The following is a 57,671-nucleotide window of genomic DNA, read 5'->3' on the forward strand; positions in this document are numbered from 1 at the left end:
TCAAGTCGCGGCTGCGCAACTACGCGGTCGCCAATACCGAGGCAAACTCCTTCGGTGCGGCTGCGGTGGGTGCAACCGATGCCGAGGCGGTCGCCAACGGCCAGTCGAATGCATCGATGAACGCCAACATCGTTTCGGTCCGCGACATCGGCATCGACGCGCTTGCAATCAACGGCGCGCTTGCCGTTGCGGAAGCAACCGGTGGCGGCGTCCTCGGGGCGCTGACGCTCAACAGCGCCACGGCAACCGCAAGCCCGTCATCCGTTGCCGCGACCATCGGCAACAACACATCCATCCAGTCGGCTCGCCATATTCGCCTCAAGGCCCTCGCCAACACCGAAGGTGATTCCAAGGTCGTCGGCGTGACGATCGGCGGCGTCTTCGGCGCCGGCGACTCCGACGCGACCACCAATGTCAGCCCGACCGTCTCCAGCAGCATTGGAACGGGCAGCGTCATCAATGCGACGGGCGACGTTTCCGTCGAGGCGATTGCCGCGCCCATTCCTGGGACGCAGCCCGACTATGCGGTCGTCGACGCCGACGGAGTGGCGAACACGATCACAGTCAACAACCACGGCCTCGTGACGGGCGATACCGTCGAATACGATGCGGGCGCCGGCGGCGCGGTGATCCCCGGCCTCAACTGGCCCGATCCGCAGGATCCCGCGGTCAATCGACAATACAATGTGATTAACGTCGTCGACGGCGGCAATGTCGACCCGAACAAGCTATACTTCGGCTCGACTTTCGACGCCGCAAGCATCGATTCCGAAACCGAAATCATTACTTTCCAGGGCGCGCACAATTTTATCAGCGGCGACGCCGTGCGTTACTACGCCGGTCCCGACGAGACGGTTAACAGCTTCGGCCTGACCGAAAGCAATCTCTACTACGTTCTGGTTATCGACGAATCCCATATCAAACTGGTCAATACGCATGACAAGGCGGTCAACCCGCAAAACTACTTCAAGAACTTCCAACCCGACGATATCGCCGGCAATCAGATCACGATCTCCGGTCATGGGTTCACCAATGGCATGGCCGTCAACTATGACGCGCCCGACGCCAAGACCTTCGTCAGCCGGCAGGTCGACGTCCATCCGACGGCACTCAATCCCGACGGTTCGCCGATCGACGACGGCACGCAGAACAACATTCGCTTCTTCGACGACAACGGTAACGCGCTGAACCATGGGTTCAGCGAGGGCGAGCACGTCGTCTATAATGTCGAAACGGAAACGGGAGCGCCGGGAACGGCGATCGGTGGGCTGTCCGATGGCGAGACCTACCGCGTCCACGTTGTCAATTCGACCACGATCCAACTGAAGCGCAATGACGTCGTCACCGAACAGGTTCAGTTCGTCCGCAACGGGGCCGGCGACCGGATCATCCGCACTGATGGCGAGAACTGGGCCGATTTCGGCTTTGGAACCGGTACCCTGTTTATCAGCGGCGGCGGGGCCAACAGCGGCACCTACACCGTTACCGGCGTCAGCGGCAGCACCTTGATCCTGTCAGTCGTCAACAGCGTCACGGAAACGACGCTCACCAAGACCTTCGATCAGTCGATCATCACGCTCACGCCCAACAAGGCGAAGACCGCCGACGATATCCATTTGCTGATCAACGCCAAGAATCTGCCCATCGGCGGGCTTGAGGACGGCAACACCTATTACGTCCGTGGCATCAGCGGCCCCGGCGACGACACTTTCGAATTGTGGGACGCGCCGACCGGCGGCACGCAGATGACGTTGACGCCGACCGGGCTCGCCGGTCCCTATGCCAACCATCGCATTGGTGCGCTGGCTGTCGATATCTCAAGCGATGCAACCAGCGAGCAACAACTGCGCATCGATCTCAACGATGCCGTGACCTCGGCGGCTGGGGGGCAATTCCTGTTCGGCCCCGGCCGGGTGCCTCTCAGCGAAATTGCACCGCAATCGGGTGATGGCGTTTCTTCTGCCTATTCGAAGGGCTCCGGTGGCGGTTTTGTCGGCGTTAACGGCAATGACGCCAATATCACCAGCAACCCGAACGTAACCGCGACCATCGCGGCAACGCTTGTGACGACCAGCGGCGATGTCTCGATCAACACATCGGCCACCACCAATACAACGGCGCATGCGGTCAACGGCACCGGCGGTTTCGTCGCTGTCGGCGATGCCGACGCCAACAGCTACCAGGACGTCAACAGCGTCGCCTCCGTTGGCGACGGCACCCGTATTGTCGCAGGCAAGAACTTCACCGTTGCCTCCAGTACGAATGTCAACACCGGCGCCTCATCGCACGCAAGCGCCGGCGGGGCAGTTGGCGTCGCCTCACCGACGACCGTTGTCTGGATCGAGTACAACAGTGCCTCAACGATCGGCTCCGATGCCATCGTCGTTTCCGGCGAGCTTGCAAAACTGACGGCCTACTCCGAAGCAGGCGTCTCCGCGAAATCCACCGGCTCGGGTATCGGCTTCGGCGGCGATGGCGACGCCATCACCCATGTCTATATCGGTATCGCCGATCCGAACCCCGATCTGGATCAAGCCGATACCATCACCACCCTCGGTGATCGGGCTGTTCTGAGCGCCAAACGCGCAGTTGCCAGCGCGAAAGTCGGACGTTTCGATGTCTTCTCAGGCAGCGACGGCCGCGGCGCAGGCTTCTATGGTGAGGGCCAGGCCGAAAGCACGCTGACGGCGCGTCCGAAGGCGGAAGTTCATATCAATGCCGATTCCGAACTGACCGGCTGGGAAGGTGTCGATCTCGTCACGCGCTACGACAACGTCAAGACCCATGCCAAGTCCTATGCCCGCGCGACCGGCCTCTTCGGCTTCGTCGATTCCGATGCGCACAACGATACGGACGTGGCGTCGAAGATATTCGGTGCCGCCGGCGCTCTGGTGACCGCCGGCCCGCGTAATAACAGTGATGCCGTGCTTGGCCATCCGGATTATCCGCAGGAGCCGGCGGCGTCGAGCGAACATTTGGCGCTCTATGCTTCCACGGTCAACGGTTCAATTTCTCAGACGGACGATGCGGATCACAGCAAGCGCTCGCTTGCCGCCGGCGGCTCTGATGGCAGCAGCCCCGACGATCGGCCGCAACAGATCGATTTCAATTCGGATGTCCTGATCCTTTCCGGACGTTCGCCCGAATTGGTGGTCAAGCAACTCGTCATCGGCGCCGATGGCCAGATCGATGTTGCAGTCGAAGTCACTGTTAACGACAGCGCGAGTGGCGGCGGTAGCAGCGAAGGTGAGGGCGATACGATCCAGAGCGACGACATCGTCGTCAACGATATCGTCAATCCCGGTCCGGGCGACGTCGTCTTCGATTCCGATGAGATGATCGGTTCCGGCGGTACCTGGACGTTCCGCGACACGTTGCAGCGCGTCACGATCCGGAACGAGTCCGACAAGGACATTATCATCAACAACATCGACGTCGTGACCGACGAGCAACCGCTTGCCTGGCTGAACCCGTCGAAGACCGTGACGCTCACCTTCAACATCGAACGCGAGGTGGCGCCGACGCTGATCGAGATCACCGACACGGGTGGCCACTCGGACATCTACATCAACGGCACCATCGAAAACCCGATCGGGACCACTTCGATCGTCAATACCGATGGATCCGTATTCGTGACCAACGATCGCGGTGTCGTCGGCAGCGATGGCCGGGCATCCCTGATCCGCACACACGTCCTCAATATCCGTGCCGAGGAAAGCGTTGGAACGACCGGAAACCGCGTCAATGTCGACATCGTCGACAGTGCCGGGCTGCCACAACTCATCAGCTTCGATACCGGCCGTGTCAGCGGCTTGACCGAGCAGATCTTCCTCGGCCACGAAAACCGCTTCTACACCGGCCAACTCGTGCGTTACGACGCGATCAGCACTGCGATCGGCGGGCTTGTCGACGGCGGCTACTACTATGTCATCGCCTCGTCCGACGGCCTGAGCGTCAGGCTGGCAAGCACGCTGGCGAACGCCCTTGCCGGCGTTGCGATCAATCTTTCGCCGAGCGGGCCGCTCACCAACCAGCACAGCCTGATTTCGGCCGAGACCTTCACGGTCGATGCCGTCCAGAATGTCAATCTCGACCTCAAGGCCCTGCTGCGCGAAGACCTCGGCGGCGGCTATTACGTTGTTGAAATCGACCGGATCAGCGCCGGTGATACCGCCAACGTGCTGCTGCAGGCGAGCATCGAGCAGACCGGCGCCGGCGCCTCGGGCGGCGTGCTCGTCAAGGCGCCGAGCCAGGCTGCCGGGCTCACACACTACAATTTCTTCCGGCCGGATAGCGGCTCCCCCGAACCGCTTAGCCGTGGCGTCTTCGCAACGGGCAATACGGCGATCGCCTCGACCTATGACTTCCGTGGCATCGACCCCGCAACCGGCAGCCGGACTCTGCCCGGCCTCCAGGCCGGATCCGTAACCACTGGTGGCGACATCATCGTTGCTGCCGCAAATCCCGCGCCCATCGCAACGACCATCAATGTTCTCGGGATCACCGAGATTGCCGGTAACGGCGACATCGATGTGGTGACCAACGGCTATATCGCCCTCAGCGAGAAGACCGGTGACATGCGCGTCGAGCGCATCAAGTCGACCGCCTCGGATGTACTGCTCTATTCGCCGCGACGCATTCTCGATGCGCGCGGTCTGACGGAGGGTGACGTCGAAGCCGACGTCGCCGGCCGCAACATCACCATGGCGGCCGGTGTCGGCCTCTTCAATCCGAACCATGCACAGGTCGCCGCGCAGGTTCTCAACCCGACGCTGCTCGACATCAATTCGCCGCTCGGGGGCATCGGCTTGCCGACGGATTTCCTCGAGATCAACGTCGACATCCGCAACGGCGTTGGCGGCCTGGGCGTGCTTAGGGCCTTCGATACCACCGCCGACAACACGCTCGGCATCTTCCTCGACGAAGTTGCCGGTGATCTTCTCGTCCACACCGTTCACACGACCAGGGACATCTCGCTGCGTACCGTCGCCGGCTCGATCCTCGATGCCCGCAACAACGGCGCCGGCGACGATTTCGCCGACCTCATCGGCCAGAGCATTGATCTCGACGCCAATGGCGGCGGCTCGATCGGTGCCTTTAACAACGACCTCGAAATCGACTCCTCGCGTGGCTCGTCCAACGACGACGTCGCCCTTGAAGCCGACAACAACATCTATCTGGCGGAAGCGCCCGTTAATCCCGGCGAAAGCGCCGGCAACCTACGCCTCGTGCTGGCGCATACCTATGACGGCGATATCCGCATTACCGTTCGCGAGACGGGGGTCCAGGGTGAAAATCTCGACCTCCTGCACAGCGGCAGCGCGCGCTTCTCCGAAGACGGCGCCACCTTCCCGACCTTCCAGGCAGATGCCGAGCGTCTCATCCCGCATGGTCAGATCTTCGCCGAGAAGAGCAATGTGCAATTGCGCGTCGGCGACAACGTCACGCTTGACTCGAACAGTGAAATCCTGGCCGCCAAGCGTATCGACATCTATGGCGACGTCACCGCCTTCGACGAAACCATCAGCCTGCTTGCCAATGCCGACATCGGCTTCGGCTCGGTCATGCTGCTGCGTGGGCGCATCATCGCCAATGCCGCGGTAACGCCAGGCAACAAGAGCAACGGTACGCCCGTAGGTACCGCCGCAGCGAAGACCAGTGCGCCGCACGCCACGAATCTGACCTGGATCTTCGGCAATACCGATGTCGATACAATCCAGTTCGGCGATCCCTCGGGCGCCGGCGGTACCAACAGCCAGGGCAGCCCCGGCTATATCTTCCTCGGCTCGAAGACCCGCGCCTATGGCAGCCAGACGCTCAACCCGGCGGTTGCCGATGGCGAAGACCGCTTCACCGTCTACTACCTGCAGGACACGGCGACTGAAACCTCGCCCAACATGACGACGGTCGCCGAGCATACGCTGACGCTCGACGGCGTCTCCGGCAGCGATCTCTACCAGGTCTACACGCTTGGCTCGAACAATCCGGGCCGCGGCACGGCCGGCACGGACTTCAACCGGAACTACGTCATCAACGTGCTCGACACCGGGCGGTCGAACGACGGGGTCGATGCGCTGAATATCTACGGTTACAACTCCGCTTTCAACGGCAAGGATGGCGACGGCAACAAGCCGATCGACGACATCTTCCTGCTGCGCGGTGCGAACTATCTGCCGCACGAAACCGCCGATCGGCCGGCCTATGTCGCAATGGTCTATGGGCAGCCCTCGACCTATGCGGACACCATTGAAGACAACGAACCTTCGAACGAGAGTGCGCGCATCAATTATGACACGGCACTCAACGGACGTGTCACCATCGAAGGCCTCGGTGGTAACGACAATTTCTATTCGGACGATACGACCGCCATCGTGTCGCTGCAGGGCGGGGCGGGGGACGACTCCTTCCAGATCGGGCAGATCTTCGGCAACAAGCGCACCGACGATCCGGAAAACGGCGCGACACCGTTCTTCGGCGGCGGCCTGCTTGCCCAGGATGTCTTCCCGGACATGCTCGCAACGACGCGCGGCTGGCTGAGCCCCGGCATCAGTGCGCCGCTGGTCGCCCAGGGCGGGACCGGCAATGACGAGTTCCGCGTCTATTCGAACCAGGCCGAACTGAGGCTCGAAGGCGACGACAACAACGACCTGTTCATCGTACGGGCCTTTGCGATCGCCGCGGTCGCCAATCAGGATTGGAACGGCGACGGCACGATCGATCAGGACGATCTGCCGGCCGTGACGCTCGACACCAATGGCGATGGCGTCATCAACTTTGCCGATGCCGATTCCACGCCTGACGACTATACCGACGACGTGATCGTGCGCGACGACCAGGGCGTCGCGATGCCGATCATCGGGCTTGGCTTCTCTGTTGCGCGGGCGCCCGATATCCGTGCCGGCGGCGGCGAAGATGAGGTCCAGTACAACGTCAACGCGCCGGTTTCCGTCGACGGCGGCACAGGCTTCGACAAGCTCGTTATCCTCGGCACGGAATTTGCCGACGACTTTGCAATCACCGAACGCGGCATTTTCGGCGCCGGCCTCAATGTGCGCTACACGACGATCGAAGTGGTCGAGGTCGACGGTCTCGAAGGCGACGACGAATTCTTCGTTCAGTCGACCGCCTTCGGCGTTGCCTATCGCGTCATCGGCGGCCTCGGATCCGATACGATCAACGTCACCGGCGACGTGACCGAAGACATCGTGACCCGAGAGCTCGAAGGAGCCTCCGGCGCTGTCGATCATCTCGTCACGTCGGGCGACGCGCTCTATGACGGCGTGCTCGTCGACGGCTTCGACTATAACGTCGCTTCCGAAGACGAAGGCATTATCCGCATCGACGAAACCGGCGGTTTCACTGCCGTGCGCGAAGGCGGTCCGGTCAATGTCGACAGCTATACGGTGAAGCTTGCGGTCGCTCCGCTTGCGGGTCAGGTGATCTATGTCACCGTCTCGGCGGCACGCTCGCCGCAGGAGGAGGAAGACGGCACGCTCTTGAACCCCGCGCCTTTGCCGAACGGCCTCGGCGACACGATCTGGCTGTCCACCGTCAACCCTGGCGGCATCGTCACCGACAGCGACTTCCAGCATGTCATCACCGTCAACGGCGTGCTGCAGATCATCAACGATCGTGCCGTCGTTCTCCGGTTCGACAGCAGCAACTGGATGAATGCGCAGACGGTCTATGTCTATGCGCCTGACGATCCGCGCGCAGAAGGCGACCGCGTGGTCGTTATCCAGCACAGCGTGATTTCCGATCTCAGCGGCGTCGACACCAACGTCATTGATATCGATGCCGAATACCCCGATGGCGACCCCTTCGACGCGGCTGACGTCCGCAATGTCGAAGTACTCCTCAGGGACAACGACACGCCCGGGATCTATGTGACCGAGGTCGCGGCCGGCACGAACATCGAAGATGGCCAGTCTCTCGTTATCGAAGGCAGCCCGGCGACCCAGCTGACGGATGAAATCCTTGTTCAGCTCCAGACGGCGCCGGAGGCAGGCGACATCATCGTCGTCAAGCTTTTCCTCAACGAGGCGAGTGACGAGGATATCCAGATCTTCGATGTCGACGATCCGACGAACACCTTCAACTCGGTCGGCGACCGCATGTACAAGCATGCTGACGGCTACTGGCGACTGACCTTCGACCACACCAATTGGGACGATCCGGTCCGCATCGGCGTTGAGGCGCGTGACGATATCCCGCGGGAAGATCCGCACACGGCAGTCATCTACTTCCAGCGCGACGACGTGCTGACGACCGACGCCGACCACGACTATGTCTTCCCGAACCTTAGGTCCGGGCCTGGCTATGTCGATATCGAAGTCATCGACAACGACACGGCGGGCGCTGTGGTGCTCCAAAGCGGCGGCACGACGGTGCTCAATGCCGATGGCAGCGACACGGACGACTACACGATCCGGCTGACGAAGGAGCCCGGCACCACCGTACAGGTTGCGATCGTCACCGACGGGCTAGCGGATGTCGTTAGCGTCAACGGTGTCGCCGTCACACCCGGCTCGGGCTATACGGTGATCGGCGGGCTGAGGCCGACGCAGATTTTCGACGGCAACCTCGTCTTCAGCAATGACGGCCTCAACGGCAAGATCACGCGCGGCACGGGCGCCGATCTCGGCAGCTTCGTCGACGAGGGCTTCTTCGTCGGCCAGCAGATCCGCATCGGCAACGCCGGCGGCAACACCGGCGATTATTACATCACCGCGATCGACACGGTGGACGGCAAGTTCATCAAGGTCGACCGCACGTTCGGTACCGGCGGCCAGCTTACCGACGTCATCCTCTCGGACCTCGCCAGCGAAGGTGCCTTTACCGGCGATATCCAGTTCCATACGGTTCTCGAGAACGGCACGCTCACCTATCGGATGACGATCGCCGGCCTTGCCGACGATGCGGACGGCTGGCTCGCCTATGGCTTCCTGGAAGGCCAGTGGATCCGCGTCTTCGACGCCGCCGACAATGTTATCGGCAACTTCAAGATCGCGATCATCCGCGGCGAAAACGATACCAAGGATGCCACGATCCAGATCACCTCAGAGAATGCGGCGCTGCTGCCGGCCGGCAGCACGCTTTCGGGCGTCAAGGTGCTGCGCACAGCGGCGGTCGCGACGTTCAATCCGGGGAACTACTCTGTCCAGCAGACGGTCGTCCTGCAGGCGGACGAGAACTACGAGGTCCCCGTCACGCGTGAAGGCGTGAAGGTCTTCCCGGTGTCGGGACATTACCTGTCGAAGTTGCGCGGCCCGCTGGCTGTCGAAGGCGGACCGACGGGTGCCGACCGCTCGCTGGAAAACGGCCTGAAACTGCCGGGCGAAGCGGACGACTTCCTGATCGCGATCGGCGCGCAGCCGCCGGAATCACAGCAGATCGACGTGCTCAACATCTTCAACGACACCAGCAAGGAAGATGTCGACGGCCTGATGACGCAGACGACGCTGACCGGCTTCAACATGGCCGACGATCTGAGTCTCGGCCTCGGTGTCACAGGCGACCCGACCTTCGGCGAATCCGGTTTCTTCCCGGGCGGTATCAGCTTCGGCAAGATCAGCGTCGGCGCCGACGGCCAGTTCGGCACCAACGCCACGAAGAGCACGATCGAGGTCGTCAACCTCATGCTCGGCGAGGGCAATGACGGCCTCGTCATTCAGGGCACGCTCGATCCGGCACCGTCCGTTCAGGTCACCAACACCTTCACGGTGACGCCGAACGGCAGCAATGGCGGCACGATCGTGCGCACAGGCTTCGATTGGAAGGCAATGGGCTTCCTCGTCGGCCAGACCGTGCAGATTGCGGGGCAGGCAGGCACATGGACCGTCGTCGCGATCAATGACGCGCTCATCGATCCGCTGCATCCGGAGGAAGGCGCTGACCCGAACGACAATTCGATCCTGGTCTTGAGCGGCTCGTCGCTTGCCGGCGTTGCCAGTGGCTCGCTGACAATCACCGCGATCGACAAGGACGTGATCACCGTCAACAAATCCGTCGACGTTGCCCAGACGATTGCCGGCGGGATCATCGTGCGCACCGACGGCGGCGCATGGACCGGCTTTGCGGTCGGCGACTTCATCAGCATCAACGAAGACTTCGCCAAGGGCGAGTACCAGATCGTCTCGATTTCCGGTTCAACCATGCGTGTCGTCGGCGGCCAGCTTCCGCTGGTCAGCGATGCGCCGAGGACCATCAACCGCATCAACCCGGTCACCAATGCGATCCTGCAAACGGTGGTCACCGATGTCAGCATCGATCCGACCTATACCGGTGGCATCGTCACCCGTCAGGACGGCATCAAGTGGGCAGATGAGGGGTATCTTGCCGGTCATCTCATCACCATGGTCGATGAAAACGGAAAGCGCGACTTCCGCATCATCGAGATCTCCGATGACGGCTTCTCGCTGAAGCTCGAAGGCGCGCTGCTCGCCACACAGGACGATGCGGTGAAGAGCTTCTATGTGCAGGGTGTGCATGGCGGCCTGACGCTCGTCCACGGCGGCGGCAACATGTACGTCGAGAGCGCCGGCAAGATGAACATTGCCAGCGCCGGCGGTGGATCTATCGTCGTAACCCGCCTCGATGGGCGCGCCTGGTCGGAAGATCGGTACCAGGTTGGCCAGGTCATCCAGCTGGACGGCGAGACCTATACCCGGACGATCCTTGCCATCGTCGATGCGACCCTGCCGCCGCCGCCGAATTCTGCCCTGACCTGGGGCGACCTCAGCGCCCTGGTGCTGAGCGCGCCGAACACTCACGTCGGGCAGGGGGCCGGCGTCACATTGGCGGCCGATGCGTTCAACAGTTATGCCGAACGGTCGCTACATGTCGCCGAAGCACGCACGGTCACTGCTTCCGGCACGATGAACGTTACCACCAACAGCCTGACCCGTAGCGCGGGGAGCTGGCTGGCGGATGGCTTCTACGTCGGCCAGAAGGTCTATATCAGCGGCTACGCAGGACCGTTCACGATCCAGGCGCTCACCGCTGCGGTCATGACGCTGCAGAACGTGGCGCTGACACCGGCAAACGGTGTGTCGCTCACCGTCTTTGGCTATGACGTGACGCTCGACGGCGGCAAGCGCGTCGGCGGCGACTACATCAAGGTCACTGGTGGTGCCGGCCCGAACTCGCCGCTCGTCGTCTATGGCGACACCAGCCAGGACGGCATCTGGTATTCCGGCCAGGCCCACAATGTGCTCGGCATGGAATTCGGCGAAAAGCCTTTCGATCTCTTCCCGCAGTTGCAGGACGGGGAGAACGAAGACGACGAATGGGTCTTCCCGCTTGCCAATCCCTACAAGCTCGCCGGTAACGACATCATCGATGCCAGCGCGCTGTTTGCAAATGTCCCGGGCGGAAGTCTGCCCAGCGTCGGGCTGACGATCTACGGCGGAGCCGGCAATGACACCATCTACGGCAGCCAGGCCGGCGATCATCTCGCGGGCGGTTCCGGAGACGACCTGATCATCGGCAACCGCGGCGTCGACCATATCTATGGCGACAGCGGCCTGAACGTGAACATCTTCACCCGCGAGCTGTTCATCGACACGGTCGACAACAGCCCGCTGCCTTCCGCCAACCCGAACACCGACACCAACGGCACCACGATCAAACCGGTGAAATCCTCGGTCCGCGATCTCATGCAGGCAGGCCGCGACCTGATCTTCGGTGACGGCGCTTCGCACCTCGGCTACGGTGCGAGCGCAGTTGCTGCCACCGGCGTTCTCGGCGATTTCGACGACATCATCTTCGCCGACCACGGCGTCATCGAGATGTTCGTCGACGATCCGAACCTGCCGTCCGGCCTCAAACAGCGGATCCAGACAACCGAACTCCTGCTCGTGACGGCGATCAGGTCGGCCGAACTGCAGAACGGTGCCGACGATATCGTCTTCGCCGGGCTTGACCGCGACGTGATCGTCGGTGGTGCCGGCCACGACATGCTCGACGGCGACCAGCAGGACGACCGCATCTTCGGCGACAACGTCTACCTCACCCGCCAGGGCGGCGCGGACGGCAATGTGCTGGACGACACATTCAGCAAGCGCTTCCAGACCTTGGCCGGCGCGCTGCTCTACAGCCGCACAGATCGGCCGATCCCTGCAGGCTTCGGCACCGTCACCGGCGATAACAGCGGTCTCCTGCTTGTCGACGGTATTGCACGCCGCTACCGCGACCCGGACGGCGCGCCGTGGTGGAGCGAGTATGCGGTCGACTATGCGACCCTCCACACATTCGCCTTCGACCAGGGAGTCGCCGGAGTCGGCAGTTTCGGCAACGACTACATCGCCGGCAGCGAAGGTCACGACGAGATCTTCGGCCAACTGGGCAATGACGTCGTCCAGGGCGACGGCGGTATCGAGCTTGCGTTTGCCGGCACGTCGCATGTCGGCGCCTCGCGGACGTCGGGCGGCGTTGCCGATCCGATCGGCCCGTTGACGGTGATAGCATCCTTCGCCGCTGCGAGCGACGGCCAGGACTACATCGAAGGCGGCGGCGGCGACGATCAACTGTTCGGCGGCCTCGGCCAGGACGACCTGATTGGCGGCTCGTCATCGTACTTCAGCCTGACCGATGCGAATGCACGGCCTGACGGCGACGACTACATCTTCGGCGGTACCGGCGGCGAAATCGACCGCAACGACCTTGACCTTCCGAGTGATGGCACCCTTGCGGCCGCGCGTTATGCCCGCGATGCCGACGCCATGGTCGGCGACAACGGCAATATCGTTCGTATCGTGGGAATCAATGGCGTCGATATCAACCCGAACGGGCTGGCAAACCAGCGGCTCTACGTCCAGTTCAACTACGATGTGAACGATCCGGCTCGCGCCGGTGCCGAACGCATCGTCGTTCGCGGCGTGCACCTCCTCGACTACACGCCGGGCGGCCCGGACTTCCGTCCCGACCTGTTCTCGAAGGCCAATCCGAACAACCCGGCCTATCGCAACGAATTCGGCCTCTGGGCGAAGATCGACATTGGCGGCCATGACGAGTTCCACGGCGAAACCGGTGACGACATCGCCTATGGCGGCGGCGGCCACGACCGCATGTTCGGCGACGCCGAAAACGACGATCTGATCGGCGGCTGGGGTAACGACTGGATCTCCGGCGGTACCGGCCAGGACGGCATCCTCGGCGATGACGGCCGGATCTTCACGAGCCGCAACAGCGCCACCTATGCCGAACCGCTCTACGGTGTCCTGGCGCTCCTTGGCACCGACCCGGATGATCGCACAAGCCAGGGCGACGTGCTCAACGAGTTCATCTATACACCCGGGCAGGTCCAGACCGAGACGATCAACATCGGCGGTCAGTTGAAGAAGTCCGTCGATCTCACGCCCTATAACCTGAAGCCAAATGCGCAGGGCGCGGACGATCCGCTGTTCGACGCCAATGTCGTCGACGATATCGTCTTCGGCGGTCTCGGTGACGACTTCATCCATGGCGGCGCCGGCGACGACGCTGTCGGCGGGGGCGAAGCCCTGCAGCTCAGCTACACCCAGCGCTTTGAAAACGGCGTCGTGGTCGGACTGGTGCGTACCGACTTCACCCGGCCGTGGAACCCGGGCGACGTTCTGCGCTTCGGTGCCGACACCGATCCCTGGAACGCACCGAAGCCGGTGCAGAGCAAACTCGGCGAATTCTTCCTCTACGACGAATACGATCCGCGCCGGACGATCCTGTTCAACGCGAACGGCACGGTCTGGAAGTCGGGTGCTGCGCAGACGCAATTCCAGTATTTCCTCAACCTCGTGGACAACGAAGGACCGTTGGTCAATGGCGCGATCGCGTTCTCGCCCAACGGCACACCGATTGCCTTCGCCGACCGCAACACGGACGGCAACGACGCCATCTTCGGCGACCTCGGCAACGACTGGATCGTCGGCGGGACGGGGCGTGATCACATCTATGGCGGTTGGGGCAACGACCTCATGAATGCCGATGACGTGCTCAGCACCAACGGTTGGCTCAACGACCAGCCCGAGACGCACCCCGTTTACGAGGACCGCGTCTTCGGTGGCGCCGGGCTCGACATCCTGATCGGCAATACCGGTGGCGATCGCCTGATCGATTGGGTCGGCGAGTTCAACAGCTACATCGTGCCCTTCGCGCCGTTCGGCATCGCGACGGTCAGCCGTCAAGTGCCGCCGCAGCTCTTCGACTTCCTCTATGCCCAAGCCTTCAGCGACGGTGTTGACATCACCCGCACCGCCGATACCGGAAGCGTCAATGGTAGCGACCAATACAGCCATGTGTCGCAATTCCAGGGCGGTGTCGAAGGCGAAATCGGGCTAGTGACGCAAAAGGATCACGGCATCTGGCAAGACCAGACCGGCGGTCCAACCGATCCGCAGCCGGGCAATATCCCCGGTGGACGGCGTGACGTCCTGCGCACGGCCGACTTCAACGACGGCACACTCGATGTCTTCGCCGCCGACCAGGGCAAGTTCACGGTGTCGAGCGGTATGATGTCGGTCGAATCCGAGACCTCATGGGGGCAGGCGGCCGCGGTCTTCTATGCCGATCAGTATCTGCCGATCTACTTCGAGATTTCGGCGAAGGTCACGGCGCAGAAACCATTGGCCGGCTGGAAGGCGAACTCCTATGTCATCTTCGACTACCATTCGCCGACCGACTTCAAGTGGGCCGGGATCAACATCTCGAACGACAAGATCGAAATGGGCTACCGCGACGCCAGCGGCTGGCATCAGGTCGCCCAGTCGACCAAGCCCGTTCAACTGAAGGCCGGCATAACCTATGACGTGCTCGTGGCCGTCAACGGCACGAACGTGACTTTGACAGTCGCGGGCGTGAACTGGTTCAGCTACACCTTCACGCCGAGGATCGAGGATGGCGTGCCCGTCGGCCTTAATCGCGGCATGGTCGGCGTCGGCAACGACGGCTCCAAGTCGAAAGTGGATAATCTCTCGGTCCAGATCCTGCCGCCGAACCTCTCGCTCGACTATACCGACAACTTCGACGGAACGGGGCGCTTCCCGATGACGGGGACGGCCGCGACAGGCTGGACCGTCGCCGACGGCCGGCTTACCGGCGCGGCAGGCGCTGCTGTCAACACGTTCAACCTCGGTACCACGCTTAGGGCAGATTCCTACCTTGAGCTGGAGGCTAAGCTCTCTACTTCGGGCATCGGCGGCATTGTCTTCGACAGCTACGGTCCGAGCGACTACAAGTTCGTCGCTCTCGACGTTGCCAATGACAAGGTGCTTGTCGGCCATGTCAGCGCCAAGGGCGGTTATAAGGTCGATCAGTCGTTCAGCCGTGTCCTTGACGCCGGCGTGGACTACACGTTGAAGCTGATCTTCAAGGGCGCCTCGACGAGCATTCAGGTGAACGGCGCCCTCGTCGGCACTTATGGCTTCAATGCGGCCCTGGTCGATGGCGGCTTTGGCACGATGTCGCGGGTGGGAACGAGCTCGTTCGATCGCTTCCAGATCCGCACCAACGATCCCGCCTTCAACACGTCGGCCAATCTGCTGGCGGCGACGGGCGATGCGACCAACGCCGGTGGCGAGATTACCAGAGGACAGGCGCTCTCGGTGCTCGACGATGCCATCGCCCTCTGGACGAAATCGGGACTGCTCGATGCGGTAACGCTTTCGCGCCTCGGCACGATCGACCTTGAGATCGTCGATCTCGAGGGCGACCGACTGGCCGAAGCCGTGTTCGGTGCAATCAGGATCGACCGCAACGCCGCCGGGCGGGGCTGGTTCGTCGATCTCACGCCGCAGGATAACGAGGAGTACAGCCTGGTCGACGGCAAGTGGCAGGCGATTGCCGGTGGCCCGGCCGAGGCACGCTTCGACCTGCTCTCGGTCCTGCTCCATGAAATGGGTCACGAGGCCGGGTTGGATCACTCTGCCGACAATACAGTCGGCGATGTCATGGCCGAAACGCTCGGCATCGGCGAGCGCCGGTTGCCGTTGGCCGCAAACCAGCCCGAAACGCGCAACGACGCGGAGGTGTTCGACGAAGAGTTGGGTCTGTTCGTAAGCCCGGCTGAGCGACGGCTGATGAAACTTGCCGGCATCAGCGCTTCTGATCTCCAGATATCGGGAGGCGGTAACGCGAGCGAGGTTGCCGCGGCATCCGGCTGGACCGGAAGCGGGAGAGACGTTCCGGCTCCCACGTGGCAACCGGCAACCGGCGGGGGCCACAGCATGGCCCGCTTCGGCAATGATGGCGTGAAGGCATGGGTCTTCGACGAGGCAACCGGCACATTTGTCGACCCAACAGCCTGGACGGCCGATATCGGTGATCACGCCGCCAAGACTTCCGGCGCCGGTGAGAACGACGCCGACACAAGTGAGCAGGACGTGTTGAACGGCATGATCGAGTGGGAGGCCCGAAAGGGACTGCTTTCTCGATTGGTCAGTCTCTTTGGAGGGCGTTAGCGTGCGAATAAACTGTCTGGCCACTGCGTGCCGGCATGACTGATCAGATTGCCAGGGAATATTCACCACCGCCCCCGGTCGAAGGCCCGGGGGCGGTGAGGTACGCTATTTTGGATCAAGCGCTCTGGCAAAAATTCCGCAATGCGACCAAGCCGGAAGAATTCGTGGAGACGTGGCTCGCGATACTCTGCCGTCAGATCGCAGGCGTGGCCAGCGGTATGGTCATGCTCGGGGAGCCGGACACCGGACCCTACACGCCAATCGCCTTCTGGCCGGACAGGGGCGTCGACGAGGGATTGGCGGCCACCGCCGAAAAGGCTCTGAGCCAACGCCAGGGCATCTCCACCGGACCGACCGGTAGCCGCATGGTGCAATTGATCGCTTCGCCGTTGATCGTCAACGAGCGCCTGTATGGCGCCTGCGCACTTTCGCTTTCCGCCGAGCCTTCGGCCATCAACGAAGTGATGCGCAAGGTGCAATGGGCCTCCGGCTGGATCGAGGTGCTGCTGAGGCGCCAATTCCAAGTCGAGAACGAAGAAATCAGTGAGCGAAACAGGCTGGCCTTCGACATGCTTGCCGCAGTGCTTGAAGCGAAGGGCTTCGTCGAGGCGGCCACGGCGCTCGTTACGGAACTCGCCATGCGGCTTGCCTGCGACCCCGTCAGCGTCGGTTTCGTGCGCGGACGGCGATGTCGGGTCGCGACCGTGTCGCACGCGGCGGGCTTCGGCAACAAGGTCAACATCATTCGCGACATCGGCGCGGCGATGGACGAGGCTGTCGATCAGCACGCGATCGTTCTCTATCCGCCGCAGGAGCACTGGGAGTATCGCGTCGTCCGGGCACACGAAGAGCTGGTCGAGACGCACAGGTGCGGAGGCGTACTGACGATCCCCCTGCAATCGGGGCATCAGATCGTCGGTGCGCTGACGCTGCAGCGCCCACGCGGCAGTACCTTCGACGAGACCACCGTCGACCTGTGTGACGCAGTGGCCGCGGTCGTCGGACCGGTTCTCGAGGAAAAACGCCGCAACGACAGGAACGTCTTGGTGAAGCTCTGGGAGGCCGCCGGCAACCAGTTGCGGCGACTATTGGGGCCAGGCTATTTCGGCCGCAAGCTCGCGACGCTGATCGCCGCCGTCCTGGCCGCCTATTTCAGCGTGGCGACGACGGAATACTCCGTCACCTCTTCGGCCGTCGTTCGCGGCACAATCCAAAGAACGGTCGTGGCGCCTTTCAACGGCTATGTCTCCAGTCAGTCGGCCAGGGCCGGCGAAGTGGTCAAGCAGGGTCAGATCCTGGCGCAGCTCGACGACCAGGATCTGACACTCGAACGGCTTCGGCTCACGACCACCCGTCAGCAGAAGACGACCGAATACGACCGGGCGCTGATGCAGCACGAACGCGCCGAAGCGCTCATCGTCAAGGCGCAGATCGATCAGGCCGACGCCCAGCTCGCTTTGATCGACGAGCAGCTCAAGCGCACGCGGCTGCTCGCTCCCTTTGACGGCTATGTCGTCAGCGGCGACCTCAGCCAGTCGATCGGTGCGGCGGTCGAGCGCGGACAGGAGCTCTTCACGATCGCGCCGCTGGAGTCCTATCGCGTCATCCTCGAAGTCGATGAAAGCGACATTGACGATGTCGAGATCGGCCGCAAGGGAGTCCTGCGGGTTTCCGCGCTTCCGCAGGAGCCGCTCACCTACCGGATCGAGCAGATCACCGCGATTTCCACCCAGAAGGAGGGCCACAATTTCTTCAAGGTCGAAGCAGCACTGGATCATGTCAGTGATCGGCTGCGGCCTGGCATGGAGGGCATTGCCAAGACCGCGGTGGACGAACGACTCCTGATCCGCGTTTACACCGACAAGATGGTGCAGTGGGCCTATCTCGCCGCGTGGCGCTGGTTGCCGTGAGGACGCGGATATGGAACGGTCCTACTTCAGCTCATCCTGGTACCGCGTCGCGCAACTGAAGCTGAAGCTGCGCGGCCATGTCCGCACACATCGCACGGTCTTCCGTGGCCAGCTCTGGTACGTGCTGCAGGACCGGACCTCCGGGCGTTTCCACCGTTTCACGCCCGAGACCTATTTCATCATCAGCCTGATGGATGGCGAGCGCACGATGCAGGCGATCTGGGACATCGCCTGCGACAAGCTGACCGACAAGGTCGTCACCCAGGATGAGGTCATCCAGTTTCTCGGGCAGTTGCACGCGGCGGACGTCTTGTTCGGCAACGTTCCGCCCGACATCAATGAAATTGCCGAGCGCGGCAAGAAGGTGCGCAATCGCAAGCTGTTGATGAGTTTTGGCAATCCGCTCGCCATTCGCTTCGGCCTGCTCGATCCGAACGAGTTTCTGAACGCCACCGCCATCGTCGGGCGGGTGCTGTTTTCATGGTTCGGCACGCTCGTCTTCATCTGTCTTGTCACCTATGCCGCCGTTCTTGCCGGCATGAACTGGAATGCGCTGACGGCCAATGTCACCGACCGCGTGCTGTCAACATCGAACCTCTTCCTGATGCTGATCGCCTATCCGCTCATCAAGACCCTGCACGAACTCGGGCACGCCTACGCCGTCAAGCGATGGGGCGGCGACGTTCACGAGGTCGGCGCGATGATGCTGGTCTTCATGCCGGTCCCGTATGTCGATGCATCCGACAGTCTGGCTTTTGCAAGCAAATGGCAGCGCGCCCTCGTCGGTGCTGCCGGCATTTTCGTGGAAATGACGCTCGCCGCGCTTGCCCTCATCGTGTGGGTCAATGCGGAGGAGGGGCTCGTTCGGGCCTTCGCCTTCAACGTCATGCTGATCGGCGGCGTGTCGACCCTGCTCTTCAACGGCAACCCGCTTCTGCGCTTCGATGGCTATTACGTCCTGAGCGATCTTCTGGAGATTCCCAACCTCGCGAGCCGGGCCAACAAATATCTTGCCTACCTCGTTCAGCGCTATGCCTTCAAGATCGGCGCGGTCAGTTCACCGGCGACGGCGCCCGGCGAGGAGTTCTGGTTCGTCCTCTACGGCGTCTCGGCGTTCTTCTACCGCCTCGTCGTCACCGGCGCGATCATCGCGCTCGTCAGCCAGAAGTTTTTCATCGTCGGCACGTTGCTCGCCATCTGGGCATTGATCCTGATGTTGGTCGTACCATTGGCGAAAGCCTTCTGGTTCCTGCTGACGAGCCCGCTGCTGCGAAGAAACCGGGGGCGGGCTTTCGCGGTCGTCGGCTCGACGCTTGCCGCCGCCGCGCTGCTTCTGTTCGTGTTGCCCATCCCGCATGCGACCGTCGTGCAAGGTGTCGTCTGGCTACCAGGCGAAGCGATCGTCCATGTTCAGACAGACGGTACGGTCGATGAAATCGCGGCTGCACCCGCCGCCGAGGTGAAGGCTGGCGATCCACTGATCCGGCTGGAGGATCCACTGCTGGCGGCCCGCGTCGACCTGCTCGAACTGCGCGTCGCCGAACTCCAACGGCGTCTTACCAAGCAGGATCTCTCGGATCTTGCCCACGCGCGCATGGTCAAGGAGGAACTGCGGCTTGCTCTCGCCGATCTCGACCTGGCACGGCAAAGGCAGGAGAATTTGATCGTCCGAGCGCAATCGAGCGGCACACTGATCTTGCCCGATGATCACGATCTGCCAGGCAAGTTCGTCCAGCGTGGAAAGGTAGTCGCCTATGTCGCGCACTTCGACAAGCCCACCATTCGCGTCATCGTCCCGGAGGAGGATGCCGACCTCGTTCGCTCGCAGACACGGGACGTAAGCCTGCGCTTCGTCGAGGATTTTTCGAAGGTCTACAGAGCAGCCGTTGTTCGTGAGGTTCCGGCGCTAACCGACACATTGCCCAATGCGGCGCTCAGTACCGTCGGCGGTGGCGCCATTGCACTCGACCCCCGCGACACGTCACAGCGGCGGGTGCTCGCCAATCTCTTGCATCTCGATCTGATGCTGACCGAGAGCCCGACCGTGCCTCGGGTGGGCGGACGCGTCTTTGTGAGGTTCTCCCACGGGTCGTCGCCCATGGCAAGTAGAATTTATCGTTCAACGCGGCAAATATTCCTGCGTTTATTTAAAGTTTGACTGGACACGAAGTCTAATAAAGTGTTCGATCAAATTAGCCTGAGTAAAAATCTGGCGGCTGTCTTCTAGAATACCTGAGTAACGCTTACAAGATACTAGAGGGAAAACACCATGGCAGCACAACTTCTTTTCTATCAGGACGTGCATCCGGTCTCGGCTGATCGCCATAAGGATGTCTCCATCAAGGCTGGAACTTCCTACAGGTTCGCAAAAGAAGTGAACTCGGTTCCGGTGACGGCCATCGAATTTGCTCAGGCTGCCGCCGAATATCCGATTGTCTTTGCCGGCACGGACGACACGGTGACGCCTGCGGTGGTTCTCGGCGCCCAGCAGACACAGAACCTCTTCGTCGACGACGACGGTGCCTGGCTCGGCAAATACGTGCCGGCGTTCGTTCGACGCTATCCGTTCGTGTTCTCGACGGACCGCGGCGGCAAGACGTTCATCCTTCATATCGACGAAAGTTTCGACGGCTTCAATCGCGAAGGCCGCGGCGAGCGCCTGTTCGACAGCGAGGGACAGCAAACGCAATACCTGAAGAGCGTGCTGGGCTTCCTGCAAGACTATCAAGCGAGGCACCAGCGAACCCGTCAGTATTGCGAGCGGTTGAAATCACTGGGGCTGCTGCAGCCGATGCAGGCCCAGTTCAACCTCAACAGCGGCGAACGCCGCTCGCTTTCCGGCTTCATGACGGTCAACCGTGAAAAGCTGAAAGCGCTGGTGAGCGAAGAACTGCAGGCGATGTTCACCAATGACGAACTGGAGTGCACTTACCTGCATCTTCACTCGCTCAGGCACTTCTCCAGCATGCTGGAGCGCATGCCCGAAGCCGTGGACGCCGCCGGCAAGGGCGACGCTCCCCCTGCCGTGACGAAGCAGCCGAAAAGCTTCCGCAACGGCCATGATGCGCCCGCCGCGGAAACGAACGCTTAAGGGGGGACCGGGCAAGCGACCATGAATATTCTCGTTCCGAGCTGGTCGCCGCCTCCACTGGTCGCCTACCCCGAACGCCAGGAGGGAGCCGAGCACTGGCTTGACGGCATCGAGAAGATGGTGACCAGCGTTCCGCAGATGGTTGCCGGTCGTTTGCACCGGCGCCATCTGAGGGGACTCGTTCAGAGGATCAATGCGACGGAGGTCGCCCTTCGCGGCGAAACCGGGCAGGGGCTCGCAGCCCGCATCAGCGAAGTCCGTGCGGCCCTGCGGTGCCATGGCCTCACCGATATCAATATTTGCCTCGGCTTTGCGATCGTGCGCGAAGTTTCACGGCGCACGATCGGATTGCGCCATCTCGACGTCCAGATCCTTGCCGGACTTGCCATGCTGAAGGGGCGCGTGGCGGAGATGGACACGGGCGAGGGCAAGACCTTGACTGCCGGCTTGCCGGCCTCGATCGCCGCACTTGCCGGGCTTCCGGTCCACGTCATCACCGTCAACGATTACCTGGCGGCGCGCGATCGGGATATACTTCGCCCCATTTACGATATTCTTGGGCTGACGACGGGTCTCGTCAACAGTACTGTCCCACGCCCGGAGCGGCCGGCCGCCTATGCGTGTGACATCGTCTATGCCAGCAACAAGGAAATCGCCTTCGACTATCTGCGCGACCGCATCACCTTTGGCGGCCAGCCACGGCTCGTTCATGCGAAGATAAACCGTATGCTCGACGAGCGCCGCGGCCGGGAGCCGCCTTCCGTCATGCGTGGACTGCACTTTGCTATCGTCGATGAAGCTGACAGCGTGCTGGTGGACGAGGCGAGAACGCCTCTCATCATTTCCCAGGAAACGGACGCGGACGGCGAGCGGCAATGGGTGGAACAGACCTTCGCGCTGATCGACGGCTTCAAGGAGCCGGCCCATTATCGCCTGCTGGTCGACGAGCGCAGGCTGGAACTGACCGAAACTGGAAAGGCGAAACTTGCAGAGCGTGCCGAAGCGATCGGTGGTATCTGGCGCAACCGCATCCGGCGCGAGGAAGCCGCCAGCCAGGCGCTCGTCGCGCTGCGGCTCTTCAGGAAGGGCGAGCACTATCTCGTCAGCGACGGCAAGGTTCAGATCATCGACGAATATACCGGTCGAGTGATGCCGGACCGCTCCTGGAGCGATGGTCTCCATCAACTGGTCGAGGGCAAGGAAGGCTGCGAGATCACCAGCCGCAAGCTGACAATGGCGCGGATGACCTATCAGCGGTTCTTCCGCCGCTATCTCCACCTGGCAGGAATGACGGGAACTGCCCGCGAAATCACCGAGGAACTCCGGCATGTCTACGGGCTGCAGGTGATGCGCATTCCCCCGAACGCGCCTTCGCGGCGGACGAAACTGCCGACGACGATTTGCCCCACGCTGGAGGACAAATGGCTGACGATCGTCCGACGGGTTCGGGAACTGCAAACCGCTGGTCGCCCGGTCCTGATTGCGACGCGCTCGGTCTCCGCTTCCGAGGCGGTCAGCGCCGTGCTGCAGGGGCAGGGGATCGAACATCGCGTACTCAACGCCGAGCAGAGTTCGGAAGAGGCCGAGATCATTGCGCAGGCCGGCGGCGTCTGTCGGGTGACGGTCGTCACCAACATGGCGGGACGCGGCGTCGACATTGCCGTGGCCCCGGAGGCTCTCGCGCTCGGTGGCCTTCACGTTTTGCTCAGCGAGCGACATGACGCGGGGCGCATCGACAGGCAGATGGAGGGGCGAACCGCCCGCAAGGGAGATCCGGGAAGTACGGAAGCGATCCTGTCCCTGGAAGACCCGCTGCTTGATCTCATTCCCTGGCAGCCGCTGCGTTTGCTCGGCCGGTGCGGCAAGCGCGCCGGCCTTTGGCTCTTCCACTTGGCCCAGCGGCGGGCGGAACGCACGCATGCCAGGGACCGAAAGAACCTTCTCGCTCAGGATCGACGCCTGGGCACATTGCTTGCCTTTTCGGGCCTGCCGGAGTGACGCGATGACAAATGACGGGATGGATAAACACCCATCGGAAAGGCCCAATGGGATGCGACAGATGCTGGCCGTTCTTTTTCCCTTATACGCCCTGCTGCCGGCTGCGGCGCAAGCCTACGACTGCGTCATTGACCCTTCTGTCGTCGTACGCATCGGGAGTCCGGTTCCTGGCCTTTTGAAAGAGGTGCTGATCGCGCGCGGCGACCATGTGAGAGAAAACCAGATCATCGCCAGGCTTCATTCCGATACGGAGCAAGCGACCGTCGAGCTGATGTCCGAGCAGGCTGCGAGTACCTCCGAGATCGAAGCGCAAAATGCGCGCCTCGACCTTGCGCGCAACCGCATGAAACGAGCGGAGGCGCTGCTGGCGCGTAACGTCACCTCGACCGACAAGCTCGAGGAGGCCGTTGCCGAGATGGAGGTTATCCAGAAGGAGCTTGCGACCGCCGAAACCCGCAAGCGCAGCGCTGAATTGGAACTGCAAAGGGCGCAGACGGTGCTCGAGCAAAGGACGATCCGCAGTCCGATCAGCGGTGTCGTGCTCGAGCGTTCACTCTTCAATGGAGAATACCTGGACCAGGACGGCAAGCTGGCGACGATCGCCAGGCTTGATCCGCTCTTTGTCGAAGCCTTCATCCCGGTTAGCGAGTTCGGCAAGCTACAGGTGGGAATGGAGGCCCAGGTAGTTCCGAATGCGCCGATCCAGGGTCGCTTCACGGGTAAGATCAAGGTGATTGATCAGGTCTTCGACGCAGCGAGCGGCACATTCGGCTTGCGGATAGAGCTTCCCAATCCCGACAGCTACATACCGGCCGGGCATCGCTGCACCGTGACCTTTGACGACCGAGCCGACGGTCTCGAATAGGCGGCATCCGGACGCCCGGCATGCAAGTTCATAGAATCAGGATGTTACATTGGCGCGCGGTTGGCATGCCGTGTGCACCCTAGCACGATGTCTTGGCTCGTGCCCTGCTGGATGACCTTGCCATCGCGGAGAGCCGCGATTTGGTTGCCCAGCCGCAGCGCTTTTCTTGCGGCGCGGCTATTCGGCGCCGGTGCCGATCCACCCCGGTTACGGGCACCTGTCAGAGAGCGCCTGCGTCAGCCTCACTGTCGAGGTGGCGGGGCCCGCTCTCGCCCATCATTCCTTCACTTCGCTTCCGTCGGGGTCGAATATGGCTTCCAGGTTCTTTCCCTGATAGGCTATCTGAAACTCGTATCTTTCTTTACCGTCGCGCATCAGCTTCTCAGCAAGCTTGATCTTTCCGCCGGCGAATTTGGTGCTGACGGCCGTGCGCACCGCCTCCGGCACTGCTTCCATCGGCAGTGATTCCTCAACGACGATGACCCCGCCATCGCGATCGTACACCACGTCACGCGCTGTCTTACCTTCGATGCTTTCGATTTCATACATCAACTCTCCGTTCTTGACCTCCTTGGCGCAGGCCTTGACCGTCGCGTTGGGATAGGCCTTGTCGAAGGCGTCTCGCACGGCCGACGGCACCTTCTTGCAGGCGATCTCCTGTTCTTCGGCAGACGCGTCGGTCACTCCTGACAAGAAAAAGGCAAGCGCGCCGAGCGCTAGATAGTGGCGAGCAGGTTTCATTGAAGCCCCCTTGGATAACATCCGATCGAATTTTGCGCTGACGCCACAGTAAACACCTAACGTGGTCGTGCATCAAGAACATTCGTAAGCAACTCTTTGGAATTGCATATATAATCAATGAGATATCCCTAGCTATTTTTGGTTATTTGAAAAATCCATAATGTAATATATTCTTCACAAAGAGGGAAATTGTCATCTTTTGCGGCGTTTGCTTGTAGAAGTAGGCAGGATTATAGTTTTGTCTTTGTACTGAAGTACATATGTGAACATACAAATAGCATTGATGATCGCTGTAGTTTTAACAATCAGAGGTGACGCTCTAACACAGAAATACGCTGCGGATGTTGAAGTGGCGCCGTCACGCTAAGCTGGCAACTTCGGCAGCATATCAAAATACAGTCAGATCCAGCCTCCTTACGTATTGTTCGCAGGACCTCAAGGAGGTTCACAAGAAGGCAAAACGCTGCTTCAACGTGCCGATTATTCTGCGCCAGTAATGCGCGTATGCCCTGCCGTTTGGCGGACTATCCTGGCAAACCCGGACTATCCCGGCAAACCATGGATGCCGAAGCCTCATTTGAGCTCGGCGAAGGGGCGCGCCGTCAAGCGTCAGTAAAGTCGGCCGCACCCCTCTCCTCGTCGTGGAACCGACCACAGCGCCTGACGTCCTGTGAGACGTGCGATGGGGGCTGTGACACTTTGAATAGCTGCATGTGTTTTATCCTTAGATTTCAGGCATGCAGCAGGCGCCTCAAGATCGGACGATCGCGAGAAACAGAGTTCACCAGGGTCAGGTGAGAGACTTTGAGCCGGAGGGATACCATGTTGAGCAAGATTATCAGCTTGAGCCTGCAGTTTAGGTATCTGGTTCTTCTTTGCGCTGCGATATTGCTATTCTTGGGGATGTCGCAACTCCGATCCAAGTCTGTCGATCTCCTTCCCGAGTTCGGGCCGCTGGAAGTGGAGGTCCAAACCGAAGCGCTCGGTCTGGCGGCCGCCGAAGTCGAAGCACTCATCACAAACCCCCTGGAAGAAATACTGACCGGCGTTCCATGGCTGGAGGCAATGCGCTCCAATTCGATTACCGGCCTTTCCTCGGTCGTTCTTGTGTTCAGGCCAGGAACCGACATGATGAATGCACGCCAGATGGTGCAGGAGCGGCTTTTGCAAACGAGCGCTCTTCCGAAAGTCTCGAAGCCTCCCACCATGCTGCAGCCGGTGTCGTCGCTGAACCGAACCATGCAGATCGGTCTGTCTTCGGATAGCCAATCTCTCATCCAGCTCTCAATCCTGGCGCGTTGGAAGATCAAGCCTCGGCTGATGAGTGTGCCAGGTGTCGCGAACGTGTCCATATGGGGGCAGCGCGAGCGCCAGCTGCAGGTTCAGGTGGATCCGGAAAAGCTTAGAGATAAGCACGTTCAGTTGAATGATGTCATAAAGGCGGCCGGTGACGCTCTGTGGGTTTCGCCGCTGACCTTCCTGCGTGCCTCGACACCTGGAAATGGCGGCTTCATAGATACGCCCAGCCAGCGCTACGACATTCGGCATATTCTTCCCATTTCCTCCCCCGAGCAACTTGCCCACATATCGTTTCCCGCCGCGGATGGCTCCACACTGCTCCTGAGCGATGTGTCGAGCGTGGTCGAGGGGCATCAGCCGATGATTGGGGACGGCATTGTCAAAGATGCACCGGGCCTTTTGTTGATGGTCGAGAAGTTACCCGGAGCCAACACCCAGCGGGTGACAGAAGGTGTGGAAAAGGCACTTGAGGCCTTGAAGCCGGGCTTGCCCGGAGTGGACATCGCCTCCAGCATCTTCCGGCCCGCCACCTTTATCCAAACCTCGCTCGACAATCTCGCCGGCGCTGCCATCGCGGGCGGCATACTGGCACTTCTGGCCTTGATCGTGCTGCTAAGGAATTGGCGGGCGGCGCTCATAGCAGTCGTGGCGATCCCGCTGTCGCTGCTGGCCGCATGGACAAGTTTCGTCCTGTCCGGTGTAACGATCAACATGATGATCCTGGCGGGGCTCGTTGCGGCTCTCGTCGCTGTCATTGATGATGCGGTCGTCGATGCCGACAATATCAGTCGCAGGATTCCCGAGGAGCGCGGCGCCGAACCGGCCTCGACCAAGGTCCTCGCGACGGCAATCGAGGTGCGCCGGCCACTCCTGCACGCTACGGTGATTGCGGCCCTGGCTATTCTCCCGTTCCTCTTCCAAGGAACGGCGGGTGCTTTGCTTCAGCCGCTCTTCCTGGCAATCGTGGTCGCGTTGCTGGCATCGATGATCGTCGCAAAGACCGTCACCCCGGCACTACGCCTTCTTATGTCGACGGGTGCGCAGGGAGCCCGCGAACCACCGTTCGAGGGAATCCGCAGACGCTATGAAGGCCTTCTGTCGAGGGTTGTCGCGTCGCCACGAATTGCGGCAGCCGCCATTGGGTTGCTTGTGCTTCTGGGACTGCTCGCGGTTCCCTTCCTTCGTCCCTCTCTCTTTCCTGCATTCAAGGATCGGGACCTGTTGATCAGCTGGACGATGCCGCAAGGAACGTCCTATCCGAGCATGAGCCAGATGCTGAGCGAGGCCTCCAAGGAGGTGAGGGCTGTCGCCGGTATTCGTGAAGTCGGTGCGATCATGGGGCGCGCCATTCAGTCGGACACCGTTGCAGGGATCAACTCCGGCGAACTGTGGGTGAGCATCAATCCGGATGCTGACTATGACCAGACAGTAAGCTCCGTCCTGCAGGCCCTCGAAAAATATCCAGGGGTCCGTAGCGAGCCGATGTCATTCGCGACCCGAAGGGTTCGGGAATTGACGGGTGATCGGGGCGAAGCTGTGGTCGTCCAGATCTACGGCCCCGCATGGGATAGCCTGCAGCAAGTGGCAGAGAAGGTTCAGCAGGCACTTTCTGATGTGCCCGGCATTGTCGATCCTCGCATTCGCACGCGTGAACAGGAGCCGAGCGTGGAAATCGAAGCCAATCTGGCTGCGGCAGAGCGCTATGGGCTGAAGCCAGGAGACGTACGCCGCGCGGCAGCGACGCTCATTGGTGGTATCGAGGTCGGCAGCCTCTATGAGGGGCAAAAGATCTTCGAGGTGGTGGTCTGGGGTGCGCCGGAGATGCGGCGTGACCCGAACCAGATCAGTGAAATATTGGTCGATACAGCAAGTGGACAAAAGATCCGCCTGGGCGACGTCGCCGACGTTCGTCTCACGTCGAACCCCGCGGTCATCAGCCGGGACGGAGCCTCGCGGCATGTGGATGTCATTGCGGACATGGGGGACCGCAATGTCGCAGCGGTGCTGGCGGACGTCGAGAAGAAGCTGCAGGGCATTTCCTTCCCGCTCGAGTACCATGCCGAGGTGATTGGAGAAGACGGTGGGTCGCTGATTGTCCCGGCCTGGTTCGTGAGCTTCGCCGTTGCCGCCGTCATTGGCGTGTTCTTCCTTCTACAGGCTTCTCTCAGAAGCTGGCGCCTTGCCGCGCTGGTGTACCTGCTTCTCCCGGTTTCATTGACGGGCAGCATCCTTGCAGCGTTCATCGGCGGAGGCGTCGTCACAATTGGATCGCTGGCGGGACTGTTGGCGGTGCTGATGATCACGATGCGCGGCGCAATCGTTCTGGTGCACCATTTCCAGCGCGTCGAGCAGAAGGAGCACCAGTCCCTTCGGCCGGATGTCATCCAGCAGGTGGCAGGATCACATTGCACGCACATAGCGACCACCGCCATCGTCACAACGCTCGCACTTCTTCCCCTTCTCATATGGGGCACGGCGGAGGGCCTGGAAATCGTGCACCCCATGGCCGTGGTCATCGTCGGAGGTCTCGTGACATCGACGTTCCTGGTCCTGTTCGCTCTGCCTGCCTTTTACTCGGCGCTGCTCTTCAGGCCCGCGCCTGAAGACGTGATCGAACCGGAGTTCCGGACTGAAGGGAGTATTAGACATGCCGCGGAGTAGTCACTGGATCGGCCTTGCGCTCATCGTGACGGGTCTCTCATTTCTGGGCGGGCAATTGGAAGCTGCTTCCGTCGGCAAGGATGAGCCTGCCCATGTCGAGCCGCTGCCAGGATCGAAGTTCAATCGTGTCATCTTGAAAGCGAGCGCTGTCGAGCGACTGGGAATAGAGACTGCTGCAGTTCGCGAGATGATGGCCGTTCGCAAACGGCAGGTCGCCGCGATTGTGGTGGATGCCAGCGAGTTGCAGCGTATCGGTCTTGCGGCGGGAGCGTCCCAGTTGGCAGCCGGCATCTCGCACGTTGCCGGGACCTCGCCCTCCGCCAATGCCGGAAGGGCCTGGCTACGCGTTTTGCCGATCGGCGACGCGCCCAAAGTGGCACAGGACCAACCTGCACTCGTCATTCCTCTGGTCAAGGACGCTGGGTCTCGAACGTTGCAGGCACGAATGGTGTTCCCAACAAACCCCGTTGATGGCGGTGACGGAGCCGGGTCGCTTTACTATGTCGTGGAAGATGCGGGCTCGGCCTTGCCGCCAGCGGCGCGCGTTCTCATCGAATTGCCGTATGCAGCGATGGCAAGGCAAGCCATCCCGTTCAGCGCTGTCTTCTATGACGAGCACGGCCAGGCGTGGGTTTATATGACGTCGGAGCCGCTGACATTCGTGCGGCATCCCATCCAAGTGGATTACGTCAGCAAGGATCTCGCCCTCCTGTCCGAGGGGCCCGCAGTCGGTACTGAGATCGTAACGATCGGAGCGCCCATACTGTACGGCGTCGAGTTTGGGGTCGGCCATTAGTCGGGAGGCCTAGCGATGATGCGCTGGATCATTGAAGGAAGTCTCAGGATACGTTTTTTCCTGGTTTTTGCCGCTGCAATGCTGGTCTTCTTCGGGGTTGGCCAGCTTCGGGAGATGCGGACAGACGTGTTTCCTGAATTCGCGCCGCCTCTCGTAGAGATCCAGACCGAGGCGCTTGGACTTTCAACCGAGGAGGTCGAATCCCTGGTCACATTGCAATTGGAATTGTCCTTTGCCGGCACTCCCGGGTTGGAGACCATGCGCTCGAAGTCGGTCCCCGGGTTGTCATCGGTGGTTCTCATCTTCAAGCGCGGGACCGATCTGATTTCAGCGCGGCAACTGGTGCAGGAGAGGCTCGCAGTCGCAAAACCGTTGCTCCCAAACGTAGCGCGCCCGCCACTTATCATTCAGCCACTGTCCGCAACAAGCCGGGTCATGAAGATCGGTCTCTCGTCGAGCGAAATGTCCCTCATCAAACTTTCGGAAATATACCGCTGGACGATCCGTCCGAGGCTCATGACCGTGCCAGGTGTTGCGAATGTGGCCGCCTGGGGGGTTCGGAAACGCCAGTTGCAAGTCCAGGTGAATCCGGAGCGGCTGAGAGCTCTTGGCATCACGCTCGACCAGGTACTGGAGACGACCGGAGACGCGCTCGATGTCGGCTTGCTGCCGCACAGGCGGCAATCGAAAACACAAACCGGGGGGCTGATCGATACGGGCGACCAGCGGCTGAACGTGCGACACGTCCTCCCGGTGACATCCCCGGAAAATCTGTCTCGCGTGGCGTTTCCTACTGCGACCGACTCGTCCTTGCGCCTTGGCGACATAGCCGACGTCGTGCAGGGCCATCCACCGATGATCGGCGACGGCATCGTCAACGATGGACCAGGTCTTCTGCTCATCGTCGAAAAGTTTCCTTGGGCCAACACCCTGGAGGTCACCGAGGGAGTGGACAAGGCATTGGAGCTTCTCAAACCCGGCCTGCCAGGGATAGCAGTCGATCCCACCATATTCCGCCCGGCAACCTTCATAGAGATGTCCCTCGACAATCTCTCGAACGCTCTGATTGTCGGCAGCATTCTCGTCGTTTTTGTCCTCATCGCCTTTCTCTATCAATGGCGAGCCGCGCTGATCAGTCTCGTTGCAATTCCGCTGTCCCTGGTGGCCGCGGGTCTCGTTTTGGATGCCATGGGGGCAACGATCAACACGATGATCCTGGCGGGTTTTGCGATTGCTCTGGGGGCGGTGGTCGACGACGCCATCATCGATGTCGAAAATATCGTAAGACGTTTGCGCGAAAACCGCCGTCTCGCTCATCCGAAGCCGGTCGCGACCGTTGTCCTCGAAGCATCGTTGGAGATCCGGCGGGCCATCGTCTATGCGACCCTGATCATCATTCTCGCCGTCCTGCCGGTCTTCTTTCTGGATGGCCTGTCAGGGGCTTTCTTCAAGCCGTTGGCTCTGGCCTATACGCTGGCCCTTTTTGCCTCGATGCTCGTGGCGCTGACCGTCACGCCTGCTCTGAGCCTGATACTGTATGCGCGGGCGCCCCTGGACGCGAACGCCCCGACTTTCCTGCGCGCGCTCCAAGGGGGCTACCGCAGGATCCTGTCTCGGATCATAGGCGCGCCGCGGACGGTCTTCGCACTCACCGGGATCGTTACGGCCACCGGTTTGGCGGTTCTGCCGTTGCTCGGCAACTCGCTGCTCCCTGATTTCAAAGAGCGCGATTTCCTAATGCATTGGGTGACGAAGCCCGGTACGTCCTATCCGGAGATGAACCGGATCACCATCAAGGCCAGTGCCGAGCTGCGCAACATTCCCGGTGTCCGCAATTTCGGCGCGCATGTCGGGCGCGCCGTGGCATCGGACGAAGTCGTCGGCATCAACTTCACGGAAAACTGGGTGAGCGTCGCGCCGGAAGCCGACTACGACAAGACACTCGCAGCTATTCAGGAGGTCGTCGACGGTTACCCCGGTCTGTACCGTGACGTACAGACATATCTTAAAGAGAGAGTCCGCGAGGTCTTGACCGGCGCAAGCGAGGCGCTCGTCGTCCGCATCTATGGCCCCGAGCTGAATGTGCTGCGCGCGAAGGCCGAGGATGTCAAGAAAGCTCTCGGGGATGTCGCCGGCCTGGTCGCGTTGCACACCGAGTTGCAGGAGGACATCCCGCATATCACGATACAGCTCGATCTCGCCGCCGCGAGATCACACGGAATCAAGCCGGGAGATGTCCGCCGGGCTGCCGCCACCATTCTGGCTGGCATCGAGGTGAGCGATATCTATCGCGGACCGAACCTGTACGATGTGATGGTGTGGGGAGCGCCCGAAACCCGGCACGATATCGGCAGCATCGGCGATCTCTTGATCGACACACCGGCTGGCGGCCACGTGCGGCTCGCCGATATCGCAGAGGTGAAAGTCGCCCCGACGCCGAACGTCATCAAGCGCGAAAAGGTCTCACGCCGCATCGACGTCGCTGCCAATGTGAAGGGCCGTGACCTTGGCTCTGTTGTCTCAGACGTGAAGGAGCGACTTGCGCGGCTGGAATTCCCTCCAGAGTATCATCCGGAACTCGTTGGCGAATACGCGGAGCGGGAAGCAGCCGAAAAGAACATCGTGCTCTTCTCGATTGGTGCAGCGATAGGGATCTTCTTCCTTCTGCAGGCCTCATTCGCAAGCTGGCGGCTTGCGCTGCTGGCATACCTTCTCCTGCCGGCTGCCTTGGTTGGTGGTCTGTTGGCTGCATACGCCGGCGACGGCGTCATTTCGCTTGGATCGCTGGTCGGCTTTCTGACGGTGCTCGGCATCGCTGCACGCAATGGTGTTCTGCTCGTGGATCATTATCAGCATCTCGAACAGTTCGAAGGCGAGAGTTTCGGACCGGGTCTCGTCCTGCGCGGAGCCTGTGAGCGGCTTTCACCGATCCTGATGACTGTCCTGACCACAGGGCTGGCGATCGTTCCACTGGTTTACCTTGGGCAGGTACCGGGAAACGAGATTGAACATCCAATGGCGGTGGTCATCATCGGCGGACTCGTCACCTCGACCCTGCTCAACCTGTTTGTCCTGCCGTCCTTGTATCTGCGCTATGGCTCACGAATCGAGAGAACTTCGGCTGAACCAAATCCGGTAGCAGGGGAGGCAGTCGGTGCGTGAAGCGGAGCTTGAGCGGAGATTTGCTCTGCCGGAGTTTGAGCGATGATGGACCCCACCGCTTCCTTCTGGATGCAGCCACCGGTTGACCAAAGGCCGCGCCTGCGAATTCTTCGCTTGGGCATCGTTCTGGGGGTCACCGGCCTGCTGTTGGCTCGACCCGCATGGAGCGAAGCGTCAGCCATTCACGAGTTGATCGAGCACATTGGCCTTGCGCTCGTGGTACTGTGCATTGTTGGACGGCTTTGGAGCATTCTCTATATCGGTGGCCGCAAGAACGTCGAACTGGTGGTAAGTGGCCCCTACTCGATCACCAGGAATCCGCTTTATCTCTTCTCTACAATCGGCGCCGTCGGAATCGGCTGTATGTTCGGATCCATCGCCGCCGCCTCCCTGTTCGGCGCGATCGCCTACATCGTATTGCTGAGGACCGCGCGACAGGAGGAGCGCTTCTTGCAGGGCAGGTTTGGGCAAGCCTATCAGGCTTATGCAAACCGAACTCCGCTGTTCTGGCCCAATCCGAACTTGTACTTGGAGGCCTGCGAGACGACTTTTTCGCCGAAAATCGTCCGCCGGAATCTCAGAGAAGCCTGCCTGCTTTTGCTCTTCTTGCCGCTGATTGAAGTATCAGAATACTTGCAGGACGAAGGTTTCACGCCGACGTTCCTTTGGGTCTATTGATAGTCATCGACATGGTGGTGGTTATACTCTGGCTGAGTTGAACACAGCCGCCCGCGTCGGTGTGGTGCTGTCCCGGCGCGTAACGAAAGCGCCGTCATCGACGCGGAAACGCTGGATGGACTGACCAAGCGTTTCAGTTGCGGGCCGACGGAAGCTTCGGGTCCGGCCTCGGCCTTGCGATCGTGTATTGGCTGGTGGACCAGATGCACGGATGATTGCGCATCATCGCGTCGACCCCGGGGATGGACCGGGGCTTTCCACGTCAGGTTCGCCTCTGACGATGCCAGGCATAACGGCTGCCGCCGCCACTACTGCTGGTCGAGTGCCCGGGACAGGCTGAGCGCCGCGATCGTGCAGATTGCACCCGAAATCAGATATCCGCCGATGAAAATGATGCCGAAGCTGCTGGCGAGACCGAGCGCCACGAGCGGCGCAAAGGCGGCACCAACAAGCCAGGCGAGATCCGACGTCAGTGCGGCGCCGGTGTAGCGATAGTACTGCGTGAAGCGCGAAGATACGGCACCGGAGGACTGGCCGAAGGAGAGCCCGAGGATGGCAAAGCCAATCAGGATATAGGCGTCCTGGCCCTTGCCGCCGGCATCGAGCAGGAAGGGCGCGGAGAAGCTGAAGATTGCGATCAGGATCGCGCCGATCATCAGCTGATTGCGGCGGCCGACCCGGTCGGCGATCACGCCCGACAGCACGATGCCGATGGCCCCGACGGCGGCACCCGCCACTTGCACCCAAAGAAATTCCGCAGCCGACTGGCCACCATTGAGCGTTACCCAACTCAAGGGGAAGATGGTGACGAGATGGAACATCGCGAAGCTCGCAAGCGGCACGAAGGCGCCGAGAACGACGTCGATGCTGTGTTTGCTCAGCATTTCGAAGATCGGCCGTGCCTCGAGTTCCTTGGCCTCCATGGCTGCGCCGAATTCCTTGCTGGCAACGATGCGCAGGCGCGCAAAGAGCGCTACGACGTTGATCGCGAAGGCGACGAAGAACGGATAACGCCAGCCCCAGGCGAGGAAGTCCGCCTCTGAGAGGTTGCTGACGAAATAGCCGAAGAGAATGCTCGCCAGCGCAAAGCCGATCGGCGCGCCGAGCTGCGGGATCATCGCGTACCAGCCGCGATGGTTTTGCGGCGCGTTGAGGTTCAACAGCGAGGCGAGGCCATCCCAGGCGCCGCCGAGCGCGAATCCCTGTCCCAATCGAAACAGCGCCAACAGGGCCACGGCCCAGTAGCCGATCGTGTCGTAGCCGGGCAGAAATGCGATCGACGCCGTCGAGCCGCCGAGAATGACAAGGGCCACGGTCAGCTTCGTGCCGCGTCCGTAGTTCCGGTCGATCCACATGAAGACGAAGGAGCCGACGGGGCGGGCAAGGAAGGCGAGGGGGAACAGCGCGAAGGACATCAGCGTCGCGGTTACTGCGTTCGGCGCGAACGGGAAGATCAACTTCGGGAAGACAAGGATCGAACCGAGGCCGTAAACGAAGAAATCGAAGAATTCCGAGGTTCGCCCGATCACCACGCCGATGGCGATACTGCCCGGAGACAGAGGTTTGTCGTCCTCATGAATGCGACGTGCATCGCGTTCGAGACCGGACGATGTGGGGTGAGCGACCGAAACCATGAACTTCTCCGACGAACTTGCGTCTTGTCGTTAGAGTGTTGACCAATTGGCGTCTGATATCAAGAATGCCGTGCACGTACCTGCGCACCTGCCTCATTCGAATTCGTGCCCAGCGTTCGCCGGCCGGCATCGAACCGACAGTAGCCATTGCGCCAGTACAAAAGCCATTGCGCCAGTACAAACGCGCATAGAGCGATAATGCCGTCACTGCACTGCGGCAAAATGCTGCGCTGCGACGATGGACCTCACTTCCATGCGCGATCGTGCCCGAGTAATGCCGACTAGACAAAACGCAAGTTGAGGCCGCAATGCCGAAGCCATTCAGTTTAGCCGGACGATCGATGATATCAGTCCTGTTGCTCTCTGTTCTCACGGGATGCAACATGGTTGTCATGTCGCCATCCGGCGATATCGCCGCACAGCAGAGGGATCTGATCGTTATCTCGACGGTCCTGATGCTGCTCATCATCGTTCCCGTCATTTTCCTGACGCTCTTCTTCGCCTGGCGCTACCGCCAGTCGAATACGGCTGCCAAATATGATCCGGAGTGGCATCATTCCACGGGCCTCGAAGTCATCATCTGGTCGGCGCCGCTGGCGATCATCATCGCGCTCGGCGCGATCACCTGGGTGAGCACCCACAAGCTCGATCCTTATCGGCCGCTCGACCGGATCGATGCGGCTCGACCGGTGAGCGAAGAAACGAAGCCGATCACGGTCGAGGTCGTGGCCCTCGATTGGAAATGGCTGTTCTTCTATCCGGACTATGGCATCGCCACCGTCAACGAGATGGCCGCGCCGGTCGATGTGCCGGTCAACTTCAAGATCACCGCTTCCTCGGTGATGAACTCCTTCTACGTTCCGGCACTCGCCGGCATGATCTATGCCATGCCCGGCATGGAGACCAAGCTGCACGCCGTCATCAACAAGGCAGGCGAATACGAAGGACTTTCATCCAACTACAGCGGCGACGGCTTCTCGCATATGCGCTTCAAGTTCCACGGTGTGGACCAGGCGGGCTTCGACCAGTGGGTTGCTCAGGTGAAGCAGAACGGCACGATTCTCAACCGCGATGCCTACCTGAAGCTCGAAAAACCGAGCGTCAGGGAACCAGTGCGCTACTTCGCCTCCGTCGAAGACGGCCTCTATGACGCCGTGCTCAATATGTGCGTTCGATCCGGGCAGATGTGTATGAGCGAGATGATGCACATCGATATGATGGGTGGGGCCGGCGTCGAAAGCCACGAGAACCGCGCCAAGCTCGAGCATGACAACCGCCATGCGGGCGGTGTGACTGAAACGGCAGCGCCCGGAGCCACCTTCCCTGAGACCGGCAATCCGGCGCGAAGCGAAGAGCCGGCCGCCGGCGTCAAGGAAGAACCCCAGACGCCGCAACCGATGAACCACGACATTCACAAGACAAACTAGGACTTTCGCGCTCTCGCCAGCCTTCCGGCGGGCGCCAGGCCTTCGGGCCGCATACAGAGATAAATTGGACGACCCATGTTCGGTGACACCAGCCTCACGCAATTCATCTTCGGGCGGCTTACCTGGGAAGCAATTCCCTATCATGAGCCAATCCTCGTCGTGACCTTCGCGGTCGTGGCGGTGGTCGGTCTCGCGATCCTCGCCCTGATCACGAAGTACAAGCTCTGGGGCTATCTCTGGCACGAGTGGTTCACGAGCGTCGATCACAAGAAGATCGGCATCATGTACATCATCCTGGCGATCATCATGTTGCTGCGCGGCTTTGCTGATGCCCTCATGATGCGCCTGCAGCAGGCGATCGCCTTCAATGGCAGCGAGGGCTACCTCAACCCGCATCACTACGACCAGATCTTCACCGCCCATGGCGTGATCATGATCTTCTTCGTGGCCATGCCTTTCGTCACCGGTTTCATGAACTATGTCGTACCGCTGCAGATCGGTGCACGCGACGTCTCCTTCCCCTTCCTCAACAACTTCTCGTTCTGGATGACCGTCGGCGGCGCCGTCATCATCATGATGTCGCTGTTCGTTGGTGAGTTCGCGCGCACCGGCTGGCTCGCCTATCCGCCGCTTTCGGGCGCGGATTACAGTCCTGGCGTCGGCGTCGACTATTACATCTGGGGTCTACAGGTGGCAGGCGTGGGCACCACGCTATCGGGCATCAACCTGATCGCCACCATCGTCAAGATGCGCGCGCCGGGCATGACTTTCATGAAGATGCCGGTGTTCACCTGGACGTCGCTCTGCACGAACATCCTGATCGTCGCGACCTTCCCGATCCTGACCGCCACGCTGGCGCTCCTGTCGCTCGACCGCTACGTCGGCATGAACTTCTTCACCAATGACCTTGGTGGCAATCCGATGATGTACATCAACCTCATCTGGATCTGGGGCCACCCCGAGGTCTACATCCTCATCCTGCCGGCCTTCGGCATCTTTTCCGAGGTTGTCGCAACCTTCTGCGGCAAACGCCTGTTCGGCTACACCTCCATGGTCTACGCCACCTGCGTCATCATGATCCTGTCCTACATCGTGTGGCTGCACCACTTCTTCACGATGGGGTCTGGCGCCTCGGTCAACGCCTTCTTCGGCATTACCACGATGATCATCTCGATCCCGACGGGCGCGAAGATGTTCAACTGGCTCTTCACCATGTATCGCGGCCGCATCCGCTACGAATTGCCGATGCTGTGGACCATCGGCTTCATGGTGACCTTTGTCATCGGCGGCATGACCGGCGTCATGCTGGCGATCCCACCGGCCGACTTCGTGCTGCACAACTCGCTGTTCCTCATCGCCCATTTCCACAACGTCATCATCGGCGGCGTTCTTTTCGGGTTGATGGCCGGGCTCGTCTACTGGTGGCCGAAGGCCTTCGGCTACAAGCTCGATCCGTTCTGGGGCAAGATGAGCTTCTGGTTCTGGCAGATTGGCTTCTTCTTCGCCTTCATGCCGCTCTATGTGCTCGGCCTGATGGGCGTCACCCGCCGTGTCAGCCAGTTCGAAGACCCGTCGCTGCAGACCTGGTTCATCATCGCCGCCTTCGGCGCGGTGTTGATCGCGATCGGCATCGCGTCCTTCATCATGCAACTGATCGTCAGCTTCCTTCGTCGCGAGGAGTTGCGCGAGACATCCGGCGACGCCTGGGATGGGCGCACGCTCGAATGGTCGACGTCATCGCCACCGCCGGACTACAACTTCGCCTTCACGCCGATCGTGCACGATCATGACGGCTGGTACGACATGAAGAACCGCGGCTACGAGCGTCCGCTCGAAGGCTTCAAGCCGATCCACATGCCGAAGAACACCGGCACGGGCATCATCCTCGCCGGCATCAGCGTCGTGCTTGCCTTTGCGCTGATCTGGTACATCTGGTGGCTGGCGGCCGTGTCCTTCATCGCCCTCCTGACGGTCGCGATCGGCCATACCTTCAACTATCAGCGAGATTTCTTCATCCCCGCAGAGACTGTTGCGGCGACTGAAGATGCGCGCTCCAAGCTGCTCGCGGAACGGACCTGAGACCGATGAACGAGACCCAAGTTCAAGAGAACGAAAAGCCGCAGTTCTATCTGACGGAAGAGCAACATCCGGAACACAGCACTATGCTGGGCTTCTGGCTCTACCTGATGAGCGACTGCCTCATCTTCGCCGTTCTGTTTGCCACGCACGGCGTCGTCGGCCGCAACTACGCGGCCGGGCCGTCACCAGCCGACCTGTTCGACCTCAGCCTCGTCGCCTTCAACACGGCGATGCTGCTTCTGTCGTCGATCACCTATGGCTTTGCCATGCTCCAGATGGAGCGCAACGCCAAGATGGAGACGCTGTTCTGGCTCGGCGTTACCGGCGTGTTCGGCGCGACCTTCCTCGCGGTCGAACTCTACGAGTTCTATCACCTCATTCATGAGGGCGCCGGTCCGACACGCTCGGCCTTCCTGTCGTCTTTCTTCACGCTGGTCGGCACGCACGGCCTGCACGTCACCTTCGGCACCATCTGGCTGATCACGCTGATGGTGCAGGTCAGCAAACATGGGCTGATCCCGGATAATCGGCGCCGCCTGATGTGCCTATCGATGTTCTGGCACTTCCTCGACGTCGTCTGGATCGGCGTCTTCTCCTTCGTCTATTTGCTCGGAGTTCTCGGATGAGCGCACATTCCGACCACGAAAGCGCGTTCGAACCTCACCACGCGCACAGTCATCACGGCGATGCTGCCGGCCACGGTTCGTTCAAGAGCTATATGACGGGCTTCATCCTGTCAGTGATCCTGACGGCAATTCCATTCTGGCTGGTCATGGGCGGCGTGCTCGACAACAAGCTTCTGACGGCCGTCATCGTCATGGGCATTGGCGTCGTCCAGATCGTCGTGCACGTCATCTACTTCCTGCACATGAACGCCCGCTCCGAAGGTGGCTGGACACTGATGGCGCTGATCTTCACGATCGTCATCGTCGGCATCGCGCTTGCAGGATCGCTTTGGGTCATGCATCACCTCAACACCAACATGATGCCGATGACCCACGAGATGATGAAGAACATGCCCTGAGCGCCGGGCAGGCCATGCGGAAACGACGATGATCGCCGATCATGAGGTGAAGGGAAGGGACCGCGCAACCTCGCACGCCCGTCTGAGGCTGACGGGCGCCCTGTTGCTTCTCACTGTCGTGTTCGCTCTGCTTGGCAGCTGGCAGGTCCAACGGCTTTTCTGGAAGCTCGATCTCATCGCTCGGGTAGAGGCGCGCGTCCATGCACAGCCGATGCCGGCACCTGCCAGAGCGGAGTGGAACGAGATAAGCCGCGAGAAGGACGAGTACCGCCGCGTCACCGCGACGGGCGCTTTCAGCCACGAAAAATCGGTGCTTGTCCAGGCGGTAACGGAGCGCGGCGCCGGCTTCTGGGTGTTGACGCCCATGCTGCGCGAGGATGGTTCGGCGGTCCTCGTCAATCGCGGCTTCGTTCCCTCCGATCGCCGCGATGTCGGCGACCGTGCCGGGGGCGAGCTTGCCGGAAATGTGACGGTCACGGGCCTGTTGCGCATTAGCGAACCGGGTGGCGCCTTCCTGCGATCCAATGATCCGGCGCGCGATCGCTGGTTTTCCCGCGATGTCGCCGCGATCGCCGCGGCAAAGGGCTTGCAAGATATGGCACCCTATTTCATCGACGCAGACGCCACGCCTAATCCCGGCGGGCTGCCGATCGGCGGCCTTACGATCGTTCGTTTTCGCAACAGCCATATGGTCTATGCGTTGACGTGGTTCGCACTCGCGACGATGAGTGCCGCAGGTGCGTATCTCGTCTATCGCAAGCGGATCAAGGCGGGCTGAGAGTGCTGGTAAGTTCGGTTGAGGCAGGAAATCGATGATGCCGCTTATCGACGACATCGCCGACAGCATTCCCGTTCAACGAAACAGGGCGCTCGACCCGTGTTCCGAGGAGCGCCCTGCTCGAACCCGGAGTGCCGTCATTGAATGCCAATAGCATCGCTGATGACAAGCTCTCGAAACGGGTGATGGCCCTTAGATGGAGCGGGCGGCTGCAATTTCAAGGGGTCAGCGCGGAGCCGGGTTTGGGCATTCATGCGTCCGCTGACTGACGGGGCGGAGCGCGGACGTTCGCTGTCGGGTTTGTCCGACTATCCCTGAATCACAAACCCCCAGCTCTCGCCAGGGGGTGTGAGCGGCCCTCCTGGGAGGGCTACCTCTGATGCTCTGCAGATGACTTGGCGCAGATTATTTGGCGCCGATAGCCTGGAGACCGGCCGTTGCGCAGTTGGCGTCGATATCGCCCGACGGCGCGCCGCCGACGCCGATGCCGCCCACCAGGGCCTTGCCGAACTTGATCGGCACGCCGCCGGCCTGGATCACCATGCGTGTATCCATGTCGCGAAGACCTTCGTTCGCCGGCTTGGAGGCGATGAACTCGCCGAGGCCAGCCGTGTCGCGGCCCATGGCAGCGGAGGTAAAGGCCTTGCCCTGCGCGCTGTTACCGGTATGCGGACCGGAATTGTCGGCCTTCAGCAGCACCTTGGTTGCGCCATCGCGGCCAACCACGGCAACGCTGACATTGTGGCCTTCCGCGGCGCAGGCCTTCACTGCGGCTTCGGCAGCCTTGACGGCCATGTCGAGCGGCAGGTAGGCCGCGGTCGGCAGTTCCTGCGCCGTGGCGGCGACGGGAGCGAGAAGCGCGGCGGCGAGCACGATATTGCGGATCATCATGGATTCCTTTCCTGTTGATTTGGAAAGGTTATCCCCCCTCGGCCATCGCGGATATTCGTAGGCCTTGCGCGTCTATCCGTAGTTCTACGGAGTTTTCGTCCCATCGAGCCAGATGCGGGTCAGCTCCGCCTGCGACGTGCTGCCGAGCTTGGCACCGATCGCCGCTCGGTGGCTTTCGACCGTGCGCGGTGAAAGACCAAGACCTTCGGCGATCTGCCGGGTGGTGAATCCCGCAGCGATACGGTCGAGAACTTCGCGCTCACGCTGGGTGAGCGCCGCCAACAATGCGAGCGTTTCCGCTTTCTCGGCATGCGCACGCATCGAGCGCTCCAGCAGCTCGTGGCCCTTGTGAATTGCGTCGATCAAGTCCTGCTCGTCCACGGGCTTCGAGAGAAAATCGATCGCGCCATTGCGAAAGGCGCGTCGGCAGGCTTCGATATCGCCGTGCCCGGAGATAACGATCGTCGGCCAGTCTATCCCATGGTCCGCCAATTTTTCCTGCAGCTTCAGGCCGGAGATGGCGGGCATGCGGATATCGAGCACCAGGCAGCCGGGGTCGAGGCGAGACACCTGCGCCAGAAAGGCTTGCGGATCGGAAAAGCCAGTGACCTTGATGCCGACGGTCGACAGCAACAGGCTGAGCGCACGACGCACCGCGTCGTCGTCGTCAACGAGATAGACGGGGAGGGTCATCGCATCGGCTCCTCGGTTCGGTGGGGGCGGGGCAGCGTTACCCTGAAGATGGCGCCGTGCTCGCTCTCAACCAGCGCGATCTCGCCGCCGGCGCGTTCCACCAGTCGCTGGCTCAGCGCCAGACCGAGTCCGGTGCCACCGGCCCGGGTCGTCACGAACGGCGTGAACAGCTGCGGCCGAAGTGTTCCCGGGACTCCGGGGCCATTGTCGGCGACCTCGAAGACCACCGAGGTGTCGGTCTCGCTCAAGGTAACGATTACCCGCGCTGCGTCGCCCGCCTGTGTGGTCAATGCCTCAAGCGCGTTACGGACGAGATTGAATGCGACCTGCTCGATCTCGACAGGGTCGGCAACGACCGAAACCGGCGTTCCCGGAACCTGAAAATCGAGTTGAATTCCGCGCGATCTCGCATCCGGTTGAAGCAGCGCTTCAACATTTGCGAGCGCCTGACGGAGGTCGAAAGCAGCAACCGGCGCTGCATGGGGTTGCGACCAGTTGCGGAACCTTTCCAGTATGGCGGATGCCCGGCGCGCCTGGCTCACCGTATCCTCAAGCACTGGAGCAAGTGCGGCATCCTGCCGTTGACCGAGCAGCCGGCGCCCCGCCTGCGCCTGCGCCAGGATCGCGGTCAGCGGCTGGGTCAATTCATGCGCCATGCCGCTCGCCATTTCTCCGAGCGCGTTGACACGTGAGGCGTGTGCCAGGCGCGATTCCAGGGCGCTGAGCGTCGCCAGCCGTTCGGCGGCGCGCGTACGTGCGCGCTGGCGCAGCGCCGCCAAACCCGCGAGATAGGCGAGACTGACCCCAACAAGTGTCAGGCCGGTCTGCACCGGCGGGAACATGTCCGCGAGACCTATTTCCCTGCCCGTTTCCAACAGCAACGGCTGCGATGAACTGCTCAGCGCCCTTGAGAACCGGATTGCCTCCGGCAGGTCGGTCGGCTGGAGCAGGCGATGTCCGTCGGGCAGTGACAGGCGCACCGCCACACCCGGGCGAGACCAGAACGGCCCGCCGTCGCCGATCAATTTTGCGGCATCTATACCGAGCATCAAACCATAGCGCGCCTCGTCGGTGTTCGGGCTGCGCTTGATCATGATGTAGTGGTCGGGGCGTTGCGGATGGGGCAGGAGAGCGATGCGTCCGTCCGATGCTCGTGCAGCCGCACGCACAAGCTCTGCCGCTCCTGCGTCGAGTGGGGCGGTTCCGACCGTCTCCGCATTGGGATCCAGCGGAACGAGCTGAACCTCGTCGATCCGCGGATAGAAGCGCGCGATCGTGCGCGAGACTTCCAGAAAAAGGTCGTGCCTCCGCCCCTCGGAGGCGACAGCCACGGCCGACAGCGCCGTCAGGTGCGCATCGTGCTGATCGACACGCTGTGAAGCCAGGCTGTGGAGGAGCGTGCTCTCTTCCTCAAGCTCGGCCACCAGCACCTGCCGTTCCCAGCCCGCAAGCATGCCTCCACCGACAAGCAGAAGGAGACACCAAAGGACGACCAGAGTAAGGGGGCGTTCGAAGATCGAACGATTGCCGTGCATCATCGGTTCAGCAGTCTTGTCGTTATGCCTTCAGCAAGGGGCGATGGTGGTCGCAGGCGAGCTGCGATCGGTACGCGCCTGGATCATCTCGCCGCTGACATGCACTCTGTCAATCCGTCGAACAGCAAGCGCCGTCACGAGCCGCCAGGCGCAAAACTGCTGGTAAGCCTTCGCAGTAGGGTACGGGGGCAATTCGGACCCCAGAGCGCGGGAATGATTGGCGGGCCGCGCTCTGGGATCACTAGCGTCAAAGGTGCGGTTAACGCTCAACTAGTAATGGCGGCGACGTTCAGATTCGACAATGCCGTTAGGACCTTTGCCGGAGCACACCGGACTTAAGTCGGAGTTTTCCTGTCACCAAGGCTCTGGGAACCAATTGCGACCGGGGCGATTGGACACTGACCTGGATCGAACATGGTCAGAGAGCCGAGAGCGTTTCGGAGGATATGATGGATTGGGATCGCGTCGAAGGTAACTGGAAACAGGTGAAGGGCAAAGTCAAGGAACAATGGGGCCGTCTCACGGATGACGACCTGGATGAAATCGCCGGGGTGCGCGATCAACTCGAAGGCAAAATCCAGGAGCGCTATGGGATCGAGAAGGATCGCGTGCGCCGGGAAATTGATGATTGGTATTCGCGACAGACGTGGACCTGGTAGTCTCGAGACCACGCGTAAACTGTCTCAGCTATCATTAGGGGCGCAGGTCGCCGGCGGCCAACTCGCATGACGATGCGGCCGGCCCCGCCAGCGTCCACGTCCCCGACCTTCATGATCGAACCGTCACGATCCAGCCGACGTGGCATGAAAGACCGCCAGTTGGGCGGCAAAGGCGCGCTTGTATGCGGGCCGCGCTTCGCCGCGAGCCACATAGGCGGAAAGGGTCGGAAATTCGTCCAGCAGGGCCGAACCCTTCAATCTGAGCAGCACCGAAACCATCAGCAGATCACCGGCGCTGAATTCCCCGTCGAGCCAATCGCGATCACCAAGCCGGTTGGAAAGCTCGCCCAGACGCTTGCGGATGCGCTCCTCGACGGCCGACAATCGCTGCTCATACCAGCTCTGGCCGCGTTCGAGCAGCTTGGTAACCTCGCGATCGAGGATCGGTGGTTCCATCGTGTTGAGTGCGGCAAACATCCATGTGATTGCGCGCGCCCTGGCATTGGCATCGTCTGGCAGCAGGCCCTCGTGGTGCTCTGCAATGTGGAACACGATCGCGCCGGATTCGAACAGGGTAAGTTCGCCGTCCTCATAGGTCGGAATCTGCCCAAAGGGGTGAAGCGCAAGATGCGCCGGTTCCTTCATCGCCTTGAATGAGAGCAGGCGAACCTCGTAGGGCTGGCCAACTTCTTCGAGTGCCCAGCGAACGCGCATGTCGCGCGCCAAACCTCTGCCGCGGTCGGGCGACCGTTCAAAGGCGGTAATCGTGATAGGCATCGTGATCCTCCCTGGCTTGTCCGTCTGGAAGACGACTGGCGCAACAAGGTTCCGACACTCCGTGCGAAAATCACTCTCACAACGACGCGTCTGTTACTACTCCCAATCCGGAAGCGAGGAAGTCCTTGCCGTTGCTGGTTCACGCCACCAGACAGGAGGCTCACTTTTCGCAGAGCCGCCGCCCGCCATAATAGGGCTGGTAGGTGCAGTCCGACGGCCGGAACGAACGATAGCTGCGCGAGCAGGCCGTGATATTGCAGGACTGTGGCGTGGCCTGGTCGCCGACAAGCGCGCCTGCCGCCGGCGCCGCCATCGCTTCCCTCATGAAATCTCGCCAAATATGCGCCGGCAAGGCGCCGCCCGTAACCCCTTTCATCGGTGCGTCGTCGTCATTGCCAACCCATACGCCGGCAACGAGCGGCTCGGTGAAGCCGATGAACCAGGCGTCGCGATTGTTTTGGCTGGTGCCGGTCTTGCCGGCCGCAAACGTGCCGGGATCGGCTCCACGTCCAGTTCCGCGCTCGACCACCAACTGCAGAAGGCCCAGAAGATCCGGCTGATAGGCGGAAAGATCTGTGGCCGGCGCGGCTGGCGCGCCAACCCGAAACGCCTTCGGCTGTCCCGCCGCCTGAAAATCGATGATACCCCAGGGCTTGACGGGTGCCTTACCGAGATGGACGGACGCATAGGCACTCGTCAGGTCAAGCAAGCTGACCTCCGATGTGCCGAGTGCCAGGGACGGTGTGTTGGCAAGCGGTGTGTTGATTCCGAGTTCGCGCGCAGCGGCGATCACATTGTCGAGCCCGACCTCCTGGGCAAGCGCCACCGCCGGTGCATTCAGCGACCGGGCGAAGGCTTCGGCAAGTGTCACCCAGCCGCGATAGCGCCCACCGGAATTGTCCGGCGACCAGCCATTGATGTCGATCGGTGCGTCCAGGATCTGGTCAAACAAGGTGAACCCAGCCTTCAGGGCAGCATAGTAGACGAACAGCTTGAAGGTGGAGCCCGGCTGCCTCATCGCGGTTACCGCGCGATTGAACTGGCTCTGCTTGTAGTCGCGACCGCCGACCATGGCGACGACCGCGCCGTCAGGCGTCATCGCAACCAACGCGGCCTGGGATGCCCCAACAGCTTTTCCTTCCGTGTCCAAGGCGTTTGCCAGGACCCTTTCGGCGATCCGTTGCAGTTGTGGGGACAGTGTCGTGCGCACCGTGGTCGAACCCGGCGATGCGCCGGCGATTTCGCTCGCCTGCGGCGAGATCCAGTCCGCGAACCAGCTTCCCGAGCGTGGCGTCGGCGTCGTCGGGTGGATCGTCGCGAAACTCGCCTTGAGTTGTGCAGCTTCGGGCGCGGTGATCTTGCCATTGGCCACCATCGTGTCGAGGACGACTGAGGTGCGTTGCCGGGCGCCTTCGAAATTGTCGATCGGGTTCCATTGGCTCGGCGCCCGCAGCAACCCCGCCAGCATCGCCGATTCCGCCAGGTCGAGAGCGCCAATATCCTTGTTGAAATAGATCCGCGCGGCTGCAGGCATGCCGGTTGCGCCGGCGCCGAGATAGGCGCTGTTGAGGTAGCGCGTCAGAATTTCCTGCTTGCCGAGCTTCCACTCCAGCCAAAGCGCGATTACGAACTCCTGTATTTTCCGTTTTATCGTTCGGTCGCTGTCGAGATATTGCAGCTTGATGAGCTGCTGGGTGATGGTGCTGCCGCCCTCTACCACCGAACCCGCTTCGAAATTCCGCACGAGCGCCCGTCCGATCCCTCTGAGATCGATGCCGAAATGATCCATGAACCGGCGGTCTTCAATTGACAGGACCGCATCGATCAGCTGTGGGGGGAATTCACCGTACTGAGCATAAGGTCCTTGATAGGGCCCCTGTCTCACCAGTGGTCCTCCGTCCGCCGTTTCCAGCACCACGATAGGCTTCAAGTTACCGTCCCTGATCTCACTCCAGGGAACATCCTTCAATGCCCAGACGAGCACGCTTCCCGGAAGCAGAAGACAGGCAAGGAGGGCCACGCCCATGGCAACCTTCCACCGACTTGACCTGGCGAAGGTGGCGCCGCGATCTTCGGATCGCCTTTCACGCAGGGCGCGAACCCGGCTCCCGATCTTGGCCAAGGCAGTCATGAACCACCCACGGGAACCATCGATCGTTGATGCGGCCGCGTCTCCATCCGAAGGCCTGAATTTCATTCTCAAATGTGAAGCCGCATGCTTGGCCTTTGCACCGGCCAAGGTCGAAGTCGCCTGCAAATCATGGCCGAGCGCATGGAGAAGATGTTGGACCGCCAGACTGCTTTGGCTGAACAATCTGCGGGGCGGCGGCGTTGCAGTGGATTGGCTGACCCCGTCTGACGGGCCTGAAGCCGAAATCTGCGGTTCGCGATGCGGGGCGGTCAATTCGGGGCCTTCCGGGCGATCGATCCCCGCACTTGGGTTATTGATATTCTGGGGGGAGGTTTCGGGAGGGCGTGGCATCGGTTACCGCTAATAGAATTTTTCAGAATCTAGCGCGACCTTGTGGCCTGACAATGTTCACGATGCGTTGTGAAATAGGCCGGCATGCCGGCGATTGCGACGGCTGAGATTACCGTGCACGCCCAATCGCGCTGCCCCACGGCGTACCCGCGGGAGGCGCCTATCGTTTGGGTACGGCTAACGGCAGTCGCGCGCCGTCAGCGCTTAGGACTGGTCTCGGAACAGGACCGCTTAGCGCCGGCAGCATCCAGGATGCCGCCGCGGCGACAATGGGATCGAAATAGGCGCCGCCGATCCAGCCGGCCAGAACGCGTACCATCGTCGCGACACAGATAAGGGCGAAGGCGCACGCCATCGTCCGGCTGAGCAAGAGCATACCTCCGTCCCGCGCCATGGCGGCTCGCATCATGACGGCCGCCATCATTGTTCCCATTGCCCCCATGGTCGCCGAATGCAGCGCGGCCGCAACTGGAAGCTGGTCCGGAAATATGATTGCGAGCCCGGTGAGCAGGAGGGCTGCCGGCGTCCAGGCAAAAGCCAGATGTAGAATGAACAGCGCCGGGTAGCGAGGGACCCTGAGGCATGGCCAGCCGCTCATCTGCAGCACCAGCGCCAAGCCGGACAGCACGAGGGCAATGCCCTCCGCATTCGCTTGCTTGGCAGCACTGAACCCGGCCGCGGAAATTATGCCGCCGATCGCCAGGTAGGAAAGTTTGGGCTGGTTGCGAATGCGATCTCCGATATTGAATCGAGCGATCCAGGAATGCGTGAAAGCGGGCACGGCGCGGCCGCCGATCAGGATGATCAAAACGAGGAAAACCCGCGGCACTGAGTCTGCGGCAAGATAGCTCGCCTCTCCGTCAAGCCACAGCAGGCTGAGCAAGCCGATTAGCACAATGGCAAAGGGTGCCCAGATGCGGCGTCCCGTTCTGCTCGACGCAATCCCGTGAGCGAGAACTGCCGCGACAAATACGAAGTAGGCGGATGCGCCGATCGCGATAACGACGGCCGGCAGGTGCTGAGACAAGGCCGTCGTTAGGCGGGCCACGCACCACAGAACGATCGCGAACATGGTGACGCCGGGGGAGACCGGGCCCTTCTTCGTCCAGGCCGGCAGGGCGGTCAACAGGTAACCGCCTGCCGCCGCCCCAGCCATGCCGAAGAGCAGCTCTTGGCGATGCCAGGCAACTTCGTCCGGCTGAACGCCCTCCGGCAGAAGCCAGACCGCAGGTGCGACAAGCGCCCATAGGCCTGCCAGAAAAAACAGGGACCGGTGCGGAGCCTGCCAGATCGCTGTCCACGCCTTTGGCGCCGTGATCATCAAACCGTCTGGGGCCCGGCCTCGAAGCGGGGAAACAGCACGGCATTTTCGAGATGCATATGGGTAACGAGGTCGTCGGTGAGCTTGCGCAAGCCGGTATAGAGCGCCGTCCACGAACCACAGGCGCCTTCCGGCAACGAAAGACCGTGGGTGACATGCTCGATCGTTCGCAGATGCTCCACTTCGTCATCATGCTCGCGACGCATCTGTGCGATCGGATAGGAAATCGTCGTGCTATCGCCACGCTGCATCATCGGGAACAGGACGAGTTCTTCCTTCATCATGTGGCTTTCGAGCTCGTCCCGGAGCGCTTCCAGTGCCTGAGAAAGCCCGACCGGCGCCGACGGATGGCCGCCGTGCACTCGTTCCACTTTCTGGGCGAGCGGGATCAACCATGCAAGCTCTGCGCGGTGCGTCTGGTGGTATCTGTGGAGGAGATGAGCAATAAGGTCGGCGGTCTCCTCCGGTGCATCTCGATTTGCCGCCCGCTCAAGCGTTTCCAGCTCTGAAAGCAGCGCCGAAGGGGCAAGACCGGCCTTGAGTGCGGCTTCCGAAAACAACATCTTGCCGCCGCAACAAAAGCTGATGCCGTAACGGCGGAACAGTTCCGCGGCCCCCGGCAATTCGGCAGCGATCGTTGCGACTGTGCTTTCGAGGTTGAGAATGGTCATCATCGGTTCCTTGTTGGACGTTTGCTGACGAATTCGAGCGACGCTTGGTCGAACCGGATGCATCGAAACCGTCTGGGATTGCAGGCAACGTGTATCGGCCCCTTCCGGCAGCGACAGCTGCCGGGTCGCCGTGCGGCGCAGAGATCGCCCCTGATTAGGCGAGGGAGGGATCTTCGTCTTTGTGCCTGCGCAAACAGTCAGGATCAGGTGTGCATCTCGGCGCTGATGAGGAGCAGGTCGACGTCGCGCCGTTGCGGCCACGCTGGCGATGCTTAACGCAGAGTAAATGTCACGCTCGCGTCACGCGACAAGAAGACGAGGTCGCGGTAAGTTGCTGGGTCATTTCAAACCCTGCAATGCCGCTTATAGCGCCTTTGGTTCCTTTGGTATGGCAAGCGCCGGCGCGGCATCCCGTACGGAGTGGAATATCATGCGCCGCTATCTGTTCAATATCTATGCAGCAGGCGTCGTCAGCCACGACGAAGTTGGCCGGAAATACCCGTCAGACGGACCCGCAGTTGCCTATGGTCAAAGACTTGTCGATGAATTGGCCAAGGACGACGACTATCACGACGCCGTCATCGATGTGATCACGGCGTCGGGGCGCCTGGTTGCGCGACTGATATCGAGGGAAACGCCGTTGATACATCATGTGAGGCAAGCGACACGACAGGCTTCGCTGCACTGAACCCTTGTTGATCTCGGCAATCTCGGGACGCTCATGCCGGATTGATCCGGTGGGCGGTAAGGGTTAAGCAGCCCGTTCGCGGCCTGAGTTATGATCGAACAACGTCCGCGCCGCCGCCGCCAGCAGATCCGTCTGCGAAATCAGTCCCAGCACATGATGGTCCTCATCGACTATGATGACCGCGTGAATTGCTCCGCTGGTCAGCGCAGGGAGCAAACTCATCGCCCGGTCGTCTTGGCGCGCAACGACAGGTGTCGCAACGTTGCTGCCGACGGTGGCGCCGGGCTCGGTCAGCTCCCTCAGGCCGACCGTGCCGACAAGCCTCTCATTCCCATCCATCACCGGGATCGTCCGGATATTGTGTTTGAGAAGCAACGAGCGTGCAGCCTCGCTGCTGTCGTCCTGATGGACGCAGATGACGTCGCGCGACATGATATCCCGGCACAGAATGTGCGGTGTCGCCCGAATTGCCGCCTGCAATTCCACTTGGCGCAGCACCCGATCAAGGTCCTCCCGGCTGATGTCAAATGTTTCGTCCAAAGCCTCGAGCGCGGCATCGACGTCTGCGCCGGTAAAGCCGACCCGGCGGCTGGCGGGCGGGTCAATCGTCGCGTGCGTGTTTGCCGGCGGGGCGACGACATGCGGGTAGTTTCGCCTCGCCAGCTTGTGAAACAGGATCCCGAGGGCGACCAGGAGACACGAATTGAGCGCGACGGGCACCAACGGGAACAGGAGGCCCCAATTCGCCACCACGGGTCCGCCAAGCACCGCTGTCAATGCGGCAGCGCCGCCGGGCGGATGCAGGCAGCGGGTGAAGGACATCACCGCAATCGCGACCGCCACGGCGATACCGGTTGCAATCAGCGGATCCGGCACGAACATCGTCGACAGGACACCGACGAAGGCAGAGATCGTGTTGCCGCCGACAATCGACCACGGCTGGGCAAGCGGGCTGGCGGGAACCGCAAACAGCAGAACCGCGGATGCGCCCATCGGCGCGACGATCAACGGGAGACTGGCGCCGCCGCCGAAGATGCTGCCGCTGATCATGCCTGTCAGAAGGATACCAACCAGCGCCCCGAGACACGCAATCAAGCGTTCCCTCAACGTCGCACCCGCCAGGATCGGCGCAAAGAAGCGGCGGCCCGGCGGTTGCTGGGATGCGGGGCTGGGCGAGTTGGTCATGCAGTCACCTGTGATTGGCCGTGCGTAGGTTCTATTTTTTAGTGGACGCCCGCGTCGTCGAGCAATTCGCGGCGCAGGATTTCGATCGCAGGGGAGCAGGCCCCCTTGCGATAGACGAGTAGCGTCTGAATTTCTCGCAACGAATGGGTTTGAGCTTCGCCGGGCCAGTCCATGAGCTCGAATACGGACCGTGGTACTACACCGATCGCGTCACCTGCCGCAACGCTCGCCAGCATCGCGTGGTAGGAGGAAACCTCCTTCGTTGCGATCGTCGCGGAGGGACGCGCCCACTGTTCCGCAATACGGCGGTACGTGCATCCCGGTTCTAACGCGGCCAGCCAATTGACGCGCACGTCGAGGGCGGTCTTGATTGGCGGATGAGATCCGGGCAAGACGATCAATACGTCCTCGCGATAGATCGGATCGCCGTCGAGCTCATCGAGCAGATCAGGTCGCGAGATGGCGATGTCGCCTGGCAAACGCGCGATCAGGGCACAGTCGATTTCTTCAGCGAGCACGGCGCGGGTCAGTTCCTCCGTCGACCCCATCGTGAGCCTCAGCGCCAAATTCGGGTGCGCCCGGGTGATCAACTGCAGAACCGGCGGCAAGCGGCTGGCGGCGGTACTCTCCATGCTGCCCAGCCGCAAGACGTCTGGCATCGAGGTCGGTTTGAGCGCGTTGCGCGCTTCGTCACAAAGCGCGACCAATCGGGAGGCATAGGAACGAAAAAGTCGCCCCTCGCGCGTCAGCGTCATCTTCTTGCCGTCGCGATTGAACAGGCTGACGCCCAGCTCCTCCTCCAGTGCCCGAATACGATTGGTCACGTTGGATGGCGCGCGGCCGATATCCGTGGCGGCGCGGGTTACGCTGGTGCGTTCGGCCACCAGTAGGAAAATCTCGAGGGTCGTGAAGTCCATTTTATCTGCGAAGGGAATGAAGCCGCTTTATTGTTCTCGAACGGGAAACGATAATCAAGGTGACCTCGTGAAACTGCGTTCGAAACATTCCTGGAAACGGAGAAAGGCAATCGATCGTGAGCATGCCTGAAGAGGACGATATTCCGCCGCGCTTTTCGTCGCCGCCGTGCCTGATGCATGAGGTAGATCCGGCCTATATGGGCCTCGATCTTCCAGGGATCATCTCGACGGCCGAATGGCGCGAGCAGGAGCGAAGAAGGCTGATACCCGCACGGCAGGGCATTCCCACGAGAGAACGGTCTGCAAGCACGGACGCCATTATCAGTGCGCTCGACAAGCTTCTGCCCGACGTTCGTGGCGAAACGGTTTCTCTGTATTGGCCGTTCCGCGGCGAGCCGGATCTACGCGGCTGGATGAACACGCTCATTGCGCGAGGGGCAGAGTGCGCGCTTCCAGTGGTGCTCGCCAAGGCGACACCCCTCGGCTTTCGATCCTGGCGCGCCGGGGAGGAACTCGAGAGAGGCGTCTGGGGGATCCCAATTCCGGCAAAGGGCCGGGATGTTCAACCGACCATCGTCATCGCACCGGTCGTCGGTTTCGATGAGGGCGGCTATCGCCTGGGCTATGGCGGCGGCTATTACGACCGCACGCTTGCCGTGTTGCAACCGAAGCCATTCGTGATCGGTGTTGGGTTCGAGCAGCAAAGGATGGAAAGCATAAGACCGCAATGGCACGACATCGCTATGGATGCGATCGTGACCGAAGAGCGAACACCTTCACCACCCCTTGGCTAACGGTTCAATGGTGGGAATTCGCGAACTGCAGATAGAAGCCGAGCGACAGGACGGCTATGGCAAGAGCAACCGTCCGTGAGGCGAGCCGTGCCGCGAGCCACGAAAGCCCTATGCCAGTAACGACCGCCATCACAGCCAAAGACGGTCCCTGATGACTGAAAGCCAGTCCCAAGGCAGTCAATCCGGCTGACATTGCAAGCGTCACCCGCACCGCATCGCCGTGCGACTGCGGGCCACTGTCATTCCGCACGAAACTGAGTTCCGTCAGACTGAAAGCCATCGAAACACTCAGCAGCAGCGACAGCAACAACCCACTCCACATCATCCGACAATCCCTTGGTTGGATGTTTCAGATGGTGTGAAGCAAGAGTTGGGCCATCTGGAACGGTGCCGTATTTTCCGCGTACGGGACGCCCGATCTGCGGGAAAAACCAGCGGGCAATAGGCAGTTGCTCGTTCCTTGTGCAAAATCACGTGATGGCGAAAGCCTGGGCAAGATCTGCCTTCAAGTCACGTTCGCTCTCGGGGCCCACGGACATGCGAAGCAACGATCGCCGATGCCCGCGGCCCGACGTGCGTCGGCGCCTATCGATGCGTGGGGCATCGTCCGTGAAAGTCAGGCGATAAGCAGATAAGCGCAAGTTGGAGGACCGGCCAGAATGCATCGCCGCTGATTGGCAATTGGCAACCGGTCCACGCGAGCTGGTGATCCAGCGCTGAAAGGCGCTCTATTCCGGCTATTGAGGTGATGTTTTCGTGATTTGGTTGTAGGCTTGGTGGTAGCTTCCAGAGGCAACCGGGAGGGTGTCATGAGTGACCATGTCTACAAGAAGGTAGAACTTGTCGGCAGTTCGAAGTCTTCCGTCACGGAGGCGATCAAAACGGCGATCGCGCGGGCTTCGAAAACCATGAGAAATCTCGAATGGTTCGAGGTCGATCAGATTCGGGGCCACATCAAGGATGGCGAAGTGGAGCACTACCAGGTGGTCATGAAGGTCGGGTTCCGGATTGACGACTGACGCGCGGCGGGTTGATCTCCGGCGCTTTCGTCACACCATCGACCCTAGGAAGTGAATAGTTTATGGGCGCTTGCGTGAAGCGAGATCGTTGACGGCGTCCCTGATCATCGGGCGCGCGGCGACGAAACAGCAGGCTTTCGCAGCAGAAGCTGCGCGGCGGATGGATGATGACGGCTGAACGACGATATGGCGAAGCGCCGCCGATTGCCGGCGCCGGCTGGTATGGCCGGCAGATCGATCGCGAGCGTCATCAGAACACCTCGTTCGTCGATCTCGATCTGACCGAGGCCCAGACCGTTGGCATCGTCTTCCACGAATGCACCTTCCGGCGCGCGCGTTTCAATGCCTCGTCGCATCAGGCAGGTGCCTTCGTGAATTGCACCTTCGTGTCCTGCAAATTCTTCAACAGCCGTTTCAGTGAATGCAAGTTCGTCGGCAGCATGTTCGACGTTTGCGACTTCGACCAGATGCAGGTCGCTGGCGGCGATTGGTCCTTCGTCGGCTTGCCCGGCGCCGCTCTCGGCCGTGCGTCTTTCAAGGAAACTCGCTTGCGGGAAGCAGACCTTACCGGCGCCTCCTGCAAGGGCGGTTCGCTAAGAGACGTCGACCTCTCCGGCGCCTGGCTGCACGGCGTAGATTTCACGGCCTGTGACCTCAGGGGCAGCGACCTCAGTGCAATCGAGCCGGAAAACGTCCACCTCAAGGACGCGATCATCACGATCGACCAGACCATCACCATCGCCGAGGCGCTGGGCCTCGACGTCCGGCGGAAATGAACCCTCCCCACAGGCGGATACATCGACCGGCTTCTGGGACGACCGAGAAAAATCAGCCGATCGCAACGCACGAGGCCTCCGTCTGGATACCAAGCGACCTACGTCCACCGAGGTCCGCGCGCCATCCCGGAGATCAGATCACTCCGCGGTAAGTCCGTCAAAAATCTCAAGCATGGCATCGCTGATGGCTTGGCCGAGCGCAGCCGCCGTTTCGGCCAGCATCTCATCATTCATGTCGCGAGCCGCCATCGCAAAGGCCGCGCCCTCGGTCGTGACGATTTCCTGGGCACGCTGGATGGCCCAGAGCGCGAAGTCGCTGCGGCCGCTGATCTCCACGGTTTCCATGATTTCTCCTGATTGGTTCGAGCGTGTCGCTTATAGCCGATTTAACGGAAGCCGCACGCTGAGAATGAATTTGAAAACCCCTGCCTGCATCCCGATGCCGAGTCATTTCGTCGACCGCCGAGTGTTCGTGGACGCACGGTCGCCCAGCCGACCGACATGTTGCTCCAAGCCCGGGCTGTACCCTGCTTTCCGCCTAGCCCAAATTGAGTAGTTCGCCACCCGTTTGATTCGTTGCCTTTGATGGCTGCCGCTGTCACGTTGATAGTGCGTGAGTAGCCACCGGATGGGCCGTATCCCCGTAATGCTCGCCGGATTCATTGCCGGTCACTCATGGCATTGCTTGTAGGAATATTTCGAGCCTGTCGTGAACTACGGGACGGAGGAGGAGCCGCCCCGTCTTCACGCCGCTACGCGCTGCTCGCGGACAAAGCTAACGTGCATTGCCGGGCCGCGAGGATTACCTTCCAATCGCCTGTGGGTACACGACACCCCGATCGCTACCGTCAGAGAAGGCACCCCCGACGGCGAGATAGGCGGTTATCGCTAATGCTGAAAAAGCATGATGCCGACCGGCAGCCCGGTTGATGCCCTTTGTTCTGGCCAACGCTCCCTGTCGTACATCATCCGATCCTTTCGTGGCGCTTCACCACCGGGCGATGGCGCCCGGCGAAAATGAGAACGCCGAAAGACTGGGAGGTTCCAACCCTGCTTGCACCCGAACGTACACCTGGATCTCGTCCATAGCGCCACGCCGCTTGTCAAACGCTGCATGCCAAGAATGATGCGGATCGACGGGCGCCTGCGGCCGCTTCGGACAACGTTGCCGTGCGCGATCCCGGTCGATAGGCTGGTAGTCTGTGTCGAATCGGTCTCGTTTGACCAGGAGCGTTTCAGGGCCTGTTCATGCACCGCGGGAATGCACCGGCAATTGCTGTTGGCGAGCCGGATATCCCGTTTTGGAGCATTTTTCTTGGAAGGCCCGCGCACTACATAAATTTGTAGATACTATGGAAATGGAATATCCATAGACTCGCGCTAGACCGATCGACATTGGTGAATCGGGAGCGGCGCATGCGAAGAGAAGTACAGTTCAACGGGCAAAGGGACTGGCGAATCGCACGATATGTCATCGGTGGCATTGTTGGTTTCGCCGTACTCGCGCAGGTTTTGGTCTATCTGAGCCTGGTCGCTCTCGTCGATCGGCCTTATGCTGCCGCCATGGTCGGAGCCGCGTTGATCTCCCTGCTGATGGGCGTGCCGCTGATCGTGCTCGCGGCGACACAGTTTCGCCGGGCCCAGCGCCTGCGTAACCAGATTAACCACGTCGTCGCCCACGATGCCACGACGGGCTGCGTAACCGGCCGCGGGCTGGTGCAGCAGGTCAACGGCCTCGAGCGCCGCCGGCAACGCGCTGGCGAAGAGCTTCACGGCGCGCTCATCCACCTCAGAATCAACAACCTCGATGACGTCGGTGCCGCTTTCGGTCCGGCCTGGAGCGAGGAACTGCTCCAATTCGTCGCCTCCACCATCAGCACCTCGGTGCGGCGCGATGACATCGTCGCTCGAACCGGCCCGGCAAGTTTTGACGTGCTCCTGATCGGCGCGACCGAATCGGATGCCGAACAGGTTTCCATGCGCCTGACAACGGCGCTGGCTTCGGCGCACTTCTCAGCCGACGGCAGCAAGGTCGATCTGGCGCTGAGCGTCGGCGGCGCATTGTTCGACGGTAGCGTCGATCTCGAACGACTGCGCCGTGCGGCGGCATCCGAGACGGTGATCGTTGCCGGCGAAGGAACCCAAAGCGTCGATTTCGTCCGGCTGCCTTCGGCCTGATATACTTGATTCCGCCGCGTGTGCTGGGGAAGAGATCTGCTCTTCGCTCGCAGCGGCTGAGAATGCAGAAATGCGTTCGCGCTGGCGTTGCGCCATCGGCTGCGTTGCAATCGGCCGAGGCGCCTCATGACCTTGGCCATCTGCGCGTGATTTATTTTATTTCAATGGGTTAACGGTTTCTCTTGCTATTGTACGGATGTTCCATTTTTGCAACATAGCCGTGCGAAAGCTCGCGACGCTCGGGAACCACCCCAAAATTGGTGGCCGCGCTATATTACCTCTGTATTATCTATCGATGAATTTCGGCAGTTGTAACGCACGCTCGGATTAGCCAGCATGACGTACTGATTGCGAGGGGGATAATATTGAACGTCCGGAAAACTTTTAAGAGCGGGCTTTTTTCCATGCTGCTCACGTCCACCGTCTTTGCGGGTGGCGCGGCCGAAGCGATGACGTTGAAGGAAGCGCTTCAGATCGCGATGGAATCGAACCCGGAAATCGGGCAGTCG

At 61.2% G+C, this 57,671-nt stretch carries 35 protein-coding genes (2 of these 35 cut by a window edge); 22 read left to right on the top strand and 13 right to left on the bottom strand.

The genetic code is table 11. The annotated features are described in order from the left end of the window. The 6 genes from BHMPCIPO_RS18415 to BHMPCIPO_RS18440 all read left to right on the top strand — a co-directional run. Nucleotides 1-16,433 carry the 3' portion of an LEPR-XLL domain-containing protein gene (locus BHMPCIPO_RS18415; protein WP_173518300.1) on the top strand. It extends 10,549 nt beyond the left edge of the window, so the window shows 16,433 of its 26,982 coding nt (coding positions 10,550-26,982); its start codon lies beyond the left edge, outside the window; the stop codon is at nt 16,431-16,433. A 164-nt stretch (nt 16,434-16,597) separates the two neighbouring features. After that, nucleotides 16,598-18,343, top strand: coding sequence for a GAF domain-containing protein (locus tag BHMPCIPO_RS18420; protein ID WP_173518301.1), 1,746 nt, complete (start codon nt 16,598-16,600; stop codon nt 18,341-18,343). Between the two features lie 10 nt (nt 18,344-18,353). Further along, nucleotides 18,354-20,501: an efflux RND transporter periplasmic adaptor subunit gene (locus tag BHMPCIPO_RS18425; RefSeq protein WP_173518302.1), complete on the top strand. Its 2,148-nt coding sequence runs from the start codon at nt 18,354-18,356 to the stop codon at nt 20,499-20,501. A 111-nt stretch (nt 20,502-20,612) separates the two neighbouring features. Then, complete coding sequence (locus BHMPCIPO_RS18430; protein WP_173518303.1) at nt 20,613-21,434, top strand: SapC family protein; 822 nt, start codon at nt 20,613-20,615, stop codon at nt 21,432-21,434. Between the two features lie 21 nt (nt 21,435-21,455). After that, the gene (locus tag BHMPCIPO_RS18435; RefSeq protein ID WP_246304462.1) at nt 21,456-23,432 is read left to right on the top strand and encodes a preprotein translocase subunit SecA; all 1,977 of its coding nucleotides are present in this window, start codon (nt 21,456-21,458) and stop codon (nt 23,430-23,432) included. Beyond that, nucleotides 23,407-24,297: an efflux RND transporter periplasmic adaptor subunit gene (locus BHMPCIPO_RS18440; RefSeq protein WP_173518304.1), complete on the top strand. Its 891-nt coding sequence runs from the start codon at nt 23,407-23,409 to the stop codon at nt 24,295-24,297. Before BHMPCIPO_RS18435 ends, BHMPCIPO_RS18440 begins: the two co-directional genes overlap by 26 nt. A gap of 276 nt (nt 24,298-24,573) precedes the next feature. Here the strand turns inward: BHMPCIPO_RS18440 and BHMPCIPO_RS18445 are convergent, their stop codons facing one another. Then, nucleotides 24,574-25,038: a PepSY-like domain-containing protein gene (locus BHMPCIPO_RS18445; RefSeq protein WP_173518305.1), complete on the bottom strand. Its 465-nt coding sequence runs from the start codon at nt 25,036-25,038 to the stop codon at nt 24,574-24,576. Nucleotides 25,039-25,860: 822 nt separating this feature from the next. On the opposite strand from BHMPCIPO_RS18445, the gene BHMPCIPO_RS18450 reads away from it, so the two are divergent. Genes BHMPCIPO_RS18450 through BHMPCIPO_RS18465 form a run of 4 tightly spaced genes read left to right on the top strand, consistent with a single transcriptional unit; the run spans nt 25,861 to nt 33,634 of the window. Next, a complete protein-coding gene (locus tag BHMPCIPO_RS18450) occupies nt 25,861-28,998 on the top strand; it encodes an efflux RND transporter permease subunit (RefSeq protein ID WP_173518306.1) in 3,138 nt (1,045 codons plus the stop codon). Continuing rightward, the gene (locus BHMPCIPO_RS18455; RefSeq protein WP_173518307.1) at nt 28,985-29,794 is read left to right on the top strand and encodes an efflux RND transporter periplasmic adaptor subunit; all 810 of its coding nucleotides are present in this window, start codon (nt 28,985-28,987) and stop codon (nt 29,792-29,794) included. The genes BHMPCIPO_RS18450 and BHMPCIPO_RS18455 overlap by 14 nt, the downstream gene beginning before the upstream one ends. 15 nt (nt 29,795-29,809) lie before the next feature. Then, nucleotides 29,810-32,956 carry an efflux RND transporter permease subunit gene (locus tag BHMPCIPO_RS18460; protein ID WP_173518308.1) on the top strand — a complete coding sequence of 1,049 codons (3,147 nt, stop codon included), beginning with the start codon at nt 29,810-29,812 and terminating at the stop codon, nt 32,954-32,956. Nucleotides 32,957-32,998: 42 nt separating this feature from the next. Further along, nucleotides 32,999-33,634, top strand: coding sequence for a methyltransferase family protein (locus tag BHMPCIPO_RS18465; protein WP_173518309.1), 636 nt, complete (start codon nt 32,999-33,001; stop codon nt 33,632-33,634). A 308-nt stretch (nt 33,635-33,942) separates the two neighbouring features. Here the strand turns inward: BHMPCIPO_RS18465 and BHMPCIPO_RS18470 are convergent, their stop codons facing one another. Then, the gene (locus tag BHMPCIPO_RS18470; RefSeq protein WP_173518310.1) at nt 33,943-35,268 is read right to left on the bottom strand and encodes an MFS transporter; all 1,326 of its coding nucleotides are present in this window, start codon (nt 35,266-35,268) and stop codon (nt 33,943-33,945) included. A 308-nt stretch (nt 35,269-35,576) separates the two neighbouring features. Here BHMPCIPO_RS18470 and cyoA point away from each other — a divergent pair, with 308 nt between their 5' ends. From cyoA to BHMPCIPO_RS18495, 5 genes are all read left to right on the top strand, one after another. Continuing rightward, nucleotides 35,577-36,695, top strand: coding sequence for a ubiquinol oxidase subunit II (gene cyoA, locus BHMPCIPO_RS18475; protein ID WP_376741668.1), 1,119 nt, complete (start codon nt 35,577-35,579; stop codon nt 36,693-36,695). Between the two features lie 75 nt (nt 36,696-36,770). Then, complete coding sequence (gene cyoB / locus BHMPCIPO_RS18480; protein ID WP_173518312.1) at nt 36,771-38,774, top strand: cytochrome o ubiquinol oxidase subunit I; 2,004 nt, start codon at nt 36,771-36,773, stop codon at nt 38,772-38,774. A 5-nt stretch (nt 38,775-38,779) separates the two neighbouring features. Further along, nucleotides 38,780-39,400 carry a cytochrome o ubiquinol oxidase subunit III gene (cyoC, locus tag BHMPCIPO_RS18485; protein ID WP_173518313.1) on the top strand — a complete coding sequence of 207 codons (621 nt, stop codon included), beginning with the start codon at nt 38,780-38,782 and terminating at the stop codon, nt 39,398-39,400. Continuing rightward, nucleotides 39,397-39,798: a cytochrome o ubiquinol oxidase subunit IV gene (gene cyoD, locus BHMPCIPO_RS18490; RefSeq protein WP_173518314.1), complete on the top strand. Its 402-nt coding sequence runs from the start codon at nt 39,397-39,399 to the stop codon at nt 39,796-39,798. The genes cyoC and cyoD overlap by 4 nt, the downstream gene beginning before the upstream one ends. Before the next feature lie 28 nt (nt 39,799-39,826). Further along, nucleotides 39,827-40,576, top strand: coding sequence for an SURF1 family protein (locus tag BHMPCIPO_RS18495; protein ID WP_173518315.1), 750 nt, complete (start codon nt 39,827-39,829; stop codon nt 40,574-40,576). A 405-nt stretch (nt 40,577-40,981) separates the two neighbouring features. Here the strand turns inward: BHMPCIPO_RS18495 and BHMPCIPO_RS18500 are convergent, their stop codons facing one another. The 3 genes from BHMPCIPO_RS18500 to BHMPCIPO_RS18510 all read right to left on the bottom strand — a co-directional run bounded on the left by BHMPCIPO_RS18500 (nt 40,982) and on the right by BHMPCIPO_RS18510 (nt 43,614). Continuing rightward, nucleotides 40,982-41,464 carry a GlcG/HbpS family heme-binding protein gene (locus BHMPCIPO_RS18500; protein WP_173520091.1) on the bottom strand — a complete coding sequence of 161 codons (483 nt, stop codon included), beginning with the start codon at nt 41,462-41,464 and terminating at the stop codon, nt 40,982-40,984. 87 nt (nt 41,465-41,551) lie between these two features. After that, nucleotides 41,552-42,160: a response regulator transcription factor gene (locus tag BHMPCIPO_RS18505; RefSeq protein ID WP_173518316.1), complete on the bottom strand. Its 609-nt coding sequence runs from the start codon at nt 42,158-42,160 to the stop codon at nt 41,552-41,554. After that, on the bottom strand, nt 42,157-43,614 hold the full coding sequence (locus BHMPCIPO_RS18510; protein ID WP_246304463.1) for a sensor histidine kinase: 1,458 nt from the start codon (nt 43,612-43,614) through the stop codon (nt 42,157-42,159). Before BHMPCIPO_RS18510 ends, BHMPCIPO_RS18505 begins: the two co-directional genes overlap by 4 nt. A 530-nt stretch (nt 43,615-44,144) precedes the next feature. Between BHMPCIPO_RS18510 and BHMPCIPO_RS18515 the strand changes: the two genes are divergently transcribed. Continuing rightward, nucleotides 44,145-44,354 carry a CsbD family protein gene (locus tag BHMPCIPO_RS18515; RefSeq protein WP_173518318.1) on the top strand — a complete coding sequence of 70 codons (210 nt, stop codon included), beginning with the start codon at nt 44,145-44,147 and terminating at the stop codon, nt 44,352-44,354. A gap of 123 nt (nt 44,355-44,477) precedes the next feature. Here BHMPCIPO_RS18515 and BHMPCIPO_RS18520 read toward each other — a convergent pair whose 3' ends face one another. The 4 genes from BHMPCIPO_RS18520 to ric form a co-directional block, all read right to left on the bottom strand. After that, nucleotides 44,478-45,131, bottom strand: coding sequence for a glutathione S-transferase family protein (locus BHMPCIPO_RS18520; RefSeq protein WP_173518319.1), 654 nt, complete (start codon nt 45,129-45,131; stop codon nt 44,478-44,480). A gap of 160 nt (nt 45,132-45,291) precedes the next feature. Next, a complete protein-coding gene (locus tag BHMPCIPO_RS18525) occupies nt 45,292-47,613 on the bottom strand; it encodes a PBP1A family penicillin-binding protein (RefSeq protein ID WP_173518320.1) in 2,322 nt (773 codons plus the stop codon). A gap of 160 nt (nt 47,614-47,773) precedes the next feature. Further along, the gene (locus BHMPCIPO_RS18530; RefSeq protein ID WP_173518321.1) at nt 47,774-48,934 is read right to left on the bottom strand and encodes an NnrS family protein; all 1,161 of its coding nucleotides are present in this window, start codon (nt 48,932-48,934) and stop codon (nt 47,774-47,776) included. Continuing rightward, nucleotides 48,934-49,605: an iron-sulfur cluster repair di-iron protein gene (gene ric, locus BHMPCIPO_RS18535; RefSeq protein WP_173518322.1), complete on the bottom strand. Its 672-nt coding sequence runs from the start codon at nt 49,603-49,605 to the stop codon at nt 48,934-48,936. The genes BHMPCIPO_RS18530 and ric overlap by 1 nt, the downstream gene beginning before the upstream one ends. Before the next feature lie 430 nt (nt 49,606-50,035). Here ric and BHMPCIPO_RS18540 point away from each other — a divergent pair, with 430 nt between their 5' ends. Beyond that, entirely contained in the window at nt 50,036-50,293 is a 258-nt protein-coding gene (locus BHMPCIPO_RS18540) for a DUF6894 family protein (protein WP_173518323.1), read from the top strand. A gap of 63 nt (nt 50,294-50,356) precedes the next feature. On the opposite strand, the gene BHMPCIPO_RS18545 is transcribed toward BHMPCIPO_RS18540, so the two are convergent. Together BHMPCIPO_RS18545 and BHMPCIPO_RS18550 are read right to left on the bottom strand one after the other, a co-directional pair. Beyond that, nucleotides 50,357-51,478 carry an HPP family protein gene (locus BHMPCIPO_RS18545; RefSeq protein WP_173518324.1) on the bottom strand — a complete coding sequence of 374 codons (1,122 nt, stop codon included), beginning with the start codon at nt 51,476-51,478 and terminating at the stop codon, nt 50,357-50,359. Between the two features lie 38 nt (nt 51,479-51,516). Continuing rightward, entirely contained in the window at nt 51,517-52,395 is an 879-nt protein-coding gene (locus tag BHMPCIPO_RS18550; RefSeq protein ID WP_173518325.1) for a LysR family transcriptional regulator, read from the bottom strand. Nucleotides 52,396-52,517: 122 nt separating this feature from the next. Between BHMPCIPO_RS18550 and BHMPCIPO_RS18555 the strand changes: the two genes are divergently transcribed. Next, nucleotides 52,518-53,189: a 5-formyltetrahydrofolate cyclo-ligase gene (locus tag BHMPCIPO_RS18555; RefSeq protein ID WP_173520092.1), complete on the top strand. Its 672-nt coding sequence runs from the start codon at nt 52,518-52,520 to the stop codon at nt 53,187-53,189. Between the two features lie 4 nt (nt 53,190-53,193). Here the strand turns inward: BHMPCIPO_RS18555 and BHMPCIPO_RS18560 are convergent, their stop codons facing one another. Next, nucleotides 53,194-53,496, bottom strand: a complete 303-nt coding sequence (locus BHMPCIPO_RS18560) for a hypothetical protein (RefSeq protein WP_173518326.1) — start codon at nt 53,494-53,496, stop codon at nt 53,194-53,196. 502 nt (nt 53,497-53,998) lie between these two features. Here BHMPCIPO_RS18560 and BHMPCIPO_RS18565 point away from each other — a divergent pair. Continuing rightward, the gene (locus BHMPCIPO_RS18565) at nt 53,999-54,208 is read left to right on the top strand and encodes a dodecin (protein ID WP_173518327.1); all 210 of its coding nucleotides are present in this window, start codon (nt 53,999-54,001) and stop codon (nt 54,206-54,208) included. Nucleotides 54,209-54,375: 167 nt separating this feature from the next. Further along, on the top strand, nt 54,376-54,984 hold the full coding sequence (locus tag BHMPCIPO_RS18570) for a pentapeptide repeat-containing protein (RefSeq protein WP_210266603.1): 609 nt from the start codon (nt 54,376-54,378) through the stop codon (nt 54,982-54,984). A 138-nt stretch (nt 54,985-55,122) separates the two neighbouring features. On the opposite strand, the gene BHMPCIPO_RS18575 is transcribed toward BHMPCIPO_RS18570, so the two are convergent. Beyond that, a complete protein-coding gene (locus tag BHMPCIPO_RS18575) occupies nt 55,123-55,329 on the bottom strand; it encodes a hypothetical protein (protein ID WP_173518329.1) in 207 nt (68 codons plus the stop codon). Nucleotides 55,330-56,400: 1,071 nt separating this feature from the next. On the opposite strand from BHMPCIPO_RS18575, the gene BHMPCIPO_RS18580 reads away from it, so the two are divergent. Next, nucleotides 56,401-57,162, top strand: coding sequence for a GGDEF domain-containing protein (locus BHMPCIPO_RS18580; protein ID WP_173518330.1), 762 nt, complete (start codon nt 56,401-56,403; stop codon nt 57,160-57,162). Nucleotides 57,163-57,566: 404 nt separating this feature from the next. Continuing rightward, a protein-coding gene (locus tag BHMPCIPO_RS18585) for a TolC family outer membrane protein (protein WP_173518331.1) crosses the window boundary here: on the top strand, nt 57,567-57,671 show its beginning. 1,302 nt of this gene lie beyond the right edge of the window; 105 of the gene's 1,407 nt are visible here — the first part of the coding sequence; the start codon lies at nt 57,567-57,569; its stop codon lies beyond the right edge, outside the window.

The organism is Ensifer sesbaniae (genome assembly GCF_013283665.1).
GTDB classification, from domain to species: domain Bacteria; phylum Pseudomonadota; class Alphaproteobacteria; order Rhizobiales; family Rhizobiaceae; genus Ensifer; species Ensifer sesbaniae.

Coding starts and splice junctions, on each gene's coding strand:
- BHMPCIPO_RS18425 (WP_173518302.1), top strand. CDS start 18,354: ATGGAACGGTCCTACTTCAGCTCATCCTGGTACCGCGTCGCGCAACTG.
- BHMPCIPO_RS18430 (WP_173518303.1), top strand. CDS start 20,613: ATGGCAGCACAACTTCTTTTCTATCAGGACGTGCATCCGGTCTCGGCT.
- BHMPCIPO_RS18435 (WP_246304462.1), top strand. CDS start 21,456: ATGAATATTCTCGTTCCGAGCTGGTCGCCGCCTCCACTGGTCGCCTAC.
- BHMPCIPO_RS18445 (WP_173518305.1), bottom strand. CDS start 25,038: ATGAAACCTGCTCGCCACTATCTAGCGCTCGGCGCGCTTGCCTTTTTC.
- BHMPCIPO_RS18450 (WP_173518306.1), top strand. CDS start 25,861: ATGTTGAGCAAGATTATCAGCTTGAGCCTGCAGTTTAGGTATCTGGTT.
- BHMPCIPO_RS18455 (WP_173518307.1), top strand. CDS start 28,985: ATGCCGCGGAGTAGTCACTGGATCGGCCTTGCGCTCATCGTGACGGGT.
- BHMPCIPO_RS18460 (WP_173518308.1), top strand. CDS start 29,810: ATGATGCGCTGGATCATTGAAGGAAGTCTCAGGATACGTTTTTTCCTG.
- BHMPCIPO_RS18465 (WP_173518309.1), top strand. CDS start 32,999: ATGATGGACCCCACCGCTTCCTTCTGGATGCAGCCACCGGTTGACCAA.
- BHMPCIPO_RS18470 (WP_173518310.1), bottom strand. CDS start 35,268: ATGGTTTCGGTCGCTCACCCCACATCGTCCGGTCTCGAACGCGATGCA.
- cyoA (WP_376741668.1), top strand. CDS start 35,577: ATGCCGAAGCCATTCAGTTTAGCCGGACGATCGATGATATCAGTCCTG.
- cyoB (WP_173518312.1), top strand. CDS start 36,771: ATGTTCGGTGACACCAGCCTCACGCAATTCATCTTCGGGCGGCTTACC.
- cyoC (WP_173518313.1), top strand. CDS start 38,780: ATGAACGAGACCCAAGTTCAAGAGAACGAAAAGCCGCAGTTCTATCTG.
- cyoD (WP_173518314.1), top strand. CDS start 39,397: ATGAGCGCACATTCCGACCACGAAAGCGCGTTCGAACCTCACCACGCG.
- BHMPCIPO_RS18495 (WP_173518315.1), top strand. CDS start 39,827: ATGATCGCCGATCATGAGGTGAAGGGAAGGGACCGCGCAACCTCGCAC.
- BHMPCIPO_RS18500 (WP_173520091.1), bottom strand. CDS start 41,464: ATGATCCGCAATATCGTGCTCGCCGCCGCGCTTCTCGCTCCCGTCGCC.
- BHMPCIPO_RS18505 (WP_173518316.1), bottom strand. CDS start 42,160: ATGACCCTCCCCGTCTATCTCGTTGACGACGACGACGCGGTGCGTCGT.
- BHMPCIPO_RS18510 (WP_246304463.1), bottom strand. CDS start 43,614: ATGCTTGCGGGCTGGGAACGGCAGGTGCTGGTGGCCGAGCTTGAGGAA.
- BHMPCIPO_RS18515 (WP_173518318.1), top strand. CDS start 44,145: ATGGATTGGGATCGCGTCGAAGGTAACTGGAAACAGGTGAAGGGCAAA.
- BHMPCIPO_RS18520 (WP_173518319.1), bottom strand. CDS start 45,131: ATGCCTATCACGATTACCGCCTTTGAACGGTCGCCCGACCGCGGCAGA.
- BHMPCIPO_RS18525 (WP_173518320.1), bottom strand. CDS start 47,613: ATGCCACGCCCTCCCGAAACCTCCCCCCAGAATATCAATAACCCAAGT.
- BHMPCIPO_RS18530 (WP_173518321.1), bottom strand. CDS start 48,934: ATGATCACGGCGCCAAAGGCGTGGACAGCGATCTGGCAGGCTCCGCAC.
- ric (WP_173518322.1), bottom strand. CDS start 49,605: ATGACCATTCTCAACCTCGAAAGCACAGTCGCAACGATCGCTGCCGAA.
- BHMPCIPO_RS18540 (WP_173518323.1), top strand. CDS start 50,036: ATGCGCCGCTATCTGTTCAATATCTATGCAGCAGGCGTCGTCAGCCAC.
- BHMPCIPO_RS18545 (WP_173518324.1), bottom strand. CDS start 51,478: ATGACCAACTCGCCCAGCCCCGCATCCCAGCAACCGCCGGGCCGCCGC.
- BHMPCIPO_RS18550 (WP_173518325.1), bottom strand. CDS start 52,395: ATGGACTTCACGACCCTCGAGATTTTCCTACTGGTGGCCGAACGCACC.
- BHMPCIPO_RS18555 (WP_173520092.1), top strand. CDS start 52,518: ATGCCTGAAGAGGACGATATTCCGCCGCGCTTTTCGTCGCCGCCGTGC.
- BHMPCIPO_RS18565 (WP_173518327.1), top strand. CDS start 53,999: ATGAGTGACCATGTCTACAAGAAGGTAGAACTTGTCGGCAGTTCGAAG.
- BHMPCIPO_RS18570 (WP_210266603.1), top strand. CDS start 54,376: ATGACGGCTGAACGACGATATGGCGAAGCGCCGCCGATTGCCGGCGCC.
- BHMPCIPO_RS18575 (WP_173518329.1), bottom strand. CDS start 55,329: ATGGAAACCGTGGAGATCAGCGGCCGCAGCGACTTCGCGCTCTGGGCC.
- BHMPCIPO_RS18580 (WP_173518330.1), top strand. CDS start 56,401: ATGCGAAGAGAAGTACAGTTCAACGGGCAAAGGGACTGGCGAATCGCA.